The following is a 55,226-nucleotide window of genomic DNA, read 5'->3' as shown; positions in this document are numbered from 1 at the left end:
GCTCAGCCGCGCCCTGGGACGCTTCGCGTAGGGCGGAAGGAGGCCGGCGGCATGCGGAGGGCGGGTGACGGGACGCGCTAAGCTGGGTGCGGAAACCATGGCCGCGCGCCCCCAAGCCGCGCGGCCCGCATGAAGGAGCAATCATGAGCGCATCGGACGACTGCCTGTTCTGCAAGATCATCGCCGGGGACATCCCCAGCTCCAAGGTCTACGAGGACGACACCACATACGCCTTCAAGGACATCAACCCCAAGGCCAAGGTCCACGTGCTGGTCGTGCCGAAGAAGCATTACGCGAACGTCGCCGAACTCGCAGCCGCCGACCCCGCCGAGCTCGCGCACATCGTCGAAGTCGCCCAGCACATCGCCGACGACGCCTTCCACGGCGCGTTCCGCCTCGTGTTCAACACCGGGCTCGACGCCGGCCAGACCGTCTTCCACGTGCACGCGCACGTGATGACGGGCGAGAAGCTCGACGAGTAGCGGGCAAGCGGGACGGCCCGCGCCGGCGGACGGCCGGACGGGAGGCCCCGCCCTCCGACGAACGCTCCATATTCCAGGAAAGGAATCCGTGGCGACCACAACACGCACCATCACCATCCCCACCCAGCTCGACCCGGTGGCCGTGCTCGGTCCCGTGGACGAGGTGATCCGCGAGATAGAGAAGGCGTTCCCCGAACTGACGATCATCGTGCGCGGCAACCGCGTGGCCATCGTCTCGCGCTCCAAACAGACCGAGACCGACGCGTCGAAGGCCGAGGAACTCGTCAACACGATCATCGAAGCCGCCCACACGGCGCCCATGGACGCCGACACCGTGCGGCGCATGATCGACCAGGACGTGCTCGACAACCGCACGCGCGCCACGCACCCGGGCCACGGCCGCGAGGTCGAGACGCTGCAACGCGTCGAAGCCGCGTCGACGAGGAGCCGCCGCGGCGAAGGCGGCCGCCGCAGGCCCGCCGTGCCCGGCGTCATCACCTACGCGAACGGCAATCCGGTACGCGCCAAGACCCCCGGACAGGCCGCCTATACGGCCGCCATCGAATCGCACACCATCACGTTCGGCATCGGCCCGGCCGGCACCGGCAAGACCTACCTCGCCGTCGCCAAGGCGGTGCGCGCCTTCCAGGACCGCCAGGTGCGCCGCATCATCCTCACGCGTCCCGCCGTCGAGGCGGGGGAGAGCCTCGGCTTCCTGCCCGGCACCCTCAACGACAAGGTCGACCCGTACCTGCGCCCCCTGTACGACGCGCTCGGCGACATGCTCGGAGCCGACCAGCTCAGACGGCTCATGGACGACAACACCATCGAGGTCGCGCCGCTCGCCTACATGCGCGGACGCACCCTCAACGACGCCTACGTCATCCTCGACGAGGCGCAGAACACCACCGAACAGCAGATGAAGATGTTCCTCACCCGCCTCGGATTCAACACGAAGATGGTCATCACCGGCGACATCACCCAGGTCGACCTCACCGTGCCGCGATCCGGACTCGCCACCATCGAACGCATCCTCGGCGGCATCAAGGACATCGCGTTCGTGCATCTGAAGGCCGAGGACGTGGTGCGCCACCGCCTCGTCGGCCAGATCGTCGAGGCATACAACCGCCACGAGGGAATGGACGGCGACCACAGACGCATCTCGCGGGCGAACGGCGCGAGAGGCGCGAATGGCGCGAAGACCGAGGCCGCCGCCGCGGCGGACGGCGCGACGAACGAACGAAAGGACACCGACACCGATGAGCGTTGACGTCTCCAACGAGACCGTATGGACCATCGACCCGAAACTCTTCTCCGACCTCGGCGTATGGGTCCTCGACCAGATGCGCGTGAGCACCCAGTCCGACCTGACGATCCTGTTCGTCGACCCGGAGCCCATCGCCGAGATGCACGAGCACTGGATGAACCTCGAAGGCCCCACCGACGTGATGAGCTTCCCGATGGACGAGCTGCGCCCCGGCGACGGCAAGACCGTGACCGAAGGCGTGCTCGGCGACATCGTCATCTGCCCGTGGGTCGCCGCCCAACAGGCCGCGGCCGCCGGACACGGCGTACTCCAGGAGATGATGCTCCTGACCATCCACGGCATCCTCCACCTGCTCGGCTACGACCACGTGAACCCGCAGCAAGAACGCCAGATGTTCGGCCTGCAACGCCAGCTGCTGCTCACGTTCATCGCCGTGCGCCACGACCTCGGCTCGCCCGTCGAGCTGCCCGCCGGCAGCGCGGACGCGCTCGCCGCCTACGACGCGCAGCACGGCTCCGGCCGCCAGATTACCCACTGACCGCCGCCAGTCGACACGAAGGAAACGCAACACCGATGGAGTATTCCCAACAGACCCTGATCGCGGTCACCGCCGCGCTCGTCATCGTCGCCGCGCTGATGGTGTGGCTGTCCCTGTCCCTCGCCGCCGCCGAAGGCGCGGTCGGCAGGGTCACGCGCGCCAGCCTCAACAACCTCGTGCTGGAGGCGCAGACCGACGGCGAGCTCACCCAGTTCAGCCGCATGAAGCGCGTCGACCGCATCCACCGCGTGCAGCGGCTCATCGCCGACCGGTACGTGACCGCCGGCGCATGCGCGTTCTTCCGCATCGCCAGCAACGTGCTCGTCGGCGTGCTCGTCGCCATCGTCGCCGGATTGTGGGATTCCCGCGTGTGGCTCGCGCTCGTCATCGGATCCGTCGTCGCCATCATCGTCGCCGTGGTCAGCGTGTTCGTCCGCCCACGCGAGACCGGCGCGATCAAGCCCGCCGACATCATGATCGAACACTCCCGTCTCGTCGCCGCGGCCGTGAGGCTCACGCCGTTCCTGCGCTTCGGCGCGGCGCGCGAGGGCCGCCGCCGCGCGCAGGAGCTGTCCGACGACGAGGAGCTGGAGAAGATCCAGCAGGAGCAGGGGCGCGCCACCATCGACCGTCTCGTCGAGTCGAACGACTTCGACCCCGAGGTCTCCGAGATGCTGCGCAACGTGCTCACCCTGTCCGACACGCTGACCCGCGAGATCATGGTGCCGCGCACCGACATGATCTGCATCGAGAAGGACGCGACGCTCGAGGCGATGCTCAAGCTGTGCTCGCGTTCCGGCTTCTCCCGCGTGCCCGTCATCGGCGACGACGTCGACGACCTCATCGGCGTCGCCTACCTCAAGGACGCCGTGCGCGCCACCGCGTTCAATCCGGCGGCGCTCGACCGCGCCGTCGCATCCATCGTGCGCGACCCGATGCTCGTGCCCGAATCCAAGCCGGTCGACGACCTGTTCCACCAGATGCAGCGCTCCCGGCAGCACGTCGCCGTCGTCGTCGACGAATACGGCGGCATCGCCGGACTCGTCACCATCGAGGACGCCATCGAGCAGATCGTCGGCGAACTCGAGGACGAGCACGACCGCACGCAGCGCGAGGAGCCGGAGCGGATCGGCGACCGCAGATGGCGGATGCCGGCGCGCACGCCCATCGCCGACCTGGAGGAGATCTTCGAGATCGACATCGACGAGGACGACGTCGACACCGTCTACGGGCTGCTCACCAAGCTGCTCGGCCGCGTGCCGATCGTCGGGGCCTCCGCCGTGACCCGCGGATTGAGGCTCACCGCCGTCGACTCCGCCGGCCGGCGCAAGAAGGTGTCCACCATCGTGGTGGAGCCCGCCCACGTCGAGGGGCGCGAGGAAGATGGCAACGCCGGAGACGGCGAGCGGCAGTCCAAGGCGTCCGATGACGACGCCGACGGCAGGGCCGCGGACACGACAACACAAGCCAAGGAGTGACATGACCGACACCGCCGTATCGACGAACGAGAACACGACCGCGGACGACGGCGCGGACCGCCGCGGGGCGCAGCCGTACCGTTCCGGATTCGTGGCGGTCGTGGGCCGGCCGAACGTCGGCAAATCCACGCTCATCAACGCGCTCATCGGCACGCGCATCGCCATCACGTCGTCCCGTCCCGAGACCACGCGCAAGGCGATCCGCGGCATCCTCACCACCGAGAACGCGCAGCTCGTGCTCGTCGACACGCCCGGCATCCACCGTCCGCGCACGCTGCTCGGCCAGCGGCTCAACGACATCGTCGACGAAAGCCTGTCCGACGTGGACGAGGTGGCGTTCCTGCTGCCCGCCGACCAGGAGATCGGCCCCGGCGACAAGCGCATCCTGTCCCGTCTGCGCTCCGACTTCGCCGTGAAGCGCGACGACGGCACGTTCGCGTGGAAGGTGCCGCTGATCGCCGTCGTCACCAAGATCGACGAGCTTACGCGCGAGCAGCTCGTCGCCAAGCTCATCGAGATCGACGGGTTCGCCGACTTCGCGGACATCGTGCCGGTGAGCGCCCTCGGGCACGACAACGTCGACGAGGTGCGCAAGGTGCTCGTCGAGCACATGCCGGAAGGCCCGCAGATGTACCCGGAGGAGCAGATCAGCGAGGAGCGTCCCGAGGAGACGATCGCCGAGCTCATCCGCGGCGCGTTTCTCGAACAGCTGGACGACGAGCTGCCGCATTCGCTGGCGGTCGTCGTCGACTCCATCGACTATCCGGAGGACAACGAGACCGGCGAGGCCTACGACGGCAAGGCGGACGTGCGCGTCTCCATCTACGTGGAGCGCGACTCGCAGAAGCCGATCATCATCGGCAAGGGCGCGAGGAACCTGACCGCCGTGAAGAAGAAGCTGCGCACCCCCGTCAACCGCATCGTCGGGCAGAAGGCGCGCCTCGACCTGCACGTCAAGGTCGCCAAGAGCTGGCAGTCCGATCCCAAGCAATTGGAACGTCTCGGCTTCTAGCTTTCCGACATGACGTCGAAGGCCCGCTCTCCGTTCGGGGAGAGCGGGCCTTCGACGTATTCGGCGCGAGGCGCGGTCACAGGCCGGCGTCGGCCATGGTGATGTAGCCGGGGTCGATGAGCGTGGCCTTGAGGTTCGAGGCGCTGACGGCGAGCGGCTCCTCCTCCACGACGGTCGTCTTCTTCAACGCGCCCGGAGCCTTCTTCTTCGACGCGTAGGCGAGCTTGCCGAGCGACTCGCCCCGGTTGAGCCTCACCGTGACCTCGGCCGTGTCGGAGGCCAGTGCGACGCGGTTCTCCAGACCGGTCATCCACTGCTTGCCGTTCACCACCTGCGGCAGGGTGTCCACGTAGCCGCCGAAGCCGGTGACGATCGGCCAGCGGCGGTTCGTCTCGTCGACGCCGGACCGCACGGGCGTGTCGGCGTCTCCGGAGTCGTCCGAACCCGTGTCGTCGCCCTCGGGGGCCTTCGCGGGGTCGGGCACGCTGCCGCGTTGCAGGTCCTTGCGGCCGGCGATGTTGCCGACGATGCCCGAAATGGTGATCTGCGGGTTGATGTCCGCGGCGGATCCGGTGTATCCGAGCGCGTCGAGCTCGTCGGTCACCGCGGCCGCCACATAGTCGTTCATCGCGATGACGCCGTCGATGCGCGTATACGAAGTGCCGTCGGCGGTCTTCTTCGTCGGCAGGCGCTTGTCGACCTCCGCCGTGATGCGTTTCTCGTCGGTGGCGTCGACGGTCACGTCGTTCCAGTCGTCGTCGGACGTGCCCTTGGTGAGCAGGCCGGACGGCGAATACGCCTTGCCTTGGGTGAAGTACGGTTGCAGCACCTTCCAGATGCCGGCGAACGCCTCGCGTGCGAAGGCGTCGTCGTCGACGGCGTCGGCCGTCTCGTCGCCGTCCTTCGCGTCCGCGGAATAGGGGATGAACACCTCGACGGCCTTCGGGTTGTCCTTGCTGGCCTTGGCCAGGTCGAGCTTCGTGACGAGCTTCTGCGCCTGCACGCGGCCGATCTGCTCGGCCGTGGAGAACCGCACGAACGCGTCCGGCGTGATGTCGTCCACCCCGTTGGCGAGCAGGATGACGTGCATGCCGGAATCCTGCGCGAGCTGGAGGGCGGAGGCGAGACGGGCGTACGCGTCGTCCTGCGCCGCGTCGTCCGCGGACGTATCCGCCTCGTCCGTCGCGTCCGTGCCCGCGGAACCGGACTGCGACGTGTCGGAGGAGGATTCCGATTGCGGCCGTGTGACATAGTCGCCGTACTGGCGCGTCGACGAATCCATGGGGACCGCCGGCGCGACGATCAGCGTCGTGCGCTTCGCCTCCTCCTTGCCGGACTTCGACGCGTCGTCGGCGGTCATATGGTCCACGACCCAATCCTGCACGTCGCGGCTCTGCGCGTCGAGGTCGGAGGAGGTCTTCGTCTCGATCGACTTCTTCGCCATGCCGGCGTCGACGAGCCTCGCCGTGATCTCGGGCGTCAGCTTCGCCCATTTGTTGAGCGGTGTGCGCTGGGAGATGGTGATGCCGTCCGACGGCGTGAAGATGACGGCGCTGCCGGCCGTCGTCTTCGACGTGGCCGCGGCACCGCCGGATGACGGGGCGTCGCCCTGCGCGCCGTCCTGCGCCGCGCCGCACGCCGCGCAGGAGACGAGCATGGCGACGCCCGCCGCCATGGCGATCAGTCGTGCCGCGGGATTGCTGCTGCGAAGTGCCATGGGACGGGATTCCTTTCGATCGGCGGGCTGTTGCACTGCCGTCGATTGTAGTAGCATCCCCGCGGATCCGCCGCGAGGGGAGCCTCGCGTGCCGCCGTCAGTCGGCGAGCGCCTTGGCGAGGTTCTCGTCGAGCGCGTCCATGAAGCCCTCGGTGTCGAGCCACGGCTCGTCGGGACCGATGAGCATGGCGAGGTCCTTGGTCATCTGACCTCCTTCGACGGTGGAGACGATGACCTTCTCGAGCGTCTCGGCGAAGTGGCGGACCTCCGGGGTGCCGTCGAGGTCGGCGCGGTGCTTGAGGCCGCCGGTCCAGGCGAAGATCGAGGCGATCGGGTTCGTGGAGGTCTTCTCGCCCTTGAGCCAGCGGCGGTAGTGGCGGGTGACGGTGCCGTGGGCGGCCTCGGCCTCGACGGTCTGTCCGTCGGGGGTCATGAGCACGGAGGTCATGAGGCCGAGGGAGCCGAAGCCCTGGGCGACGGAGTCGGACTGCACGTCGCCGTCATAGTTCTTGCAGGCCCAGATGTAGCCGCCGTGCCACTTGAGGGAGCTGGCGACCATGTCGTCGATGAGGCGGTGCTCGTAGGTGAGGCCCTCCGCCTCGAAGCGCTCCTTGTATTCGGTCTCGTAGATCTCGGCGAAGATGTCCTTGAACTGGCCGTCGTACGCCTTGAGGATCGTGTTCTTCGTGGACAGGTACACGGGGTAGTGGCGCATGAGGCCGTAGTTGAAGCAGGCGCGCGCGAAGCCGCGGATCGAATCGTTGACGTTGTACTGCACCTGGGCGACGCCGCCGTCGGCGCCGTAGTCGTAGACCACGTGCTGGATCGGCTCGGAGCCGTCCTCGGGCGTGAAGGTGACGGTGAGGCGCCCGGCGCCGGGCACCTTGAAGTCGGTGGCCTTGTACTGGTCGCCGAAGGCGTGGCGGGCGACGACGATCGGCTTGGTCCATCCGGGCACGAGGCGCGGCACGTTGCTCATGACGATCGGCTCGCGGAAGATGGTGCCGCCGAGGATGTTGCGGATCGTGCCGTTGGGGGATTTCCACATCTTCTTCAGGCCGAACTCCCTGACGCGGGCCTCGTCGGGGGTGATCGTCGCGCACTTGACGCCCACGTGCTCGCGCTGGATGGCGTGCGCGGCGTCGATGGTGACCTGGTCGTCGGTGGCGTCGCGGTTCTCGATGCCCAGATCGTAGTAGTCGAGATCCACGTCGAGGTACGGCAGGATGAGACGGTTCTTGATGTCCTTCCAGATGACGCGCGTCATCTCGTCGCCGTCGAGCTCGACGACCTTGCCTTCGACCTTGATTCTGGCCATGCTTCCTCCTGACAGTTCGGTTGAGACATTGCCCATTCCTAGCGCAGGAATGTAACGCCGCGGGCGGGCGTTCGATTATGTGAGATGACGGGCGGGACACAGCGCGCCGCCGTCCCGCGCGCGCATTAGTCTCGGAGGCATGTCTCAGGAAATTGAAATCGGTTTGGGCAAGAAGGGCCGCATGGCCTACTCGCTGGACGACGTCTCGATCGTCCCCTCCCGCAGGACGCGCGACCCGCAGGACGTCTCCACGTCCTGGCAGGTCGACGCCTACGAGTTCGACGTGCCGGTCATCGGCGCCCCGATGGACTCGGTGACGAGCCCGGCCACCGCGATCGCGATGGGCAAGCTCGGCGCGCTCGGCGTGCTCGACCTCGAGGGTCTGTGGACCCGCTACGACGATCCGGAGCCGTATCTGGAGGAGATCGCGGACCTGCCGGCCGAGGGCGCGACCCGCCGCATCCAGGAGATCTACGCGGAGCCGATCAAGCCGGAGCTCATCACGAAGCGCCTGCACGAGATCCGCGACGCCGGCGTCACCGTGGCCGGCGCGCTCTCCCCGCAGCGCACCCAGCAGTTCTACTCGACCGTGGTCGAGGCGGGCGTCGACCTGTTCGTGATCCGCGGCACCGCCGTGTCCGCCGAACACGTCTCGCAGGACCACGAGCCGCTCAACCTCAAGCAGTTCATCTACGATCTGGACGTGCCGGTCATCGTCGGCGGCGCCGCCAACTACACGGCCGCCCTGCACCTGATGCGCACGGGCGCGGCCGGCGTGCTCGTCGGCTTCGGCGGCGGCGCCGTGTCCGCCACGCGCCAGACGATCGGCGTCGAGGCGCCGATGGCGACCGCCATCGCCGACGTGGCCGAGGCGCGCCGCGACTACATGGACGAGTCGGGCGGCCGTTACGTGCAGCTCATCGCCGACGGCGGCATGGGCGACTCCGGCAGCTTCGTCAAGGCGCTCGCCCTCGGCGCGGACGCGGTCATGCTCGGCGCGCCGCTCGCCCGTGCCGCCGAGGCGCCGGGCCGCGGCAAGCACTGGGGCGCCGAGGCCCGCCACCAGACGCTGCCGCGCGGCTTCCGCACCGATGTCGGCACGGTCGCGCCGCTCGAGCAGATCCTGTTCGGTCCGAGCCACACGGCCGACGGCACCACGAACTTCGTCGGCGCGCTGCGTCGCGCGATGGCGTCCACCGGCTACGTGGACGTGAAGAACTTCCAGCGTTGCGGCGTGGTCGTCACGCCGTACGCCGGCCGCCGCTGAGAGGCGCCGTCAGGGCACGGTTATCCACCGGGTTGTCCACGGTGATGCACCAAGGTCCCGCGTCCGTTGACGCGGGACCTTTCGCATGATGGGATGGGTCGCACGCCCGTCCCGGTGTGGGGCGGGCGGGAGACCCGGACGAAGGAGCCCGCCATGCAGCCAGTGCAATACGTCATCTTCCCGTCGGCCGGATTCGCGCACGGCCGCACGCCGCCCGTCTACGAGGGCGTCATCCACGTCGAACTGTCCGCCGAACCGGTGCCGTACCGCATCGTCGCCGTCGTCGACGACGCGATGACGGACGGGCAGATGCACGCGATGGCCGTATCCGGCTGCCGCGTCGCGTGCCTCGCGGCCGACGTGATGCGCGGCAGCCTGTCCCCGGCGATCCTGCGCCGCGCGGTGGAGCCGTCATGCGTCGGCAAGCTGGAGACCATGGCGTACATGATGGACGGCAGGATGCGCGTCGACGACGCCTACCGGGCGCGGATGCGCTACCTGCCGGTCGTGCCCTTCTCCGTGGACGGGATGCTGGTGAGCGCCGTCGCGCTCGAACTCGCCGTGCACCTGTCCGTCGGCGGGGAATCCTACTGGTCGAACCTCAGGTTCGAGGTGCGCGGGTCGCGGTGGATGTGCACGGTCGCCGACATCGGATGACGCGGGCCCTCCGGCATGGCTGATACCGGACCGGGTATAGTCTGGTGTCCATGTTGCGTGAGTATATTTCCGACCCCGAGTATGTGACCGACGACGGCGACACGATCTTCTCGCTGCTCGCCGCCCGCGCCGAAGGCGCTCCCGATGACGAGATCGCCGAATACCAGGACGACGACCGCCGCTGGCATTCGGTGACGGCGTCAGAGATGCTGGGACGCGTGCGCGCCGTGGCGAAGGGACTGCTCGGATTGGGCGTGCGCCCCGGCACCATGGTCGCCATCTACTCGGCCACCTGCTACGAGTGGGGCGTGACGGACTTCGCCTGCGCGGCCATCGGCGCGGTCAGCGTGCCGATCTACGAGACCGATTCGGAACGCCAGGCCGCCTCGATCATCGAGGACACCGCGCCGCTGATCGCCTTCGCCGGCGACCAGGCGCACGCGCAGACCCTCGAACAGGTGCGCGACGAGGTCAGGAGCCTCGAATACGTGTTCAACTTCAAGGCGAACGGACTCGACGCGGTCGCCGACTTCGGGGCGAACGTCGCCGACGAGGAACTCGACGCGGCCATCGCGCGCGTGAAGGCCGACGACATGACGACCATCGTCTACACGTCCGGCTCCACAGGCAAGCCGAAGGGCGCGATGCTGTCCAACCGCAACTTCACGCACATCGTGAAGAACGGCTACATCATCCTCGAGGACATGCTCTACAACCCGAACCGCCTGCTGCTGTTCCTCCCGCTGGCGCACTGCTTCGCCCGCTACATCCAGTACGTGGCCATCGGCGGCCACGGCGTCGTCGGCTACATCCCCGGGGCCAGGCACCTGCTCGCCGACCTGCGCTCGTTCAAGCCCACCTACCTGCTCGGCGTGCCCCGCGTGTTCGAGAAGGTGTACAACGCCGCCTCGCAGAAGGCCGGCAACGGCATCGCCGGACGCGTGTTCGCCGCCGCCTACCGCCACTTCGTCCAATGGTCGAAGGACACGCAGGCCGGCAAGGCCCATTCGCCGCTCGCCCGCATCCAGCACTCGTTCTACATGGGCACGGTGGGCAAGTCGGTGCGCTCCGCCCTCGGCCCCAACCTCGCGTGGCTGGCGTGCGGCGGCGCCCCGCTCAACCCGGACCTCGCGCACTTCTTCAACGGCATGGACGGCATCACGTTCATCCAGGGCTACGGCATGACCGAGACCGCCGCCCCGATGCTCGTCAACTGGCAGGACGCCAACAAGGTCGGCTCCGTCGGCAAGCCCGGCCCCGGCATGGGCGTGCGCCAGGGCGAAGGCGACGAGCTGCTGCTCACCGGTCCGAACGTGTTCCTCGGCTACTACAAGCAGCCCGAACTCACCGCCGAGACGAAGACCGCCGACGGATGGATCCGCACCGGAGACCTCGGCACGATCGACGACGACGGCTTCGTCTACATCACCGGCCGCAAGAAGGACATCATCATCACCGCCGGCGGCAAGAACGTGAGCCCCGCGCCGATGGAGGAGACCATCGCCACCTGCCCTATCGTCGACCACGCGGTCGTCGTCGGCGACGGCAAGCCGTTCATCTCCGCGCTCATCGAGCTCGACCCGGAGATGACCCGCTCATGGCTCGCCTCGCAGGGGCTCGACCAGGACGCGCCGATGGCCGAGATCGCGGCGAACGACGCGGTGCGCGCATTCGTCCAGCAGTACGTTGACAAGGCCAACGCGAACGTCTCGCGCGCCGAATCGGTGCGCAAGTTCGCGATTCTCGACGAGGAGTTCAGCCAAGAGACGGGCACGCTGACGCCGAGCATGAAGGTCGTGCGCCCGAAGGTGCTCAAGCGCTACGAGGACGTGATCGAGCATGAGATCTACACGCCCCGCAACCCCGGCAAGCCGCTGCCCGCCACCGTGCGCATCCTCGACAAGACCACCGAATCGGTCAAGCGCACCGCCGAGACCGTCAAGCAGGCATCCGAGACCGTCAACCCCAAGAGCCTGCGCTCCGCCTACGAGCAGGCCAAGGAGAACGTGTCTGATTCGCTTGCTACCGTGTCCGAGAAGATCAAGCGCCAGCCGGAAGGCGCGGACGGGAGCGACGCCGCCGCTGCCCCCGCCGCCCCGGCCGACGACCGCAACGCCACCGACACCACCGACAACGAGGAGAACTAGCCTTGGCCATCCGTGAGATCCGCATCGTCCCCGACCCCGTGCTGCGCACCCCCTGCGACGAGATCTGCGAGATCACGCCCGCCGTGCGCCGTCTGGTCGACGATCTGCTCGAGACCGTCGACGACCCGGGGCGCGCCGGCCTGTCCGCCAATCAGATCGGCGTGAGCCTCAGGGCCTTCTCCTACAACATCGACGGGAAGATCGGCTACGTCCTCAACCCGGTGCTCGAGGAGACGCGCGGCGAGCAGTACGGCGACGAGGGCTGCCTGTCCGTGCCCGGGCTGTGGTACAAGACGCGCCGCGCCGACTACGCGCGCGTGCGCGGCATCGACCTCGACGGCAAGGAGGTCGTGCTGGAGGGCACCGGGCTCATGGGCCGCATGCTCCAGCACGAGACCGACCACCTCGACGGCCACGTCTACCTCGACCGTCTGGAGAAGGAGGAGCGCCGCGCGGCGCTGAAGTACATGCGCGAACACCAGAAGTGACGTCCGGCCCGCAACGGGCGGACGGCCGCGGAGGAGAACGCGGAGAAAACGGGGACCATCGGCCGATTGTTGCGCCGACGGTCCCCTTTTCCATGCGGTGTGCTATCCTGCCGCCTTGTGCGCCAACCGGCGAGGAACGGAGTCGCAGCCGTTCCGGACCACCCAATATCGTCAACCGGCGCGCGAAGAATTCGCGTCATGCCCGCGACGGCCTGTGTCGGTCGGTCCCCACCCGTGGACCACGGGGTGGACTGCACGCAGGTGCGCATGACCAGGCAATAACCGACAAGAAAGGTAGCATCACCATGGCTCAGATCACGATGAGCGAAATGCTGAAGGCCGGCCTGCACTTCGGCCACCAGACCCGCCGCTGGAACCCGAAGATGAAGCAGTTCATCCTCACCCAGCGCAACGGCATCCACATCATCAACCTGTTCAAGTCGCTCGAGATGATCGACAAGGCGTACGACTTCATCAAGACCACCGTCGCCCACAACGGCACCGTGCTCTTCGTCGGCACCAAGAAGCAGGCTCAGGAGGCCATCTCCGCCCAGGCCACCCGCGTGAACATGCCGTACGTCTCCGAGCGTTGGCTCGGCGGCATGCTGACCAACTTCCAGACCGTCTCCAAGCGCGTGAACCGTCTCAAGGAGCTCGAGGAGATGGACTTCTCCGACGTGCACGGCTCCGGCCTGACCAAGAAGGAGCTGCTGCTCCTCGAGCGCGAGAAGGACAAGCTGAACAAGCAGCTCGGCGGCATCCGCAACATGGGCCGCACCCCGTCCGCGATGTTCGTCGTCGACATCAACAAGGAGGCGCTGGCCGTCGAGGAGGCCCACAAGCTGGGCATCCCGGTCGTCGCCATCGTCGACACCAACACCGACCCGGAGTCCGTCGACTACCCGATCCCGGCCAACGACGACGCCATCCGCGGCATCGAGCTGCTGACCAGCCTCATGGCCGACGCCGTCGCCGACGGCCTGCTGGAGCGCTCCGGCAAGGCCGCCAAGGAGGAGGGCGCCTCCGAGCAGCCGATGGCCGCCTGGGAGAAGGAGCTCCTGGAGAACCAGGACGCCACCGCCGCCCCGGCCGCCGAGGGCGAAGCCAAGGCTGAGTGAATCCCCGCTTAAGGATTCGCCAAGCGTGAACCGCCGAGGTTCGCCTACCGCTAGGATGGGAGGTGCAACAATGATTGCACCTCCTGTCGTAGGGGAATGTAATCGAGTTTTATCCCAAGGAGAACAATTTCATGGCAGCTATTACCGCCGCTCTGATCAAGCAGGTTCGTGAGGACACCGGCGCCGGCATGCTCGACGTCAAGAAGGCCCTGACCGAGGCCGAGGGCGACGTCGCCCGCGCCAAGGAGATCATCCGCGCCAAGGGCATCGCCGCGGCCGGCAAGCGCGAGGGCCGCAAGGCCCAGGAAGGCACCATCGCTTCCAAGGTCGTCGAGGGCGCCGAAGGCCAGACCGGCTACGCCGTCGAGCTGAACTCCGAGACCGACTTCGTGGCCAAGACCCCGAAGTTCGTCGAGTTCGCCGACACCATCCTCGGCTACGCCGTCGAGGCCGACGCTGACTCCGTGGACGCCGTCCTGGCCGCCAAGGCCGGCGACGAGACCGTCAAGGAGGCCATCGAGGAGGCCGCCGCCCTGTTCGGCGAGCACGTCAAGGTCGGTCAGTTCGCGAAGATCTCCGGCGAGCACGTCGAGATCTACGCCCACAAGAAGTCCGCCGAGATGCCGCCGAGCATCGTCGCGATGATCGCCACCGACAAGGCCGGCGCCGCCGTTGCGCACGAGGCCGCGCTGCAGATCTCCGCGATGGGCGCCAAGTGGCTGACCCGCGAGGACGTCCCGGCCGACGTGGTCGAGTCCGAGCGTCGCGTCGCCACTGAGAAGTCCCTCGCCGAGGGCAAGCCGGAGAAGATCGTCCCGAAGATCGTCGAGGGCCGTCTCAACGCCTTCTTCAAGGAGGTCGTCCTCCTCGAGCAGCCGTTCGTCAAGGATCCGTCCAAGACCGTCGGCAAGCTCTTCGAAGAGGTCGGCGGCAAGGCCGTGGCCTTCGCCCGCGTCGAGGTCGGCAAGGGCGAGGAGGCCTGAGGCCTTTCCCGTATCCCGTCAATCAGCCTCCAAGGCCGATTGACGGCCATGCGACACGCTGAATGATGGCGGCCGCGCATCCCGTGTGGTGTGCGGCCGCCATCGTATTCCCGTAACGACCCGCGGAACCGCGGGACAGGAGAACACGAAGGACCGACAGGGGAGAACCGATCATGGACGCCGACGAGAAACGCCTCGGGTACGTGCCCGCGACGCGAGCCACTGCCGTGGGGCTGCTCGCCATCGTGGTGTGGAGCCTCATGACCGCCTTGGTGCGCGTCGTCGCCGAATCGTTCGGCGCGACGCTCGGCTCGGCGCTCATCTACACGGCCGGCGTCGCGCTGCTGCTCGTCTTCCACCGTCCCGCGCCGCTCTCGAGATACCCGAAGAGGTACCTGATCGTCGGGGGAACGCTCTTCGTGTTCTACGAGTCCTCCATCTCGCTGTCCATCGGACTGGCGTCCACCGCCGAGCAGTCCGTCGAGGTGAGCCTCGTCAACTATCTGTGGCCCACGCTGATGGTGCTGCTCGCCGCCGCCATCGGCAGGCCGCGGCGCAAAGGCGCCGTATGGAGGGCGTTGCCAGGCGCCGTCGTCGCCACCGTGGGCGTGGCGCTCGCCGTGGGCGGCAACAGCGGGCTGCACGTCGACGCGGCCCTCGGCCACGTCGCCTCCAATCCGCTGCCGTACCTGCTCGCCTTCCTCGGCGCGTTCGCCTGGTCCCTCTACGCGGTGATCACGCCCGCCATGTCCGACGGCCTGGACGGCACATCGGTGTTCTTCCCCGGCGTCGCGGCCGCGTTGTGGATCATCCATGTCGCGTCCGGCGAAGGTCTGCCCGCCGCGATGCCCGGACCGTCCGCATGGATCGCCGTCATCGCCTGCGCGGCGGTCATCGCCGGCGGATACGCGTTCTGGGGGTACGGCATCCTGCACGGCAGCCTCAAGACGCTCGCCGTCGCCTCGTACGCGACGCCCGTGTTGTCGGTGGCCGCCAGCGCGCTCATCCTCGGATTGTCGCTGTCCCTGCCGTTCTGGTGCGGCGCGCTGCTCGTCGTCGCCGGCTCCGTGCTCAACTGGCTCGCCGAGCGGCTGGGCGCGCGCGGGGAGTGATCCGTCGCGGCGTGCATGGCGTCGACGGCGTCGTGCTGTCGCGAACGGCGGATAACCTGTAAGGCGGTAATTTTCGTGGAAGCGCGGCACACGGCGGTGATTCGCCATGCCGGGCATCCGAGGACGAAAGGGTGTAACAGTATGACTGGCAACGAGGCGAAGGACAGGCCGCGCAGGGTGCTGCTCAAGCTGTCGGGCGAGGCGTTCGGCGGCGGCAGGGTCGGCATCGACACCAAGGTGATCCGCCGCATCGCCGAGGAGATCGTCCCCGCGGTCCAGCAGGGCGTGCAGGTCGCCATCGTGACCGGCGGCGGCAACTTCTTCCGCGGCGCCGAACTGCAGCAGGCCGGCATCGACCGTTCCCGCGGCGACTACATGGGCATGCTCGGCACCGTGATGAACTGCCTCGCGCTCCAGGACTTCCTCGAGCAGGAGGGGCAGGCCACCCGCGTGCAGACCGCCATCACCATGGGGCAGGTCGCCGAGCCGTACATCCCGCTCAAGGCCATCCGCCACCTGGAGAAGGGCCGCGTGGTCATCTTCGGCGCCGGCGCCGGCATGCCGTACTTCTCCACCGACACCGTCTCCATCCAGCGTTCCCTGGAGATCCACTGCGACGAGGTCCTCATGGGCAAGAACGGCGTCGACGGCGTGTACACCGCCGACCCGCGCAAGCACGCGGACGCCAAGCGCTTCGAGACGCTGAGCTACAACCGCGCCCTGGTCGACAACCTCGCCGTCATGGACGCCTCCGCGCTGTCCATGGCCCGCGACAACAAGAAGCGCATCCGCGTCTTCGGCCTCGAGGAGCCGGGCAACGTGACCCGCGCCCTGATCGGCGAGGAGATCGGCACGCTCGTGTCCACCGCCGAATCGCGCGTGGCGGAATAGGCCGAACCCGCTTCGAGACCCTACAATCGGTAGGGACACAACCGTAAACGAACCGTTCGCAGACGAACAGCAAGGAGCACAGCATGGCAAACGTCATCGATCAGGCCAAGGAGCAGATGGCCAAGACCGTCGAGAACACCAAGGAGAACTTCGCGGGCATCCGCACCGGCCGCGCCAACCCGGCCCTCCTCAACGGCATCGTGGTCGACTACTACGGCGCCCCCACGCCGATCAAGGCCGTCGCCTCCATCGGCGTGCCGGAGCCGCGCACCCTCTCCGTCACCCCGTTCGACGCCTCCCAGGCGGGCGCCGTCGAGAAGGCGATCCGCAACTCCGACCTCGGCGTCAGCCCGAACCGCGACGGCAACGTGATCCGCATCACGATGCCGGAGCTCACCGAGGAGCGCCGCAAGGAGTACGTCAAGCTCGCCAAGGCGAAGGCTGAGGACGGCAAGGTCGCGGTGCGCAACATCCGCCGCAAGACCAAGGAAGGCATCGACAAGTCCGTCAAGGACGGCGACATGGGCGAGGACGAGGGCGATCGTCTCCTCAAGGACCTCGACAAGGTCACCAAGTCCGTCACCGACGAGATCGACACCCTGCTGGAGACCAAGCAGAAGGAGATCATGGAGGTCTGAGCCTCCGCACGCCGTTATGGAACGCAACGAACAACTCCACGAAGAGGCCGAAGTCGCACTCGACGAGATCAACAAGAAGACCGGCCGGAACATGCCCCAGGCGGTAGGAACCGCCGTCGTCCTGATCGCCGTCATCCTCGCCGCGATGCTGCTCAGCATCGACCTGTTCGTGGCGTTGATCGTCGTGTTCATGATCCTCGCCCTGTGGGAGCTGCGCGTCGACTTCGCGACCGTAGGCCTGCACATCCCGTTCGTCATGCTGTGCGCGTGCTCGGCGGCGACCCTGTTCGCCACCTACTACGCGCCGCTGCACGTCGTCGCGATGGCGCTGTGCGCGATGGCGTCGATCATGCTCGTCTCCATGACCGCGACCGCCAAGCTGAGCTTCGGCAACCGTCTCTCGCTCGCCGTGGCGGACAAGCTCTCCAACACGGAGGCGGGCGCGCGCCTCGAATCCTCGTTCAACCACGAGGGCGGCGAACAGCACCACTCCCGGCTGAGCCACGTGTCCGTGTCGGTGCTCACCGTGCTGTACATCCCCGTGCTCGCCGCGTGCATCGTCATGCCGCTGACCTTCCACGGACATCCGGTCGCCCATGCGATCATGCTCGTGTTCCTGCCGGCGCTGTCCGACACCGGCGGCCTGTTCGCCGGTGCATGGCTCGGCAAGCACAAGCTCTCTCCGCGCATCTCGCCGAAGAAAAGTTGGGAGGGCCTCGCCGGATCCGTGCTGTTCGCCATGGCCGGAGCGTTCGCCGTCATGTTCTGCACGTACACGCCGGACGTGTGGGCCGCCATGTGGTGGGTCCCCGTGCTCGAAGGCGTGCTCGTCGGCGTGGTCGGCACGTTCGGCGACCTGTGCGCCTCGATGATCAAGCGCGACCTCGGCATCAAGGACATGGGCCACCTGCTCAAGGGCCACGGCGGTGTGATGGACCGCGTCGACTCCATCCTCATGGCGGCGCCGTTCACCTGCATCCTCCTGTGGTTCACCGGCCTGTGACGCGGCGGCGCCGTGACGCCGATGACCAGCGGCCGGTGAGGAACCGGACGATTCCCGGGCCGGACAGTCGTGACGATTGTCCGGCCCGTTCCGCGTTCCGCGGGAAGAACCGCGGCGAACGAAGAACGATGAACGATGACATGTGACGAACCGTGACGAAAGGAAGCCATCCATGGCCGACCAGAACACCATCATCGACGGGGACGCCCCCGAGACCGGCATCACGCCGGGAGGCACCACCGGCGCGTTCCGCGACGTGCTGTCCAAGGACCACGCACGCCGCGGCAAGCCGCCGCTGCACTTCGCCGACATGACGCCCGAACAGCGCATCGAGACCGCGAAGGGACTCGGCATGCCGAAATTCCGCGTCAAGCAGCTCGCCAACCACTACTACGGGCGCTTCGACGTGAACGCCGCCGAATTCACCGACTTCCCGGTCGCCAAACGCGACGAGGCCGCGGCCGCGTTCTTCCCCGAACTCATCCACGAGGTCACCCGTCAGGTAGCGGACGACGGTGCGACCATCAAGACGCTGTGGCGCCTGTTCGACGGCTCCCACATCGAATCGGTGCTCATGCGCTATCCGACGCGCACCACGCTGTGCATCTCCTCGCAGGTCGGCTGCGGCATGGGATGCCCGTTCTGCGCCACCGGCAAGCTCGGCCTCACCCGCAACATGTCCGCCGGGGAGATCCTCGAACAGGTGCGCGTCGCCGCGCGCATGATGCGCGACGGCGAGGTCGCCGGCGGCCCCGGCCGTCTGAGCAACATCGTGTTCATGGGCATGGGCGAACCGATGGGCAACTACCGTTCCGTCCTGTCCGCCGTGCGCCAGATCTCCGCCATGCCGCCCGAGGGCTTCGGCATCTCCGCGCGCAACATCACCGTCTCCACGGTGGGCGTCGTGCCCGGCATCAGGAAGCTCGCCGCCGAAGGCATCCCGGTGCGCCTCGCCGTCTCTCTGCACGCGCCGAGCGACGAGCTGCGCGACGAGCTCGTGCCGATGAACAAGCGCTTCGACACCACGCAGGTGCTCGATGCCGCGCACGACTACTGGCTGGCCTCCAAGCGCCGTGTCAGCATCGAATACGCGCTGATGCGTGGCATCAACGACCAGGCCGAGCACGCGCGCCTGCTCGCCAAGCGGCTCAACCACTACGGCGACGACTGGGCGCATGTGAACCCGATCCCGCTCAACCCGATCGAGGGCTCCCGCTGGACCGCCTCCAAGCCGGAGGACGAGGCGAGGTTCCTCGAGATCCTGCACAATGCGGGCATCACCGCCACCCTGCGCGACACCCGCGGCCAGGACATCGACGGCGCCTGCGGACAGCTCGCCGCCAAGACCAGGGAGGCGTTCGAGCGCGCGAAGTGAGACGACGGCCGCCCGCGCGGCGTGCGGCCGGTAGTCTGGAGTGTCGTACAGAAGAAAACCTTGCGAACAGGGGAGTGGAGTTATGTCGCTGGCGGTTCGAGTCATCCCGTGCCTGGACGTCGATGCCGGACGAGTGGTCAAAGGCGTGCATTTCGAGAATCTGAAGGACGCCGGCGACCCGGTGGAGCTCGCCGCCGAATACTACCGGCAGGGCGCTGACGAGCTCACCTTCCTCGACGTGACCGCCTCCAGCTCGCACCGCAACACGATGATCGACGTCGTGTCGCGCACCGCCGAGCAGGTGTTCATCCCCATGACCGTGGGCGGCGGCGTGCGCACCCCGGAGGACGTGGACTCGCTGCTGCGCTGCGGCGCCGACAAGGTGGGCGTCAACACGGCCGCCATCAACGATCCGACGCTCATCAGCCGCGTCGCCGAACGCTTCGGCAACCAGGTGCTGGTCCTGTCCGTCGACGCACGCCGCGAGAAGGGCGAGCAGCACACGCAGTCCGGCTTCGAGGTCACCACGATGGGCGGCCGCAAATCCACCGGCATCGACGCGATCTGGTGGGTGAAGCGCGCCGAGGAGCTGGGCGCCGGCGAGATCCTCCTCAACTCGATGGACGCCGACGGCACGAAGGAGGGCTTCGACCTGGAGATGATCCGCGCCGTGCGCAAGGAGGTCAAGATTCCGATCATCGCCTCCGGCGGCGCCGGCAAGGTCGAGGACTTCCCGCCGGCCATCGAGGCCGGCGCGAACGCCGTGCTCGCCGCATCGGTCTTCCACTTCGGGCTCATGACCATCGCCGACGTGAAGGCGGAGCTCAAGCGCCACGGCTACACGGTGCGCTGAGACGCGCCCGAGCATGTGACGGAACGCATACGGAATCGACGGAAAGACTCGCAATGACGGACATCATCTACGACAACACGACCGAACTCGACCCCCGCATCGCCGCGCGGCTCAAGCGCGACGCGAAGGGCCTCGTGGCGGCGGTCGTCCAGCAGTACGACACGCGTGAAGTGCTCATGGTCGGATACATGAACGACGAGGCGCTCCGACGCACGCTCACCACCGGCCGTGTGACCTTCTGGTCGCGCTCCCGTCAGGAATACTGGCGCAAGGGCGACACGTCCGGCCACGTGCAGTACGTGAAGGGCGTGTCCCTGGACTGCGACGGCGACGCGCTGCTCGTCGAGGTCGACCAGGTGGGCGCCGCATGCCACACCGGCAAGCGCAGCTGCTTCCTCGAAGGCGGACCGCTGCCGGTGGTCGTCGGACACCGCACGCCGGAACAGGCCGACGGCTCCGGCGCTTCCGACGGCGAAGGACACGCGGACGATACGGAAACGGAGGCACGGGCATGACCGAGTGCAGCGTCGAACATCTCAACTGGGGCGGCACCTGGCCGAACCGCGAACAGTTCCTCGAACTGGCGGGCGAAGGCTACCGCGTGATCCCGATCGTGCGCCGCCTGCTCGCCGATTCGCTCACCCCGGTCGGCTTCTACGAGCGTCTCGCCGGCGGCCGTACCGGCACGTTCATCCTCGAATCCGCCGAATACGGCGGCTCATGGAGCCGATACAGCTTCATCGGCGTGAATTCGATGGCGCAGCTGCGCGCCGACAAGGACGGCAACGCCGACTGGCTGGGCACCGTGCCCGCCGGAGTCCCCACGCACGGCGACGTGGTCGAGGTCGCGCACGCCACGCTGAAGACGCTCAAGGCGCCGCGCGTCGAGGGACTGCCGAACCTCACGTCCGGCCTGGTCGGCACCGTCGGCTGGGACGCGATCCGCCACTGGGAGCCGACGCTGCGCGCCACCGCGCCGAACGAGACCGGCCAGCCGGAGATGGTGCTCGCCCTCGCCACCGACATCGCCGTGGTCGACCACGTGTCCGGTTCGGTGTGGCTCATCGCCAACGCGGTGAACGTGGACGACAAGCCCACGCGCGCCGACATCGCCTACGACCAGGCCGTCAGGCGACTCGACCGCATGCAGGAGAACGCGGCCACGCCCACGCCGGGCGAGGCCCGCGTCAGCGCGCTCGACACCAGCGTCAAGCAGCCCGAACTGCGCTTCCGCACCCCCAAGGAGGTGTACGAGAAGGCGGTCGAGGCGACCCGGCAGCACATCATCGACGGCGACGTGTTCCAGACGGTCATCTCCCAGCGTCTCGACATCGACTCGCCCGCCGACCCGTTCGACGTGTACCGTGTGCTGCGCACGCTCAACCCGAGCCCGTACATGTACTTCATGGCGTTGACCGACGCCGAGGGCCGCGACTTCAACGTGATCGGATCCAGCCCGGAGACGCTCATCAAGGTGGACGACGGCCATGCGCTCACCTTCCCGATCGCAGGCTCCCGTCCGCGCGGCAAGACCCCGGAGGAGGACGCGCGGCTCGCCAAGGAGCTGCTCGCCGACCCGAAGGAGCGCAGCGAGCACATCATGCTCGTCGACCTGTCGCGCAACGACCTGAGCAAGGTGTGCAGGCCGGAGACCGTCGAAGTGGTGTCCCTCATGGACATCAAACGATTCAGCCACATCATGCACATCTGCTCGACCGTCACCGGCGAGGTCAACCCGGACATGACCGCGTTCGACGTGTTCATGTCCGCGTTCCCCGCGGGCACGCTGTCCGGCGCGCCGAAGCCGCGCGCCATCGAGATCATCGACGAGCTGGAGCCCGCCGACCGAGGCATCTACGGCGGCACCGTCGGCTACTTCGACTTCTCCGGCAACATGGACATGGCGATCGCCATCCGCACCGCGTTCCTGCGCGACCATGAGGCGAGCGTGCAGGCCGGTGCCGGACTGGTGCTCGACTCCGTGCCCGCCAACGAATGGCAGGAGACCCGCAACAAGGCGGAGGCCAGCGTCGAGGCCATCCAGATCGCCGCCCAGCTGCGCGAACTGTAGGCTCCGGGGTCTCGCTCTCGGGAATCTTATCTTTCCGACCCAGGCGGGGAACATGGCCAGGTCACGCGAACGTGACCGTCACCGTGCTCCCCGCCGTCTCATCTCCGGTCCACGCGGTCGCCGCGCGCGTCCACGTCATGCCGTTCGCGGCAACCTTGACGACGCCGTAGTGGCGCGCGTTGACGACGATCCACGTCGCCGTCTGCCAGACCGCACGACGCGTATTCTCCTCGCTCAGTCCGCCCGGCACGGTGAAGGTGACGGTCGTGGCCGTCGATGACGTCGATGCCGATGACGTGACGGACGGGTACGCGCCCTGCAGTCCGGCGGTCAGCCCGTCCGGATCCGACGACGTGACGTCGCCCGGCAGTCTGCATCCCACACCGGCGGAGACCTCGCCTGTCAGCGACTGCGCCCAGGCGCGCGCCAGACCGTCCCATTGCGCGTACGCGTCCGGATAGCCGGACAGCTGCACCGCCTGCGCCGCATCCTCCACGGGGATCGACTCCCAATCGGATACCTTCATCAGTCCGTCGTAGAACGCGTTCGTCGCATAGGATTCGTCCATGAGCTGTTCGACCGTGCCCCATCCCTGGCTGGGACGCTGTTGGAAGAGCCCGAGCGAATCACGGTCGCCGTACTCCAGATTCGTGATCTTCGACTCCTGCATGGCGGTGGCGAGCGCCACCGTGGCCGCATGGTCGGGCAGTCCGCGCGTCACGCCGATCGCCGTGATGAGGCCCGCGTTGCGCGCCTGCTCGGTGGACAGCGCGTAGCTCATCACGCCGTCGGTCTGTTTCGCCATGCAGTACGCGCTCGTGTCCTTCGCGGCGGACGCCGCGTTCCCCAACCCGGCGAGCCATTGCGCGGAGAGCCTCACCACGCCCACGATCACGGCGGTGACGATGCAGATGGTGGCCACGACGACGATGAGCGCGTGGCGGAGCGCCGTCGAGCCGCGCCGCGCGTCCGATGCCGTGCGTTTCGTCATATGAGGTCGCCCCTTCCGCGATGCCTTCGGATCCGTGATGTCGCGTCTCACGTTACCAGCCTGATTGTGGTTGTTCGGCAAGAGAACCCTGGGAACGACCCTGATGATCGCCCTGAACGAGGTCGGGAGAGGATAATGGACCTCGGAATGGTGGTCGGATGTCGTGGCGTATGCGGGGAGGTGCCGGTGATGACGGAACAGGGCGATGAACGGCGACAGGGAACGCGGGGGAAGCCGTCGCGTCGCGTCGGCGCGTGGATCGTGGCGGCTCTGATGGTCGTCGTGCTGGGCGTCGCCGGCACGTTCGCCGTACGCACGTTGACGGGGACCTCATGGCGTTCCGACGGCGGCGCGGCGGGGGAGACGTCGTCGGACACGACGTCGCCGAGCGCCGCCGCCGAGGCGAAGTATCCGAAGGAGGTGAGCCCGGTCGACTACAACGGCAACGGGGTGGACGACTACGCGGACATCGTCGCCGGCGCCCGCAGGGACGCGGAGAGCCGGCCCACCTACGACGACGGCTACTATGAGGGCGGCTATCCGCCCGACGACCGCGGCGCATGCACCGATCTGGTATGGCGCGCGTTCAAGGCCGCCGGATACGATCTCAAGGCCATGGTGGACGCGGACGTGGCCGCCGATCCGGCGAGCTACGCGGCCGTCGCGCCGAACCCGGACCCGAACATCGACTTCCGGCGCACCGGCGTGCTCGACGTGTTCTTCTCGAAATACGGGGAGAAGCTCACGCTCGACCCGAAGGACTACGCGCAATGGCAGGGCGGCGACATCGTCGTGTTCCAGAACGTCAAGCACATCGGCGTCATCTCGGACAAGCGCGACGCGGACGGCACCGCGTTCGTCCTGCACAACATGGGCCAGCGGCAGCGGGAGAACGACTATCTTGCGTTCAGGACGCACATGACCGTCACCGGCCACTACCGTTTCGACGCGTCCAAAGTCCCGCAGAGCGTGCTCAGGAAGTGACGCTGACGGCTTGCGGGTGGCGGGGCGAGACGCCGGCGGACGCCCGCGGCTACCTGCCGTTCCGGTCGGATTTCACGCGCAGTTCGGGCAGCATCACGACGAACAGGACGGCCGCCATCAGGGCGGTGACGAGGTCGGCGAGCGCCTGCGCGGCGATGACGCCGTCGTAGCCGAACAGGCGTGAGCCCGCTACCAGGGTGACGGCGAGGACCAGACCCTGACGGCTGATCGACAGGACGAACGCGCCCAGCGCCTTGCCGGTCGACTGGAACGTGCAGGTGGTGACCATGACGATCGCCACGCATACGAGGCTCAACAGCTGGATGCGCAGCATGCCCGCGCCGAGCGTGACGATCCGTTCGTCGGCGATGAAGAAGCGCATGAGTTGCCGGTCGAAGACGCTCAGCACGACGGTCATGACGAGCGCGAACGAGCAGAGGAACAGGTACGCGAACCGCATGATGCCGTGCAGGCGGCGCATGTTGCGCGCCCCGTAGTTGTAGCCGATGAGCGGCTGCGCGCCGAACGCGAATCCGACGAACACGAGCACGGCGATCATGACGACCTTCAGGGCGATGCCCATGGCGGCGACCGTGTCGGTGCCGTAGGGGAGCAGGAACAGGTTGACCATGACCAGACCGACGCTCTGCGTGAGGTTCGTGATGGCGGAGGGGATGCCGATGGCGAGGATGTTGCGGACTTCGAGCGCGGTGATGTCGAGGCGGCGTTTCGCCGTGACGGCGGCCGCGGTCGCGGTACCGAACATGAGACGCGGGTCGATGGACAGGTTGCGGCTGCGTTTCAGCAGGAACCAGACGAAGTATGCGTCGGTGCAGATGTTCGCGATGACGGTCGCGCCGGCGGAGCCCGCAGCCCCCCAGCCGAGCCCCTGGATGAACAGGGGGTTGAGAATCATGTTGACGACGGTGCCGACGATCGAGCCGATCATGGAGGGGACGGCGTGGCCTTCGGTGCGCAACAGGTTCGTGGGCGTCATCGAGACGATGATGAACGGCGAGCCGATGATGATGAGCGTGTAGAACGCGGAGGCGTGCGTCCACGTGTCGTCGGTCGCGCCGAGCAGGGTGAGCATCTGCGTGCGGAAGACGAGTCCGAGCACGACGATGAGCAGTCCGGTGACGATCGCCCCGTAGAAGCAGAACACGCTCAGACGACGCCCGTCGTCGTAGCGTTTCCGGCCGAACAGGCGGGAGACGACGGAGGCGCCGCCGAGGCCGAAGATGTCGCCGAGCGCGATCATCACGGTGAACATGGGGGCGGTCAGGGAGACGCCGGCCACCATGCTCGTATCCCCGGTGTGCGCCACGAAGTACGTGTCCATCATGTTGTAGACGAGCGTGACGAGCATGCTCAGCACGACGGGCATCGTCAACGCGAAGTACGCCTTCGGGATCGGCGCCTTCTCGAACAGTTCGCTATCCACGGATTCCTGCCTTCTCCTCTTTCCCTCGTTTCATATCACTGTGCCTCTGCGTCACCGCGTCACCGTATCAGCGTGAGTCGCGCAGGGTGATTCCCGCGGCGGCCATCTCCTTGCGCGCCGCGACGCCCAGCTCCTCGCTGACCGGCACGGTCAGATCCTCGAACACGGTGACCGGATAGCCGAGCTCCGCCGCGTCGAGCGCCGTCTCCTTGACGCAATGCGATTCGGCGATGCCGACCACGTCCACCGTTGCGACGCCGGCCGCCTTGAGCGCGTTGGCGAGCGTCAGCCCCTGCTCCTGCGCCGCGCGGACCTCGTCGCGCGACTGGATGCGATCCGTATCGTCCTCGATGCCCTCGAAGCCCGAATACGCGGCCGCGTACTGGCCCTTCTTGAAATGATGCGCGATGCCGAGCGCGGCGATCGCCGGATGCAGTTCGGCGTTCGGCGTGCCCGCCTTGCCGTGCACCGGCCACGTGTCCACGAAATCGGGATGCTCCGACCAGTGATCGCCCGGCTCGATATGCCAGTCCTGCGTGGTCGCGATATACGCGTATTCGCCGCGATGCGCCTCCACATACGCGGCGATGCGCTCCGCGACCGCGTCGCCTCCCTCGACGCCGAGCTCGCCGCCCTCGCAGAACGTCGGCTGCACGTCCACCACGATCAACGCCCTACCCGCCATGATTGCCTCCCGTATTGTTCGTATTTGTTCGTCTTCGCCGTCGCCGGCGGCATGTCCATCATCACTGTAATGGTCCGGGGCCGACCATGCGCGGCCGGAGTCCACGCGCGCGGCACGCGTCCGCATCCGCCACCGCCATGCGTGTACGCGTGTATCCATAGGATGGTGGCCCATGCGCGAGAAGATGAACGAGAGGACGGGCCGCCGCGCCGTCCTCGGCCTGCCGTTGCTGTTCTGGGGCCTGTGGCTGGCCCTGCTGATCCTGTGGATGGGCAGGTTCGTCATCTCGTTCATGTCCATGTACCTCGTCAAGGACCTGCACGTGGATGCGGGGCTCGCCGGCACCATCGTCTCCATGTACGGGTTCGGCGGCATCTTCGGCTGCCTGTTCGGCGGATCCCTGTCCGACCGGTTCGGCCGCCCGGCCATGATCATCTCCGGAGAGCTCGGCTCGGCAGCGATGCTGGTGCTCCTCTCGTTCATCGGCGATCCCATGCTCATGGGCGCGATGCTGCTCGTCTACGGGGCGATCTCCTCCATCCCCACGCCCGCCATCGCCGCGTACATCGCCGACGTGGTGCCGATGCGCGACCAGAAACGCGCGTACACATTGCAGACATGGGCGGTGAACTTCGGATTCGCCACAGGACCGATCATCGCGAACCAGCTCGTCAAGATCTCATACACGCTCATGTTCTACGCGGAAGCCGCCATCCTCGTGGTCGCCACCGGACTGCTCGCGTTCTTCTTCCACGAGGCGCGCGTGCACACGTCGAAAACCCCGTCCGATGGGGAAACGGAAGGCCGTTGCGCGATTCCGGCCGGGAAGCGCGGTGTCCGCGTCTCGATGCTGGCGAACTACCGTCGCGCGCTCGCCGACTGGCCGTTCATGTCGATGGTCGTGCTCATGTTCGCCTACACGATCGCGTACTTCCAAATGACCAGCGGCCTGCCGATCGCGATGACCGGCCTCGGCATGGGCACGGACCAGTATTCGGTGCTGCTGACCATCAACGGTGGCATGCTGTGCCTGCTGCAGATCCCCGCCATCGCCGTGTTCAACCGGATGAGCAACACGCGCGTGCTCGTGCTCGGCATGCTGATGACGGCCGTCGGATACATGTTCCAGATCGGCGCGACCACATGGCACGCCTTCGCAATCGCCACCGTCCTGTGGACGTTCGGCGAACTGGGCACGTTCCCGATCGCCGCGACCACCGTCGCGAACCTCTCCCCGGCCGAGGCGCGCGGCACCTACCAGGGCCTGTACAACCTGGTCTGGGCGTTGTCGAACGGGGCGGCGCCGCTGGTTGGCGGCTGGATCATCAGCGGGTTCGGAAGCCGCGTGCTGTGGATCTGCTGCACGGCGATGTTCCTGCTCGTCGCCGCTGGACTCTACGCCACGAAGGGCGCCAGGGAGCGCGCCGTCGCCCGCAACCTGCGCGCCGCCGACCTCGGAGCGTGAGGCTCAATCGGCATTGACGCCCGGATTCTTCCGTGTTGCGGGAATGTCGTCAGCCGCCGCCAACCGGTCGCGGATCTCGGCGAGCAGCTCGACGGTGCGTTCCTCGGGGGAGACCTCGGGCTCCTTCGACTTCTCGTCCTCCTCTTGCTTGAGCTTCGCCTTGACGAGCATCGCGTCGGTCATGTCGCGGAACTTGTTGATCGGCACGAGGATGAAGAAGTACACGGCCGCGGCGATGACGAGGAAGTTGAGCAGCGCGCCCAGGATAGCGCCGAGCGAGACGGTCGCCCCGTTGAACGTGAACGCGAGCAGGCCGCTCATGTCCGGCTTGCCGAACACCATCGCGATGAGCGGGTTGATGAGGCTGTCCACGATCGCGTTCACCACGGAGGTGACCGCGCTGCCCATGACCACGCCGACCGCCATGTCGATCATGTTCCCGCGTGAGATGAATTTCTTGAACCCGTCGATCATGCCGTTCTCCTTCGTATCCGTGTCGTTTCCCTGCGATTATCCCGTTTTCTCCGGACTTCAGCCGACCGACGCCATCGATAGTCAACATGATGACTACCAATAGCGTCGGAACAATATCAACAACGTGTTGATTATTGGAATGGTCGGATCGACGCTCACCACGCACGTATAGTGGACGATGAACCGAAACGATGACGGGACGTCCGTCAAAGGAAGGGAGACATCATGGTCGATGCGGATGACGGCAAACAAGGCGGGGATGCGACGAGGCAACAGACGATGGCCGCCTCATCGACGAAACTCCCGGACCCATACGAGAAGACCACGCGCCACGTCATCGACATCGACGGACGCACGCTCCACTACGCGGCGACCGTCGGCACGCTGCACATCGACACGCCCAAGGTGAAGCCGGCCGCAAGCGTCTTCTTCACCGCATTCGAACTGCTCGACGACGACGGCGAGCCCGACGTCACCCGCCCGGTCACCTACATCTTCAACGGCGGCCCCGGATCGTCCACCACATTCCTGCTCATGGGATCGATCGCGCCGAAACGCATCGACGTGCCGGACGCGGCACCGGTGCCCGCCGCACCGTACCGGCTCGAAGACAACCCGTACACGCTGCTGACGGCCTCCGACCTGGTGTTCATCGACGCGCCGGGCGCCGGATTCTCCGAAATCCTCGACAAGGCGAAACCGGAACTATGGTCGGTGGACGGCGACGTGGCCGGGTTCAGCGCGTTCATCCGCGCCTACTCGAGCAAATACCACCGTTGGAACTCACCGAAGTACGTGCTCGGCGAATCATACGGCACCACGCGCGGCGCCGCCCTCGCATACCGGCTCCAGCAGGACGGGGTCGCGTTGAACGGACTCACGCTCATCTCCAACATCCTCGACTACGCGTATACGCTCGACACGTCCGACCAGTTCTACGTCGGCTATTTCCCGACCTACGCGTCCGTCGCCCAATACCATGGCCGCGCCGCGACCGAGGTGGAACCCGCCGACCATCTGCAGGAGGCGCGCGCGTTCGCGAACGGCCCGCTGCGCCTCGCGCTCGCCGCCGGAGCCTCGTTGGACGACCTCGTCAAGCGTCGCGTCGCCGAACGTTACGCGGAGCTGACCGGTCTGGACGCGAAGTACGTCTACGATTCCGACCTGCGCGTCGTGGACATGCGGTTCCGCAAGGAGCTGCTGCGCGACGAGGGAAGGATCGTCGGCCGTTACGACGGGCGCGTGGCCGGATACGACCTCGACCGGATGAACGACGAGGAGACGTTCGTCGTGGACGACGCATATCTCGACCCCGCGTATTCGAGTCTCGCCAACGCGTACCTGCGCGACGAACTCGGCTGGGACCGCACGCCCGAACGCGTCGGATTCGCCGACTTCGACTGGAACGCCACCGAACCGGGCAAGGGTTGGACCTGGTGGCACAGGCAGCCGGACATGACCAAGTCCTCATGGGGACGGAACATCCCGTTCCCGAACGTCGTGCCCGACCTGGCCGCCGCGATCGCCCACCAGCCCGCGCTGAAAGTGCTCATCGGCAATGGCGTCTACGACCTGTGCACGCCGTTCGGCCAGACCGAATACGACATCGACCATCTCGGACTGCCGGAACCGCTGCGCGTCAACATCGCGTTCACGTACTATCCGGCCGGACACATGCTGTACTCGTCCAAGCCGAGCCTCGCGAAGTTCGCCGACGACCTGAAACGCTTCTACGCGACCGATGCCGCCGGACTGCGCGCCATCGACGAGCGTCCCGCCGCCCCCGCGCCGGACATCCGTCTGTAGGCGATACGGCGTCCATCACCATCGCCGGCGGGACCGGTCTGTTAGCAGACCTTCCACATCCGGTCACGTGAGACATAGGGGAGAGGAGGTTGGGACTGTAGTCACGGTTCCAACCTCCTCATCTTATCCTTTCAGCTGGTGAGGGCTTGCGCGGGTCGTATCCGGGTGACGTTGCGCGCGTGTCGAAAGCACGGCAACCCCGCTATGAGGATCCAAGCAAGATGCATTTAGACGCATCTCACCGCCCTGAGCAGCAGCCATGCGCTTATCGCGGAGACGGCGACGCCGACCGGAATCACATAACCGGCGAATCTCGCCCCCTGCAATGCCCATGTGGTCGGTATGGCGGCGTACAGCATCGGCGCATCCTCGAACATGCCGGAGCTCACCGTAAGCCCGGCGACGATGAAGAAGGCGACGACGTTCCAGGCGACGAGGGGACCGGTCCAGAGCCGCAGAACGAAGCAGGCGAGGGAAAGAACGACGGCGGTGAACGCAAGCATCACAACGGTATGTGACGAAAGCGGCCGTTCATTGACCACGAATCCGACGGCATATCCATACAGCAAGGTCAGGCAGAGGTTGACCGCGACGCCGAGCGACAGCGACTTCACGGTGAAGCGAAGCAAGAGCTGATCGTGGACGCTGAAGGCTCGATACGAGCAGGGCACCCTCGCATGGGAGAAGACAAGACCAGCTGCGGTTATGGGAAGCGCCATCACCATCGCCGACTGCACCACCGCACTCGTGTTCCCGTAACGCAAGAAGAACAGCGGAAATAACAGGACGGCCATGAAGGCGAGCGTCGACCATCGAATCAATGCCACGCGCCCGATATGCAATAGGGATTTCATTTCCTGTCCGCTCCTTCGCAGTGTAGCCAGCTCAGCAGAACATAGACAACCAAGAGCACCACGATCGGAACGCCGGTCATCACGGGACCGATGAGCGGTCGGCTCGCCAGCTCCGCCGGCGACATCACGGTGCCGTTCAGGTTCAATCCGACGGCCCGTAGGGCGTTCGCGACGTAGGGCGTCGCGTAGTCGGGAAGATCACCTGGCAGCATGACCCACACATAGCAGAGGACGCCCGAGACGATTCCGGCGATTTTGGGATCGGCGACGATTTCGATGATCGAATAGATCAGGGAAACCGAAAGGCTCTGCAACGCGACGAAGCACAGGACGGCGGCCAGATGCGGGTGCATTTCGACGCCTGTCAGGAGCATGATGGCGTCGAAGCACAATACGCTCAGCAGATTCACGGAGGTCAGAAGCAGCACCCGGAATACGGTCCTGAGCGAGCGTGGCGTCCACGCGGAATACACCCGGCGGGGCAGACCGCCGCAGTGCGCCTTCGCTGTCCTGTCGTCGCATGCGAAGAGGAGCGTGAGACAGATCAGCGGCTGGGTGCCGGTGAAATAGATGCAATATCCTCCGGTTATCGGGGTTCCGTTCGCCGCGCTTGAGATCCACGAACCCAGCAGGAGGGACGACACGGCTCCGAACGCCGCGGCGAGGCAATACCATGCGTTCCAGTAACAGGCAACCAACGCGCGAACAGGAGAAACGGCGCTCACGACTCATGCCTCCCTGCACCCGGCGACGGCATACGTGCTATCATTTGCATCCAGAGCCCGTGATTGCTCCCGGACGATGGACAAGTACCCGGTTTGACAAGACTTGCCATGCATAAGGAGTACGGCGACCATGTCTTGGTTCGTTCTCATTGTTTCCGGCATCTGCGAATCCGTGTGGGCCATCGCCCTCGATCGTTCCGAGGGATTCTCCAAACCGGTTCCCACCATGGTGTTCGTGGTAGGCCTCATCGCCAGCATGGGCGGACTCGCCTATGCGATGAAGCACATCCCCATCGGCACCGCATACGCGATGTGGGTCGGCATCGGGGCGGCGATCACCACGTCCTACGCCATGATCAGCGGGGAGGAATCCGTCTCGCTGATGCGCGTCCTGCTCATCGGCGGCCTGATCCTCTGTGTCATGGGCCTCAAGCTCACCGACTGACGCCGTATCACTCCATAAGGTTTAGGCCCAGTATCGCCACCTACCCCATGGTGCGGCAACACATAATCTCCATATCGGCGGAAAATGGTCGTTTGCGCGTACCGCACCATGGGGATTTCACCGCACCATGGGATTGGCCGATGGGGAATCCAGGGCATGCGATAATGAGGCGTGGGCCAACAGCTCGATCAGCAGCCTCCGATCAGAAGGAAACCGAACAATGAGCGTCGAATACGGGAAAGAAACTTCCGCGCGCCGCGGCCGCCGCGACGATGCGCGCACGGTCGCCGGCGCGCATCGGCCTATGCGACGTGCGGACCGGGAGGTCATGGAGCCGGAGGATATCGCGGCGATCGTCGACGGCTGCGACATCGTCGACGTCGCGTATGCGGATGCGGAGGGACTGACGATGGTGCCGCTCAACTTCGGCTACGAATACGACCATGACGGCGGTCGTCTCGTCCTATGGATGCACTCGGCCGCGCACGGGCGCAAGATCGACGCGATCCGCGCCGCCGGCGACCGTCTGCCGGTCGCGTTCTCCATGCGTACGGACTGCGAGATCGTCGCGGGACGCACGGCATGCGGCTGGGGCGAATCGTTCAAGTCGATCGTGGGCGAAGGCGTCGCCTCCATCGTCGACGATCTCGACGCGCGCCGCCGCGGACTGCAGTTGCTGATGGCGCATCAGGCGCACATGCCGCACGTGGAGTTCACCGACGCGCAGGTGAGAAGCGTCACGGTATGGAGAATCGAATCGGAGCGTCTCACCGCCAAGGTGCGGCCCAAACCCGCCGCGGCGCATGGTGGACACGGCAAGCATGGCGATGCCGCTGCCGATTCCGTCGCGGGTGATAACGCCGCCGGTGGTACTACGGTCTGAACCATGCCGATGATCGAACACTTTGACGCCGAATCCATCATGCGACTGCCGAAGGCGGAATTCGGCTTTCCGGGCCCCGAGCGCGACCGTCTCGTCGCGCTCATCCTCTCCGGGGCGAAGACCGCCACGGCCGCGCTGCTGATGGACTATACGGAAGACGATGAACCGTTGCCGCACGTCGGAGGCCGTTCCGCACTGGTGGATTCCGCCGATCGTCCCGTCGCCGTATTGGAGACCACGGAGGTCGAGACCGTGCCGCTGGGAAGCGTCACCGACCGGCAGGTCGTCGACGAAGGCGAGGGCGACGTCACCGTCGTGCAATGGCGTCGCACGCACGAGTCCTTCTGGGATTCGGAGGAATACCGTGGCTGGTTCGCCGACCCGGATTTCGTCGTGGACGACGGCACCATGGTCGTGCTGGAGCATTTCACGGTGGTGGAGCGGCTGCGGTGACCGTCGCCGATCCATGCGCGATACGGCGTGCATATGCCGACATGACCCTCGCACGTACGATAGGGTGAACGCGTCCGGCGGATCCGCATCGGATTCATGCCGGACGCATATGTGACGAGTGACGAGAGGTGCATCATGGACAGGATCGAGACCGGACGGCTGACGCTGCGATCGTGGAGGATCGACGACGCGGCCGAGGCCGCCTCGCTGTTCAGGTACGCCTCCGACCCGGAGATCGGATTGCGTTGCGGTTGGCCGCCGCACACCAGCATCGAAGGCAGCATGGACGACATCAGGAACATCCTCGCCGTCGAGAACAACTGGGCCATCACCATCAAGGACGGCGAGGAGACCACGGGAAGCGAGGTCGACGCCGATGCGCCGGTGGGCAGCATCGCGCTCAAACCCGTCAGCCACTACACCACCGACGTCGTCACGGGGAAACCGGAACTCGAAGTCCGCTACGGCCGGTATTTGGGTAGCAACGCGCTGGAGCTCGGCTACTGGATCGGACGCCCGTTCTGGGGGAGGGGATACATGCCCGAGGCGTTGCGCGCGGTGCTCGAATACGCGTTCGGCACGTTGCGCGTGGATGCCGTGTGGGGAGGGCATTACGCGCGGAACCCGCAGTCCGGCCGCGTGATGGCCAAGTGCGGATTGCGCGTCGTCGGCGAATCGAAGCAGGACTACTATCCGCTCATCGACCGCCGGTATGACGGCGTCTACCGCATCATCACCGCCGACGAGTGGCATGGACAGTGAACATTCGTGGATTATTCGAAGGCGGTGATGCCGCTCTCGCTCCGGAGCACCGTGAACGCGGCATTCCTACCGTGTGCCACCGTCAAGCAGCCAGTCGATGATGTTCAGTCCGCGGATGCCTTCACGGTTCCGCGGGAATTCGTCCATGCTCAGCACGTATTTGGGCCAGTTGTCGCGAAGCCCCGAAAACGCACCGAACTCTCGGTCCGTGGTCTGTGCGGAGCCGAGGAGATACGTGACCTGATAGTAGGAGACCTCGTCGCCGCGGCGTGCAATGAAATCCACTTCCTTGTTGCCGATCTTGCCAACGCGGACATCGTAGCCGCGACGCCTGAGCTCCATATAGACGATGCCTTCGAGCACCTGGTCAATAGCATTGGCGTTGTCGAATCCGACGGCATGACGTAGCCCCTGATCGACCACATAGTATTTCTCGTTGATTTTCAGCATGCGTTTGCCGATGGCGTCTTCCCGTGGAGCTTTGTAGATGAGGAACGCCTTGCTTGCGGCATCGAGGTAGTTCGCGATTGTTTCGGCTGATGCTTTGCGATGCTCGCTTTTCATGTATGCGGCGATGTTCGCCGCGGTGACGAGATGGCCTTCCTCTCCGAGGACATAGCGGATGACCCGTTCCAGGGCGTCGGCATCGCGTATGCCCGCATGACGGACGACATCCTTGAACAGGATGGTAGAGAACAGGTCGTCGAGATACTGCAGGGAAGCCGTTTCGTCGAACGACAGGTCGGTTTGGAAGGGGAAACCTCCTTGGGCGACATATCGACGGAATGCCGTGCGTTCGTCGATGGGGCCGACGGATTGACGGTAGGCGTCGAGGAACTCCGCGAACGAGAACGGGTATACGTCGATGGAGACGTAGCGTCCGGTGATGTGGGTGGTGAGATCGCTGGACAGCATGCGCGCGTTCGAACCGGTCACGTAGATGTCGGCATCGTAATCGACCATGAACGATCGGACCGCCTTCTCCCACTGATCGACTTCCTGGATTTCGTCGAAAAACAGCCGGATGGTCCCGTCGATTTCCGACATGCGTTCGTGGACATACCGGACAAGGTCATCGGCGTTCGAGATGCCTGCATACCTTCCGGATTCGAAATTGATGTGGAGTATGGCCCGCTCGTCGGCGCCTTCGGCCACCAGATGCCGCTTGAGGAGTTCCAGCAATGTCGATTTGCCGGAACGGCGGGCTCCGACAAGCACTTTGATGATGTTCTTTCCGATGAAGGGGCGTATCCGATTCATGTATGTGGGACGTTCGATCATGGCTTCGCCCTTCTTTGCTAAAACTGGATTATAGTCGGAGTTTCAATCAGCAATTGGATAGAAATCGATTATAATCGATTCTACTGACGAATTATCCATATATCACGGCTGTACTTGATTATCCTGTATCAGTCTGTCATGTGCGAGGAAACGGTTGCCCGGCGCGCAGGCGTTGTAGTGTGGTGAACCATGTACGACGGGAAACGGTTCGATTTGGCGATGGTGGACAACGATCCGCTGACGCTCGGGATGATGACGCTGCTGATCCGACGGGACCTTCCCGAAGCCAGGGTGGTCTGGACATGTCGTCGCGGCCGGGACGCCATCGCCCGGTGCCTGTCGGCCGGCTCCCGGCCGGACGTGCTGTTGGTGGACATGTCGTTGGAGGGTATGGGCGGCGTCGAAGTATGCCGTCGGATCCGTACCGCGACCGCCGGCGTCGCGTTGGTCGGCATCACGTCGTTCTCGCTGGAGCATTACGCAGCCGACGCGTTGACCGCGGGCGCGCAATGCGTGATGGACAAGGCGCGGGTGAAGGATATCTGCGATGCGGTGGTCGCTTTGGCCAACGGACGGGTGCCGCGGACCCGGTACGTGTCCGATCTGGCGGCCATCCGGTCGCATGAGTTGCTCGCCGCGTGTGAGAGGACCGTCGCCGATGGTGCTTCCGCCACGGGTTCGTGTGCGACCGCGGCCGTAGCGGCGTTGACGGAATGTGAACGTGAGGTCATGCGACTGTGCGCGCAAGGACGCAGCTCGCGTGAGATCGGCGAACTGCTGCATGTGGGGGAGTCGTCGGTGAAGACGTACGTGATGCGCGCTGCGAGGAAGCTGGGCGCGCGGAACCGGACGCAGGCGGTGGCCGAATGGCTGATGCTGCAGGACTGACAGGACCGGCCAGACGCTTCCTCGAGCGTATCCGCGCCGCCGGCGTGGGGCCGGTCATGTGGTGCGTCGTGTTGTTGTCCGTCGGGTTGACGGTGCTGGAGATGGTCGAGTATCCCGCGCGGCTCGCGGCCACCACGGTGCTGACTCTCATACACATCCTGTGTGTGCTGGCGTTGCCGTTGCGGCCGTTGCCGATGAGCGTGGCGGTCGCCGTCACGTATGTGGCGTGCGCCCTCCTGCCGGACATGGGTGGTGCGAGCCTGTTCTACGGCATGTGGGTCGCTCTGGCGGCAGTCGGCCGATACGGTCGGTCGCGATGGTGGTGGCTGATGCCGCCGTCGATTGCCGCGGTGCGTTGGATGGTCTCGGCGCGCGCCGGCGTCCCGTTCGGCGACTACGTGATATTGCTGGTGTCGTTCTTCGTCGTGTACGCGTTCGGCCGTGCGATGTCGTGGAGAGCTGTGGCCGTGCAGGCGGAACGGGACCGGTTGCGCTACGAGCGGGAGCGTGACCGTCTGGAGGCGATGCGCCGCGACGCGCGGGCGGCGAGCCGGATCCACGACGCGGTGACGAACGATCTCGCGTACATGGCCATGCGATTGGACTACGAACGGTCATGTGCGACGGACGACGAGCATGTCGAGCTGTTCGACGACCTGTACCGGCGTACGATTGGCACGCTCGGCGAGGTGCGTACGGTCATCGGCATGCTCGACGGGAAGGACGGCGGCGGGACCGGCATCGGAGACGATGATGGCCGCACCGGACAGTGCGACGATGGTGATTCCGTCGCGGCCACGTTCCCTGCACGTGTCCGCGACGTGCTGGACCGGAACGACCGGCTTCTGGCGCGACTCGGCTTCACCGGCGATTCGACGATGATCGACGACCTGTCGGAAGACGAACCGACGGGTGCGGACGGTGCCGCCCGCGAACGGGAGACTGCTCTCATCGGCCTGTTGCGCGAGCTGTACACCAACATCGCCGTGCACGGCGGCCCAGCCGGCGCATACCGGGTGGTCGTGCGCCGAAGCCTCCACGGTGAACTGTCTGCCGACCAGGTCAACGACATCGCCAAGCATCCGCTGCTGGCGGACAAGCCGCGTTCAGGAAAAGGACTGGCCCTGCACCGCATGCGGTTCGATGTCCTCGGAGGTTCGATCGTCACTTCCGCCGAAGACGGTGCCTGGATCCTGCACGCCGTCCTGCCGTCGCGTCGTCCATAGTTGACGCGACACGTCTCCGTGTCTTCGTTGATCGTATCATGGCAACACGTTGGGTGATAAGGATATCGGCTGATTCGCCGGGCTACGACGGCTGATTGTGGTCGTCGCGGCGGGATGCCGGTCTTCGGGGGAGTCGATAGTGGGGAAACGTCGGATATTGCGTTCGGAACGCGGCCGGGTGATGGCCGCAGCGGGCATGGTGATGATCGGTTCGTTGGGCATCCAGACGTCATCATCGCTGTCGGCCTCGTTGTTCGACGTCCTCGGGCCGATTCCGGTCAGTTCGATGCGCATGCTCGTCGCCGCGCTCGCCATGCTCGCGCTCATCCGCCCGAAGCTGACCGGCCGGTCGAAAGGCGAATGGCTGGGCATCGTGGCCTATGGGCTGGCGATGGCGGTGATGAACATCTGCCTGTACTCGGCCATCGACCGCATCCCGATGGGTGTGGCCGTCACCTTGGAATTCCTCGGCCCCTGCGTGGTCGCCCTCGCCGGCTCCCATCATTGGCGCGAAGGCCTGTGCGCGGTGGTCGCGCTGGTGGGCGTGGGCTTGATCTCGTTCACGCCGGGCGGCTACTTCAACCCGACCGGCTACCTGTTCGCATTGGGCTCGGCCTTCTGTTTCGGCCTGTATACGCTGTTCGCCGACAAGGTCGGCAAGACGGGCGCCGGACTGGACGGGCTCGCCCTGTCGGTCACGGTCGCCGCGCTCGCCACCCTGCCGGTATCCATCGGGCATGCCACGCATGCGACACCCGTCCAATGGGGTGTGATCGCAGCGTCGGCGATGCTGGGCGTGGCGATTCCCTACACGATGGACACGCTGTCCGGACGCATCACGTCGGCACGCGTGGTCGGCACCTTGTTCTCCATCGACCCGGCCATGAGCGTCGTCATCGCCGCACTGATCCTACGCCAGACCATCACGCCCACAGCCATGCTCGGCGTCATCGTCGTCTCCCTCGCCGGAGCCCTGCTCGTATGGGCGTCCGGCGGGGAAGGCGACGCTCGTTAACCTTGTCTGTGATGGCTACCTCCGTTGGCATCCTTGTCTGTGTGGATATGACCGCATCGTGTGATGCGGTATCCCCATGATGCATCGGAACGATGCCATACGCCTTTCCGGACGTGGTTCTGTCGACTTTGGATGACTGACTATGTCGACCATGGTCGACATGCATACGGCGCGCGTTTCCGCCGCGCTTATCCTTGCAGTGGAGGCAGATTCGCCGTCAAGCAATCGCTTGACACCGCATTGACTCCGACATAGACGTCTTGTTTTCCTTGAGTCAAGGGCGCATGAGCCGGTCGGGCGGAGAGGCTTCACGTGTTTGTCCGGCATCCGCTCGAACCCGTTGCCGATGAAGGAGCGTGAGGAGATGAACATGAGCGAAACGGGAGCTGGGAAGACACCTCGCAGCAAGAGTTCCGATTATGTTCGCATGCGTTTCTTCGGCGCGGCCTTCACTCTGGCGGTATGCGGCGTCACCGCCATCGTATGCGGTGCCATCCGATACGACTGGCACGACAGGCAATTCCGGATTATCGCGTTGCCTGCTGCTTTGGCATTGCTGGTGGCCGTCGTGTTCACGATACGAGGATCCATGTACCTCAGGAGGGAATCGGCACAGTCGCCGACTGCTGGATATGCGTCCCGAACATCCCATGCGCATGCGCAGATACTGTCGATCATCGGCATCAACCTATGGGGCGTCCTGCTCATCGTCTCCACGGTGTTCCTGATCAGACCATTGCAGTACGTGACCTGGGGAGCGGCCTTGGCCATCCTGCTCTACCTGTTGGCCATGCCTGTCCTCAGACTCCTCTTCCACCGATGACCATGACGGTGATGTAGCTGTTGGTCGCATGTCCGGTTTCGAACAGATAACGGAAAGGATTCGGAATATGCAGAAACATGAGGAAAAAGAGCGTGAGGGGAACGTATACCATCGTTTACCCCTGAAATGGTGGGAGCTTTTGGCATACGTGGCAATCATTGCAGTGGCGCTGGTTCTCAACGCCATGCGATCTCCCGGATGGGTGGTCGTCCCGCTTGTCCTGATGGTCCTATTGGTTCGGATTGTTCGAATACTTCTCGCGAAAAGAAAGAAGGCCCGATCGGATAAGACTGTGGTCGCCCCTGACAATGATTGAAGTCAAGATGGGCAGGGGATAGTGGTTGCCGGCGTCATACTAGCGATGTTCGCCTACAGTTCCGCCAGCAATCCCGTGAGCGGCCGCATCCTGTCGACGATTTCTCCAAGTCTGCTGCCGACCTGTGCATGGAGCATAACACACATCGTTTTGATGTGTATAAGGTGTATTATTGATACCTATAAGGAGGTTTTGCTTGGATTTCGAGTATGACCCGCATAAAAGCGCCGTCAACCTGGCCAAACACGGAATCGACTTCGATGACGCGCAAAGGCTATGGGAAGGCCCTGTACTTAAAGTGCCCACCTACGCGGGTACGGATGAGGAACGCAAACTGAATATCGGGATGATCGACGGCAAGCACTGGTCGGCCATCACCACCGAGCGAAACGGCAGAACGCGAATCATATCCGTTCGACGTTCACGCAGGAACGAGGAGGCAGCATATGACAACGCAATTGAAGGCCGCTGACATCGATCGTAAGTTCGATGACGGCGAGGACGTGATGGAGTATTTCGATATGTCCAAGGCCGTCGTGGAACGTCCTGAAGCGTCGGCGACGCGGAAGATGAATCTCACGGTTCCGAGCTGGATGGTAGAACGTCTCGACAGTGAGGCCGGACATCTGGCGGTGTCCCGGAATGCGCTTGTCAACATGTGGTTGGCTGAGCGTCTTAAACGCGAGGACCGTGAACGCGAACTCGTGCATTAGCCAATAGTCGAGGCGGGCGATTCCATCAATCGTGTGCAGGATGCGCGGAATCGCGCGGAATACGTTGTCTGGAGTGTTCCGCACGGTTTCGATGCGATTGGAACCTTCTTCGACGCCGTTTGCGGAGGGCAAGCGCGAAGTGGATCGCGAATAATCCCGAGGTCCTGCGTGAGCCGTTCGGTGCCTACCGGCGTAAACCGCTGTCCGACTTGTTCGGGATGACGGCGTCCAGCTGCCAATGGCCCGCCTGTGCGTGTGTTTCGAAGGTGCCACCGGTTGTTTCGATGATGGTGCGGTAACGGTCGAGTCCGCTGCCGAGTCCAAGCTTTTCGTCATGTTCGGCGATGGCGTCGCTGACGGAGACGTGGATGCCGTCGTTCAAGTCGAAGCTGATGGAGACCGCGTACCACTCGGCCGCGTCGGCATGCTTGGCGATGTTCGCATACAGTTCCGTCAGCAGGTCCGTGAGCAGTCCCATCATGTCAGAGGAGAACGGGTGACGGAGCCTGCCGAGCAGGTTGTCCCCGGTGAAGCCGAGCGATTCGAGTTTCGCCTCCTCGTCATCGATCAGGGATTGCAGCTCCGCCTGTTGCAGGGCAACGGCATCGTCGGACGAAATCGGCGCCGGCATTCCGTTGCGCTTTTCCGACATTCCCGACTGCGGATACTGCGATTCACGTTCCTCGAGTGATTCGATGACCGCGTGCGTATGGGTCATGGCGCGATTGGCTGCGGCGCGTAGTTCCCGGAGCTGTCGCCGGTACTCGCGCTCGTCGGCGGGCATGCCGCGGGTTTCGGCGTGGTCGATGCGCAGGATGAGGTAGGCGAGGTCGTTGCTGATGGTGTCGTGCAGGCTGCGGGCCGTGTCCTCGCGTTCTCGTTGACGGTTTAGCCGATACGAGTCATGATCACGCTGTCGTATCATGTGCAGTGACAGTCCCGTCAGCAACGGGAAACAGTAGAACGTGAGGTTCTGCATCGTAGCCACCAGCAGACGACCACTGCCGGGTTCGACGCCGAACGTGGTGGATATGAGCAGCATTCCCGTGGCGATGACACCCGACCAGGTATCCAAGTAGGCGAGGAATCCCGTACACGTGATGATGACGGCAAGCGGCGTGATTATCGGCATCGCCAGCATGAGTATCTCGCCGGCCACAAGCGCCGCCCACAGGAACCATTTCGGGCGGAACATGCCGCCGACCAGACCGACGAGCATCACCAGAACCAGTGCCACATCCTGCGGGTTCGCCGTTGTGGAGGCACCCGTCGTAGCCCGAGCCGTGTACTCCGCGATGAGGGACGCCGCCAACAGCATGCATGTCACCGCCATGACCGGATGGTCGATGCGCGGGTGAATCCTTCCTGCGAACAGGTTCACAGCAGATCGTATCGGGCGCATGCCTCCAGCACCTCCTTGCGGCTGGTCACGCCGAGCTTGCCGGCCGCGCGATGCACGTACGTGAATACGCTGCCCTTGGCGATGCCGAGCCGTTGCGCGATCTCGTCGGTGGTGAGCCTCTTCGCATACAGGCGCAGGATGTCCTTCTCCCGTGAGGACAGCGAATCCTTCATGTCCTCGGACATCCTCGCCGGCACCGTGCCGGACAGCATCATGTGGTCCGACGCCGCGTCCTGGAATCCCGCCGCGGACTGGGCGGCGGTCGGCGAGCCGTGGGCCGCCTGCAGTATCGCTTCGGCGATGTCGGCCTTGAGCCGCTCCTTGGCGAGCAATCCCTGCGCGCCGGCACCGATCGCCTCAGACCGGTAGACGTCCACCGAATACGAGGTAACGCAGATGACGCCCACCTCGCCGGTCCGGCGTCGGATGCGCCGGCACACGTCCGCGCCCGTGATGCCGCCCAACGCCATGTCCAATACGAGCACGTCCGGCCGCGTATGCGTGTTATGACAGTGCTCGATCGCCACGGCTGGTGAACCGGTGGCCCACATGACATGGAAATCCTTCGACATGACCGAGATCATCGCGCACATCGCGTCCAACGCGAACGGATCGTTGTCCAATACGCCGATGCGGATCGCGCCCGTCGCGCCTGTCGTGTCCGGCTTGCTCTCAAGTCCCATAACGCTCACTGTACCGCCGCCAGCCTGTGGTTTTCCGGCGCGAAACGTTGGCATCGATGATGTCATGCGGTTGCTTGACGTGACGTTGCGGAGACGATGCGCGGTGGTGTGCAATAGTAATGATCAGTGCAGCCCCGGACCCGAGACTCGAGGAAGAGAGGTGGTCGCCATGAGAAAGCCCACAGGTAATGGGGAGGCGAGGGGAAGCAATGCCAGACGACGGGTTGTCATACTACTGTTCGCATCCATAGCGTTGCAGGCTCTTGCATTCGCGGTTCCGGAAGATGCTATCAGATTGCTCTGTCGTGCCGTTGGCGTGACGTTGCTCGTCATCGCACTGCTCGTCGCTTTGAAGAATGCGGGATCACAGGGCGGTTCGGAAACTCCGGATGCGAGGTGACGCAATGGAATCGATATTCGCCATCATCGACATGCTGCCCGCGTACGGATTGCTGTGCTATCTGCTGGTTTCCATATGCGTCATCGTCGCGTTCCGGGCCATGACGCGGATCGACTGCGAGCGCCGTCGATTGCGTGTGACGGTGGTCGCATTGCTGGGCGGTTCGGCGTTCGTCGCGTTGCTCGCCTATGCGACGTATGCCATCGCGGCGCCGTACGCGCAGCCGGACATGGTCGACTTCTACCGCACCTACCAGCCCGTCGTCCCGCTCTTCCTCATCGGACTGTTCTGCTTGCAGTTCGTATCCGGCGTCGCCGCCGCGACCGGTTGGTGCCGGAGGAAGGGGCAGTGAGGCCAAGGACAGTCGTTCGCTTACCTAATACTCGCCTTTTTGGTATATAATATATGTCATCTGGATGCCATTAAGGAGGCTGTTATGGGTAAGCTGGTTGCCAATGTCGATGATGATGTGAAGGCACGTGCCGCCGCCCTGTATGAGTCCATGGGCATGAGCTTGAGCACGGCCGTGAACATGTTTCTGCGCCAATCACTCGAGGAGGATGGCGTGCCGTTCAGACCGCGTCGCTATACGGGCGTTCGTCTGACTCCCACCGAGAAGACGCGTCGTGCGATGGTCGAGGCCGAAGCCAAAGAACTCGGGCTGCTTCCCGATGACGCCGTGGAATGCCGTACGGAGGAGGAAGTGCGTGAGCATCTACGTAAGCTGAGGGGCCACGCCGCATGAGCTATTCCATCAAGTTCGATTCGCAATTCAACGCCGATTACGAATGGCTGGCCCGTGTCCATCCGGAACTGCTTGACGATTTGGATGACGCCATCCTCATGTTGCGTGAGAACGGCGAACTTCCCGAAGGGTATCGCCCGCACGTATTGGGCAATTCCGGTGGAAACTACAACGGCCATTGGGAATTTCACCTGGCCGGGGACATCGACGTGCTGGTGCTGTATTGGAAGCGTGCCGGCCGTACCGTGATCCGCATGGTGCGTATCGGCACGCATGCCGACCTGTTCCAAGGCGAAGTCTTGTAGCCGTCTGACGTCGGAACACCGTCACGCCGTGGACGGAAGTATCATCGGAAGCGGATAATCCGATGACGGCGAGGGGAGCGCGATATGTCTTTGACCACTGCGCAGCGTGAGGCGACCATCCGCGAGTTCCGGGAGAACATGGCCCTGCTCGGACTGACCGTCGACAGGATCGGCGCCGACTTCGGGGTCGACGGGCAGACCGTCCAACGTATCATCGACCTCGAATCCGGGGTGCTGGAATACCCGTGGATCGTGCGCCGCTACCTGCTCGACAAGGCCGCGGCCTCCGGCATCCGCCCGGTGCCGTTCACGGCACTGCGCGGCGACCCGCACGACTACTGGTTCCTCGACGATCGGATCATCGACGCGAACCGGATCGACTGACACGAGCGAACCGACGAGACGAAGGGGAACACGATGGCGATCCGCATAGCGCCGATCGAACCGCGATGGTTCGAGGAGAAGGCGCAGGTGCAGTCCCGCACATGGCGCGAACTCAACCAAGGGCATATCCCGCAGGACATCGTGGACGCCATCACCCCGCAATTCGCGTTGAAACTCACCCAAGCCCATGCCAAAGACCCCGGCCAAATCACACTGGTGGCGTTCGCGGACGGTCATGTGATCGGGTTCGCGGAACTGCTGCACACGCCGCGGCCGCCGATCGAACGTCCGGACGCGGCGGAACTGGCTTCGCTGTACGTGCTGGAGTCCTGGCATCGGCATGGCGTCGGGCGCATGCTGGTCGAAGCCGGCAGACAGGCCGTCGGCAACGACCGTCTCGCGCTATGGGTGTTCAGGTTCAACGACAACGCGCGTGGCTTCTACCGGCATATCGGCTTCCACGAGACCGGACTGACCCAGACCGAGGATCTGGGCCCCGAACTCGAGATGGCCAACTACCGGTAGAAGCGGCGGATCCTCCGGCTACAACTCGACCTGCTCCCATCGCGACGGCACCGGGATGCGCCGCGTCGGGGTGAGGCAGGCGAGCAGCAGACCGGTCGCGGCGCACAGGACGACGAGCAGCATGACCGCGCGGAACCCGAATCCCGGCGTCTGCAGCAGCCAGCCGACCAACGCGGGCGCCAACGCGCCCGGCACGCCGACCGTCGTCTCGAACACGGTGGACACCCTGCCCTGCATGTCATCCGGCGTGCGTCCGAAGATGAAGCCGAGCTCGCCCGCGTTCAACGCCGGGAACAGCACCGACGCGACGGCCATGCACGTGACGGCCGCCGCATACGAGTCGGTGAACACGAGCGGCAGCATCGCGGCCGTGAACACGGCGAACGTGAGGATGATGAGCCGTCCGGTCGGCACATGCTCGACCAGCCATCCGGCGGCGAACGAGCCGAGCAGCGCGGCGACGCCGGTGGCGGTGCCGACGAGCCCGATGAGCGCCGCGTCCGTGCCGCGCTCCGCCAGCATGATCTGCACGCCGACAATGCTCCCATAGCAGGCGACGTTCATGACCGCGCCCTGCGCGATCGCCGCGAGCACGGTCCTGCGGGTCAATGTCCAACGCCATCCTTCGACGAACTGGGAGAGGAACGACGGCGACGGCAGGTCTTTCGTCTCTCCCGTCGGTGAGGACGGGGCGTCGGCATCGTGTCCCTTGCGTTCCGGCAACATCAGCGCGGTGACGGCTGCTGTGAGGTACAGCAGCGCGGAGGCGAGGAACGGCAGCCAGCCGGCGATCCGGTACAACAGTCCGCCGATCGCGCCGCCGGACAGTTCGACGCATGATTCGCGCGCCTCGCGGATGGCCTGCGCCTTCGCGAACCGGTCCATCGGCACCAGGGATTTGAGCATCGCGTCGTTCGACGGTCCGAGCAGACCGTTCATCACCGCGAACAGGACGACCGTCATGGCGAACGTCAGCGTACCCATCGTCCCGGCGGCGAGCATGACCGTCACGACGGCGGACAAGCCGGTGCCGGTCAGACCGAGCAGGATCATCAGCCGTCGCCGGTCGTGACGGTCGGCGAGCGCCCCTCCGACGGACATGAGCATCAGCCCGATCGCAGATTCGACGGTGACGAGCAGTCCGGCGACGAACGGCGATCCGGACAGGGCGAGGCCGAGCAACGGTATGGCGAACGTGCGCAGGCTGACGGCGACCACGTCGGCGGTGTCGGCGATGAACCAGCGTCGGTATGCGGGAAGTCGCCAGAGCGGACGGCGGTGTTGCGGCGTTTCGGGCGCGGGCATGGCTGCAGTGGTCGCGGCGACGGAGTCGGTACGGGACTTGGTGGGGGAGGGGGATTGCGTGGGAATGGGGTTTCGGTGGTCGTCGGCGTTCATGATGGGTCTCGTTTCATGGATTCGCCATGACCGGCGCGCGGGCCGTCACCCGTCGCCGTCGACGGATGATTGATGGGCTGGGTGATGGATGCGGCGCACCGTTCATGGACGGCGTTCGGAATGTTCGCATGAGGATGCGTCGCGGCCGCATGACCGCCGGCCGCGACGTCGTGATGTGGGAAGGCGGGGTGGAGACCCCGGCTCTCAGCTGTATGCGAAGGATTCCAGAACGACGTACATGCGAGGCTCCCTTGGCTCTACTGGTGTTCCGACTTTCCACCCATGATAGTCGACGGACATGCCGCGCCCCGCCGAGCGAGGCGGGGCGAACGGATGGTCACAGGTCCTGGATCTGCGCGCCGAACGGCCAGAGGGCGAGCTTGGCCATCTTGAACGATTGGATGCCGAACGGGATGCCGATGATGGTCACGCAGTTGGCGAGCCCGGCGGCGACGTAGCCGAGCGCCATCCAGATTCCGGCGAGCACCACCCAGATGATGTTCGCGAGCGTGGAGCCGAATCCGCCGCCGTAGCGCACGGTCTTGCCGAACGGGGTGAGCGTGAGCCCGGCCATCTTGAACGCCTGCACGCCCAATGGGATGCCGACGATCGTGATGCACAGCGCCAGGCCGATCACCGCCCATCCGAACGCGATGGCGAGCCCGCCGAGCACCAGCCACAGGATATTGCCGATCAGCCGCATGTTCTCCTCATTTTCTGACGTATGGATCATCGGCGTATGGATTTCATATGCCGTAGTCGTCCCATTCTCCCATCCCGCGGCGGAGCTTTCCATCGGGGAATCCCCTGATTCCTCCCTGAGTGTCCCTCCGTCCGACGTTCAGAACAGCCGGATCGGTTCGACGTGTTCGACCGGCATGATGAGACGCCGGCCGTCGCCGTCCGACGGCAATGGCGCGACCTCATGGAACCGCAGCCGGCGCGACAGTTCCGTGCCCCGCTCCCGCAGGGGTCCGGTCAGGCGCGCGCCGTCGATCGTACGGTCCAGCCATGCCGCGGTCATATCGTCCGGCACGAGCAGCGGCATGCGGTCGTGCACCTCCGCCGGTCCGTCCACGGCCGGGCAGGTGACGATCGTGGCGGTCAGCTGCCACGGCGAGGAGTCGGAGGCGCGCCACCACGAGTACAGTCCGGCCATCGCCAACGGCTTGTCGCCGTCCGCGTGGAAGTAGAACGGGTGTTTGCCTTTCCACTCGTAGTAGCCGCTGGCGGGGATGAGGCAGCGCATGGACCGCGTCGATTCGGCGAACGTGGGTTTGGCATGGATGGATTCGACGCGCGCGTTGTACGTGGGGTAGGGGAGCGTCTTGCTCCGGCTCCAGCGGGGGACGAGCGTCCAGTATGCGCCGGTCAGGTACCGGCGTGCGTCGCGTCCCTGCGCGACGACGCCGATGGTCCGCGTGGGCGCGATGTTGTAGGAGGGGCGCGGCAGCCGGTCGCGGCGTATGCCGTCGTCGCCGACGTCGAGCCACCGGGCGACCGCATCCCAATCCAGATCGAGCGCGAACCTTCTGCACATGCGGTTCAGTCTACGCGCGTCCGTCCGCTCGCGGGTACCATGGTGATGTCCGATGGGAGATGCGCGGGACGCGAGGAGGAAGCCATGTCCGTTGACGCGAGGAAGAACGACGGCGCGGCGACGCGTCGGCGGACCGCCGTCGAGCCGTCGGAGGAGCCGACCCTGTTCGACGTGGGGGACGGGCCGGATCGGACGAGCCGCCGCGGCGTCTCGGTGAAGGCGACCGTGGCGCGCGCCCGCTGGCAGCGGCGCAAGAAGATCGCCACGCGCAGGACGATCCGCGAGACCGCGTTGCGCCTGTTCGACGAATACGGCTACGACAAGGTCACCACGCAGCGCATCGCCGACGAGGCGGGCATGTCCGCGATCACCCTGTTCCGGTATTTCCCCGCCAAGGAGGATCTCGTCCTGGGATTCCCGACGGACGGCGAGCTGTTCGCCGACCTGCGCCGTGAGATCAAGGATCGGAAGGATGGTTCTCCGATTGGATTCGTCCGCCGCATGGCGCCGCAGGTGCTCGGCGGACTCGAACCGTCGCAGCTGGAGGAGCTGGCGCACCGTCTGCGCATCGTGCGCTCCGATGAGGGATTACGTGTGGCGTTGTACGCGCGCATACCGCAGTGGACGGATGCCGTAGCGACGCTGTGGGGGAGCGGCGACACCGCCGCCGAAGGAGATGCGCGCGTCGGGTTCCCCGTGAACCTGTCTATCTCGCTCATCATCGATTGCATCATCGAGTCCCTGCTGGAATGGTCGCGGCGATGCGACGGAGGGATCGGCGACGCGGATGTCGTCGACGTGCTCGTCGATGTCGTCTCCGAGGCGATGGAGACGCTGTCCCGCTGACCCGCCTTCGTGGTTTGCGGCCATTCGATCCGAATGGCCGTCGGCAAACGCATGTTTCCGCGTCGAATATTCAAATGATAGCGACTTCATTATGAATGGAAACGGCGGAAATCAGCCCGTTTTCGGTTGGTGTTGAAGTGCTTGTCGAAGGCTGTTTTTCTTTCATATGAAAGAGGCGTACATATGAAAGAAAAACACCTTGTCATTCATAAGAAATGAACTTTCATATGAATCTGCGAAGTGGAGAAGAACCATGCTGTTTCAAGCGCGTGGACGCTCGGTGGGGCGCTTCGTCGCGTCCCACCCGGTGCGTCGGCCTCTTTACTCGGCTTATCCTCTTCGCTGCCTGGAATGAGGAAGGCGGGTCGCTTTCCGGCCGCATTCGTCATGCGATGCCGGGAGGACGACCCGCCTTTACGGTGTCCGCCGTCGTTCCCGTCCCGTCACGGGACAGGGGATTCCACGGGCGGCGTCACTTCGCGAACGGCTCGGACGCCTTGTCGAGTGCGGCGATCTCGTCGGCAGTGTCGATGAAGTTTCCTCATGCCGTCAGATGAGGATGCCGTCGCAGTGGTCGATCTCATGCTGGATGATCTCGGCGGTGAACCCGTCGACCGTCGCGGTCGCCTCGCGCCAGCGTCGCGTACGGTACGTGACGGTGATGCGCTCGTAGCGGACCGCCGGCCGCACGCCCTTGAGGGACAGGCATCCCTCTTCGGTCTCGTAGAGGCCGGATTTCTCGACGATGACCGGGTTGAACATCGTCATGTTCCGTCCGGTCTCCTCGTCGTGGAACACGATGATCCGTTTGGCGACGCCGATCATGTTCGCGGCCATGCCGACGCACGAGTCCGCGTGCGCGGCCAACGTGTCCATGAGGTCGGCCGCCACCGGCAGGTCGTCCTCCGTCGCCTCGTCGGACGGCCGACGCAGGAACGCCTCGGAGGTCATGATCGCCCGTTCCATGATGTTTCCTTTCTCCGGTCATGGTGAACGCTCCGATTGTAGCGTTGTTGTCACCCTCGGGTGACAACAACGGGCTTCGCGGGGTGACAATCGTCCGATACGGCGCCTCGGCGCATCGTCCCGATGGTTTTCTGGTCTCCGAGGCCGCCGATCCCGGTGGCTGGACGGCAAGGGAAGGAGATGATGATGGGTGTTGCGCGAACCATTGCGCAACCGTCGAATCCGACGGACGCGGCGGTGCTGACGCGCGGTCTGGTGAAACGATACGGCGGTTTCCGCGCGGTGGACGGGTTGGACCTGAATGTGCCCGCGCACGGCGTGTACGGTCTGCTGGGCCCGAACGGGGCGGGCAAGTCCACGACGATGAAGCTCCTGCTGGGGCTGACCTCGCCCACGGGCGGCGACATGTGGATGTTGGGTGAGAAGGTCGATGGGCGGCACCGGTCGCAGCCGGGACGCGTGGGTTCGCTGATCGAAGGACCGAGCTTCTACCCGGGGTTGAGCGGTCTCGACAACTGCCGTATGGTGGCCGACTATCTGAACCTGCCGCGTTCGGCCGCTCCCGCGGTTCTGAGACAGGTGGGCCTGTCGGGCCACGAGGGCAGGAAGGCGAAGGAGTACTCGCTGGGCATGAAGCAGCGGCTAGGCATCGCCATGGCGTTGATCTCGCGGCCCGAACTGCTCCTGTTGGACGAGCCGACGAACGGATTGGACGCCCAGGCCGTGGTGGAAGTCCGCGAGATGATCATGGCGTTGAGTCGTGAACAGGGCATCACGGTGATCGTCAGCTCGCACATCCTTTCTGAGATCGAGAAGATGGCACCGGTCGTGGGCGTCATCGCCTCGGGCCGACTGCTCTATCAGGGGTCGCTCGACGCGCTGCGTGAGGAGGGGCGCATCGACCTGCGCGTCTCCGACCCGCAGCTCGCTGCGACGATGCTCGCCGCGGACGGCGTCGCCTGCCGGTGGGTGCCCGACCCGGACGATGCCGGGGCCGCAGGCCGGGGCGTACTGCGTATAGCCGAGCTGCCCGATGAACGGATCGCCGGCCTGGTCGGTCGATTGGTCGGACAAGGCGTAGACGTGTATCGGGTCGCGTCGGAACGCAAGACGTTGGAACAGGCGTTCCTCGAACTGATCGACGGAGGCGCACGATGAATATCACGACCGCGCCGATCGCCACATCGCCACGCCCCATGCGGCGTTCCCGGGCGAAAGGAGACGACCCGTTCACGCTGACCCGTCTGGAATTGCTGAAGCTGTGTGGCTCATCGTTCTCATGGATGTGGCTGGGCATGATGCTGCTGGTATCGGCGTGGTCGGGCATGGTGTTCATGAAACGCGCCGGCAATCCGGATCCCGCTTTGCGGTCGGTCATATTGGCCGACGGCGAGATCTACCGGATCGTGAGCCTGTTGGCCCCGATCCTGTCCGCTCTTCTGACCAGCCGCATCGCCGTGCTCGAGACCACGGAGCGCATGGATGTGAAATGGCTGTCGTTCGGCCAGCCCGACGCGGCGCGGTTCGTCGGCAAGCTCATCGTCGCCGGGAGCGCCGTCGGTCTGTGCTTTCTGATCCCGTTGCTGTGGGTGCCGTTGGCCGCGAAGGATCTCGGTTTCACGGTGACCGGTTCGTTCATCGCACTGCTGTGGATACCGGCGTCGGTCGGCTTCCTGTCCGCGATGGCCACGAGCGCGGTCCAGCTGATGCTCTCGATGGTGGTCGGACGTCAGGCCGTCGGCTTGGGAATCGGCGTGGTCGCCGGCGTTCTCGGCTCCGGTCTGGACGCGATGAACCAGCCCGCATTGGGCTGGTTGTTACCGGCCGGTCTGAGTTCGGCCTCCAGCCCGTTCACCAGGTCCGTGCGCATGGACGGCGGCGCGGCCATGCTGCTCGCCGCGCATCCGTGGGAGTCGGTCATCGCCGCGGCCGCGGCGTTCGTCGGCTGGACGCTGGTCTCGGTGATGGTGATCAAGGTGAAGGAGGCAAGACGATGATGCGCGCAGACGCGACCGATACGATGACGGGTCCAACCAATCCGGACCATGCCGCGCCCCGCACGCATGCGGCGGCACGGCGAGACAACCCGTCCATGTGGGCGGCGTTCCGATGGGAGACGCGCAAGGCCGGCAACCTATGGTATTGGATCACGACCGTCCTGTTCGACGCAATCGGCATGTTCAACGGGTGGAGCCAGTACGTCGACTACCAGGCGGAATTCGCCGAACAGGACGTGACCTGGGCGGCGATCTGGGGTCAGGCGATCCTTCTGCCGAGCATGGTGTTCATGCCGATGCTGGTATCCGCGTTCGCCGCGCAGATCGAAGCCGACGAGCACGGGGGACGCAACTGGCGGCGCCTCAACGCCACCGGCACCGCGGGCACGGCCGTCGCCGGCAAGATGCTGCACGGTCTCATGGTCTCGTTCCTCACCGTCCTCGTGTTCGAGGTCGAGTTCATCCTCGTCGGATATCTCGCCGCGGGCTTCGACCCGCCGGGTCTCGGCCCGTTCCTCATGCGCGGGATCCCATTGACCATGTCGGTGTGGGCGATCATGACCCTGACGCAGACGGTGGGCGTGAAGGCGGAATCGTTCGCCGGAGCGATGAGCGTGATGATGGTCCTGACCATCGGCGGCTGCGCGCTGAGCATCGCCGCACCCGCCATCGCGGTGCCGTATCCGCTCGCCCTGATCACCAGCGCCTCCGCCGTCCGCGACCTCACTGACATCGCCGCCCCGGGGTCGATGCTCGTCTCGACGGTCGTCGCCGCCATCTGGGTCGCGATCGGCGGCCTGATCCTCCGCCGGCTCGCCGAACGGGCCATCTGAATCCATGCGCCGCATGAACGGACATAGGATCCGCTCTCCCCGGAAGAGGACGGGCGCGCCGGCGGGCCACGGCCGCGATACGCTTGCCTGTGGAATCGGAAACGACGGCTTCGCACGGAAGGGAACCATCATGACGAACACGCCGTTGGCGTCCGCGGGACCTGTCGCCGCAGCGTTCGGCCGCCTGGCCGTATTCTGGAGGGCGAATCCGGTGGCGCGCATGACGGTGCCGGCGTTATGCCTCGCCTATGACGTGATGATGCTCACCCGTGTCGTGTTCGTCGGCCCGGAAGCCGATCCGCATGCCGGCCTGCTCCTGCGCCAACCATGGGGACCGCCCCTGCTGATCGTGTTGTGCATGGCGTCGACCGGCGCGCTGCTGGCCCGTCCGCGCCATCCGTTCGTCGCCGCATGCGTGACGTGCGTCGCGTATCTGTGCGCCGCGCCGTTCGACGTGCAGACCTATACGGCGATGCCCATCCTGTTCGCCCTGTACTCGTGCGTGGTCCTCTGCCCCGTACCGTATCTGGTCGGAGGCGTCGCCGCGAACGCGACGGCGCTCGTCCTGGGCTGGCTGCTGCCGTTCCGGTTCCCGTGGGAGCCGTGGACGACGTTCCTGATGCCGATGGCGTTTCTCGAAGCCATGACCGTCGCGCTCGCGGCATGGTCGCGTGGCCGGAGACGGCGGCGCGAGGCCGCGGCGATGATCGAACGGGAACGGATACGGGCCGTCGAGGCCGCCGCGCAACGCGACGCGATGGAGGCGCGGGCGCGCATGTCCGCGGAACTGCACGACAGCGTCGGCCATGACCTGACCGCGATCATCGCGCTCGCCGAAGGGCTGAAGGCCGTCAACACGGACGGGACGATGGATGAGGCGATCGGCATGATCGCGACGCTCGGCCATCAGGCGTTGGACGAGACGAGGAAGGTCGCCCGATCGCTCAACCCGGTGCGGTCCGCGGGCGGGGGAGCCGTGTCGGGTGATGCGGTCGCCGACGATTCCGGTCGCGGGCTGCACGGTTGGGGCGACCCCGTACGGCTGTTGGAGACCGTGCGGGCGGCCGGCGTCGACGCCGTGCTCACGGAGACGGGCATACGTCCGCACGATGCGGTGCAGGCGGACCTGTGCTTCACGGTCAGCCGCGAGGCGGTGACGAACGCGATGCGGCACGGCAGGGAGGTCACCTCGATTGTCGTGTCATGGGATCATCACGCCGACGGCTCGATGACCGTCACGGTACGTGACGACGGAAAAACGACGCACGGCGACGGACATGACGTGTCGCCGCGGTCGCACGACGGGACGGGGCTGACGGTATTGCGCGAGCGCGTCGCCCGTGCGGGCGGCACGTTCGTCGCCGGGCCTTCGGCCGACGGCGACGGATGGACCGTCACGGCGCGACTGTCCGCCATGACCGACGGCGAGGAAAGGGAACGATGATAAGCGACGACAAGCCCATCAAGGTGATGCTCGTGGATGACCAGACGGCCATGCGACTCGGCTTCTCGATGATGATCGGCGTCGACCGGACGTTGAAGGTCGTCGCGCAGGCCGGTGACGGCCGCGCCGCGTTGGACGTGTTGCACGCGATGCATGATGAGGATCTGCCCGACGTGGTGCTCATGGACGTGCGCATGCCCGTCATGGACGGCATCGACGCCACGCGACGCATCCGCGCCCGCCATCCGCGGATCCGCGTGCTCATCCTCACCACCTACGACGAGGACTCCTACGCGTACAGCGGGCTCAACGCGGGCGCATCCGGATTCCTGTTGAAGGACGTGACCGCCGAACAATTGCGGCACGCCGTCCACGCCGTATACGAGGGCGACGCGATCCTCACGCCGCGCATCACACGCGAGGTGATCGCGCACGGCGTGCCGCGCGCCGCATCCGCTCCGGCCGGAGAGACGGCCGCGCCCGCCGCCCACGCCGACGCGACGGGATCGGCGGGACGTGGATTGTTCGACCGGCTCACGCCACGCGAACTGGATGTCGCCGCACTCGTCGCCGAAGGATTGACGAACGCGGAGATCGGCGAACGGCTCACCATACAGGCGGATTCCGTCAAACGCACGGTGACGCGCATCCTCGCCAAGCTCGGCATGCGCGACCGCGTGCAGATCGTCGTCGCCTGGTACAAGACCGGCATGGGACGCACGGCGTGACCACGGCTATCATGTTCGCAGAGTCCCGATGGTGTCCCACAGATCCGAAAGGCTGGTCCCGCATGCCGGTTTCCTATGAGGAAGCGTTGTTCCACTCGTATTTCGCGTGGCTGCTGCCCGACGAGACGATCGTCCAGGGGGATACGGAGCAGTTGGACGGCCAGGAGCTCGACATGTACTTCCCCGACCGGAAGGCAGCGTTCGAGATCGGCTCCTGGGGTCTGCACAGCAGGACGCAGGACAAGGACACGCGCAAACGCCGCAAGGCGAAACGACGCGACATCCGACTGGTCACCCTGTTCACCGACCGCGACCGTGCCACCATGCCCAAGGCCGACGGGGAGCCGCTCATCGTCGCGCCCTGCCCGAACAGCCCCAGCAT

61 protein-coding genes and 1 riboswitch (2 of these 62 cut by a window edge) are annotated in these 55,226 nt (G+C 65.5%); of the genes, 46 read left to right on the top strand and 15 right to left on the bottom strand.

The features are described from left to right. The 6 genes from Uis4E_RS10505 to era form a co-directional block, all read left to right on the top strand. Positions 1-31 carry the end of a 16S rRNA (uracil(1498)-N(3))-methyltransferase gene (locus tag Uis4E_RS10505; protein WP_101623148.1) on the top strand. 767 nt of this gene lie to the left of the window's left edge, so the window shows 31 of its 798 coding nt (coding positions 768-798); its start codon lies beyond the left edge, outside the window; its stop codon occupies positions 29-31. 112 nt (positions 32-143) lie between these two features. Then, entirely contained in the window at positions 144-482 is a 339-nt protein-coding gene (locus Uis4E_RS10500; protein ID WP_101623087.1) for a histidine triad nucleotide-binding protein, read from the top strand. An 88-nt stretch (positions 483-570) separates the two neighbouring features. Then, positions 571-1,752 carry a PhoH family protein gene (locus Uis4E_RS10495; RefSeq protein WP_101623086.1) on the top strand — a complete coding sequence of 394 codons (1,182 nt, stop codon included), beginning with the start codon at positions 571-573 and terminating at the stop codon, positions 1,750-1,752. Then, a complete protein-coding gene (gene ybeY / locus Uis4E_RS10490; RefSeq protein ID WP_101623085.1) occupies positions 1,742-2,287 on the top strand; it encodes an rRNA maturation RNase YbeY in 546 nt (181 codons plus the stop codon). Before Uis4E_RS10495 ends, ybeY begins: the two co-directional genes overlap by 11 nt. 35 nt (positions 2,288-2,322) lie before the next feature. Then, on the top strand, positions 2,323-3,765 hold the full coding sequence (locus Uis4E_RS10485; protein ID WP_101623084.1) for a hemolysin family protein: 1,443 nt from the start codon (positions 2,323-2,325) through the stop codon (positions 3,763-3,765). 1 nt (position 3,766) lies between these two features. After that, positions 3,767-4,777 (top strand): GTPase Era, encoded by a 1,011-nt coding sequence (gene era, locus Uis4E_RS10480; RefSeq protein WP_101623083.1) that lies wholly within the window; start codon positions 3,767-3,769, stop codon positions 4,775-4,777. A 76-nt stretch (positions 4,778-4,853) separates the two neighbouring features. Here era and Uis4E_RS10475 read toward each other — a convergent pair whose 3' ends face one another. After that, entirely contained in the window at positions 4,854-6,494 is a 1,641-nt protein-coding gene (locus Uis4E_RS10475) for a type 1 periplasmic-binding domain-containing protein (protein WP_101623082.1), read from the bottom strand. A 97-nt stretch (positions 6,495-6,591) separates the two neighbouring features. Next, positions 6,592-7,812, bottom strand: coding sequence for an NADP-dependent isocitrate dehydrogenase (locus Uis4E_RS10470; RefSeq protein WP_101623081.1), 1,221 nt, complete (start codon positions 7,810-7,812; stop codon positions 6,592-6,594). A gap of 139 nt (positions 7,813-7,951) precedes the next feature. Between Uis4E_RS10470 and Uis4E_RS10465 the strand changes: the two genes are divergently transcribed. From Uis4E_RS10465 to trpE, 14 genes are all read left to right on the top strand, one after another. Continuing rightward, complete coding sequence (locus tag Uis4E_RS10465; RefSeq protein WP_101623080.1) at positions 7,952-9,079, top strand: GuaB3 family IMP dehydrogenase-related protein; 1,128 nt, start codon at positions 7,952-7,954, stop codon at positions 9,077-9,079. Between the two features lie 153 nt (positions 9,080-9,232). After that, positions 9,233-9,736, top strand: a complete 504-nt coding sequence (locus tag Uis4E_RS10460) for an Rv3235 family protein (protein WP_101623079.1) — start codon at positions 9,233-9,235, stop codon at positions 9,734-9,736. A gap of 50 nt (positions 9,737-9,786) precedes the next feature. Continuing rightward, positions 9,787-11,883 (top strand): AMP-dependent synthetase/ligase, encoded by a 2,097-nt coding sequence (locus tag Uis4E_RS10455; protein ID WP_101623078.1) that lies wholly within the window; start codon positions 9,787-9,789, stop codon positions 11,881-11,883. 2 nt (positions 11,884-11,885) lie between these two features. Further along, the gene (gene def, locus Uis4E_RS10450) at positions 11,886-12,371 is read left to right on the top strand and encodes a peptide deformylase (protein ID WP_101623077.1); all 486 of its coding nucleotides are present in this window, start codon (positions 11,886-11,888) and stop codon (positions 12,369-12,371) included. 305 nt (positions 12,372-12,676) lie between these two features. Beyond that, a complete protein-coding gene (gene rpsB, locus Uis4E_RS10445) occupies positions 12,677-13,489 on the top strand; it encodes a 30S ribosomal protein S2 (protein ID WP_101623076.1) in 813 nt (270 codons plus the stop codon). A 131-nt stretch (positions 13,490-13,620) separates the two neighbouring features. After that, positions 13,621-14,472 (top strand): translation elongation factor Ts, encoded by an 852-nt coding sequence (gene tsf, locus Uis4E_RS10440; protein ID WP_101623075.1) that lies wholly within the window; start codon positions 13,621-13,623, stop codon positions 14,470-14,472. 173 nt (positions 14,473-14,645) lie between these two features. Further along, a complete protein-coding gene (yddG, locus tag Uis4E_RS10435) occupies positions 14,646-15,584 on the top strand; it encodes an aromatic amino acid DMT transporter YddG (protein WP_101623074.1) in 939 nt (312 codons plus the stop codon). 141 nt (positions 15,585-15,725) lie between these two features. Continuing rightward, on the top strand, positions 15,726-16,475 hold the full coding sequence (gene pyrH, locus Uis4E_RS10430) for a UMP kinase (protein WP_101623073.1): 750 nt from the start codon (positions 15,726-15,728) through the stop codon (positions 16,473-16,475). Positions 16,476-16,558: 83 nt separating this feature from the next. Then, entirely contained in the window at positions 16,559-17,113 is a 555-nt protein-coding gene (gene frr / locus Uis4E_RS10425; protein WP_034528134.1) for a ribosome recycling factor, read from the top strand. 16 nt (positions 17,114-17,129) lie between these two features. Further along, positions 17,130-18,116, top strand: coding sequence for a phosphatidate cytidylyltransferase (locus Uis4E_RS10420; protein ID WP_101623072.1), 987 nt, complete (start codon positions 17,130-17,132; stop codon positions 18,114-18,116). Positions 18,117-18,288: 172 nt separating this feature from the next. Next, entirely contained in the window at positions 18,289-19,491 is a 1,203-nt protein-coding gene (gene rlmN / locus Uis4E_RS10415; RefSeq protein WP_101623071.1) for a dual-specificity RNA methyltransferase RlmN, read from the top strand. Between the two features lie 82 nt (positions 19,492-19,573). After that, on the top strand, positions 19,574-20,344 hold the full coding sequence (gene hisF, locus Uis4E_RS10410; protein ID WP_101623070.1) for an imidazole glycerol phosphate synthase subunit HisF: 771 nt from the start codon (positions 19,574-19,576) through the stop codon (positions 20,342-20,344). A gap of 53 nt (positions 20,345-20,397) precedes the next feature. Next, positions 20,398-20,859, top strand: coding sequence for a phosphoribosyl-AMP cyclohydrolase (hisI, locus tag Uis4E_RS10405; RefSeq protein ID WP_243394540.1), 462 nt, complete (start codon positions 20,398-20,400; stop codon positions 20,857-20,859). Beyond that, entirely contained in the window at positions 20,856-22,415 is a 1,560-nt protein-coding gene (trpE, locus tag Uis4E_RS10400) for an anthranilate synthase component I (RefSeq protein WP_101623069.1), read from the top strand. Before hisI ends, trpE begins: the two co-directional genes overlap by 4 nt. Before the next feature lie 61 nt (positions 22,416-22,476). Here trpE and Uis4E_RS10395 read toward each other — a convergent pair whose 3' ends face one another. Beyond that, positions 22,477-23,406 carry a cobalt transporter gene (locus Uis4E_RS10395; protein WP_101623068.1) on the bottom strand — a complete coding sequence of 310 codons (930 nt, stop codon included), beginning with the start codon at positions 23,404-23,406 and terminating at the stop codon, positions 22,477-22,479. A 189-nt stretch (positions 23,407-23,595) separates the two neighbouring features. On the opposite strand from Uis4E_RS10395, the gene Uis4E_RS10390 reads away from it, so the two are divergent. Beyond that, positions 23,596-24,390: a DUF1287 domain-containing protein gene (locus Uis4E_RS10390; protein ID WP_243394538.1), complete on the top strand. Its 795-nt coding sequence runs from the start codon at positions 23,596-23,598 to the stop codon at positions 24,388-24,390. Between the two features lie 49 nt (positions 24,391-24,439). Here the strand turns inward: Uis4E_RS10390 and Uis4E_RS10385 are convergent, their stop codons facing one another. After that, positions 24,440-25,834, bottom strand: coding sequence for an MATE family efflux transporter (locus tag Uis4E_RS10385; protein WP_101623067.1), 1,395 nt, complete (start codon positions 25,832-25,834; stop codon positions 24,440-24,442). A gap of 67 nt (positions 25,835-25,901) precedes the next feature. Further along, positions 25,902-26,519 carry an isochorismatase family protein gene (locus Uis4E_RS10380; protein WP_101623066.1) on the bottom strand — a complete coding sequence of 206 codons (618 nt, stop codon included), beginning with the start codon at positions 26,517-26,519 and terminating at the stop codon, positions 25,902-25,904. 172 nt (positions 26,520-26,691) lie between these two features. Here Uis4E_RS10380 and Uis4E_RS10375 point away from each other — a divergent pair, with 172 nt between their 5' ends. Beyond that, the gene (locus Uis4E_RS10375; RefSeq protein ID WP_243394537.1) at positions 26,692-27,984 is read left to right on the top strand and encodes an MDR family MFS transporter; all 1,293 of its coding nucleotides are present in this window, start codon (positions 26,692-26,694) and stop codon (positions 27,982-27,984) included. 3 nt (positions 27,985-27,987) lie between these two features. On the opposite strand, the gene mscL is transcribed toward Uis4E_RS10375, so the two are convergent. Then, positions 27,988-28,458, bottom strand: a complete 471-nt coding sequence (gene mscL, locus Uis4E_RS10370) for a large conductance mechanosensitive channel protein MscL (RefSeq protein WP_101623065.1) — start codon at positions 28,456-28,458, stop codon at positions 27,988-27,990. Positions 28,459-28,683: 225 nt separating this feature from the next. On the opposite strand from mscL, the gene Uis4E_RS10365 reads away from it, so the two are divergent. Beyond that, complete coding sequence (locus Uis4E_RS10365; RefSeq protein ID WP_101623064.1) at positions 28,684-30,264, top strand: S10 family peptidase; 1,581 nt, start codon at positions 28,684-28,686, stop codon at positions 30,262-30,264. Between the two features lie 227 nt (positions 30,265-30,491). Here Uis4E_RS10365 and Uis4E_RS10360 read toward each other — a convergent pair whose 3' ends face one another. Together Uis4E_RS10360 and Uis4E_RS10355 are read right to left on the bottom strand one after the other, a co-directional pair. Beyond that, entirely contained in the window at positions 30,492-31,118 is a 627-nt protein-coding gene (locus Uis4E_RS10360; protein ID WP_101623063.1) for a cytochrome C oxidase subunit IV, read from the bottom strand. Then, positions 31,115-31,843, bottom strand: a complete 729-nt coding sequence (locus Uis4E_RS10355) for a hypothetical protein (RefSeq protein ID WP_101623062.1) — start codon at positions 31,841-31,843, stop codon at positions 31,115-31,117. Before Uis4E_RS10355 ends, Uis4E_RS10360 begins: the two co-directional genes overlap by 4 nt. Positions 31,844-31,893: 50 nt before the next feature. Beyond that, a riboswitch (guanidine-III (ykkC-III) riboswitch) is annotated at positions 31,894-31,954 on the top strand. A gap of 19 nt (positions 31,955-31,973) precedes the next feature. Between Uis4E_RS10355 and Uis4E_RS10350 the strand changes: the two genes are divergently transcribed. The 4 genes from Uis4E_RS10350 to Uis4E_RS10335 all read left to right on the top strand — a co-directional run bounded on the left by Uis4E_RS10350 (position 31,974) and on the right by Uis4E_RS10335 (position 34,386). After that, positions 31,974-32,288 carry a DMT family transporter gene (locus tag Uis4E_RS10350; RefSeq protein WP_101623061.1) on the top strand — a complete coding sequence of 105 codons (315 nt, stop codon included), beginning with the start codon at positions 31,974-31,976 and terminating at the stop codon, positions 32,286-32,288. A gap of 220 nt (positions 32,289-32,508) precedes the next feature. Beyond that, positions 32,509-33,171 carry a pyridoxamine 5'-phosphate oxidase family protein gene (locus Uis4E_RS10345; protein WP_101623060.1) on the top strand — a complete coding sequence of 221 codons (663 nt, stop codon included), beginning with the start codon at positions 32,509-32,511 and terminating at the stop codon, positions 33,169-33,171. A gap of 3 nt (positions 33,172-33,174) precedes the next feature. Continuing rightward, the gene (locus tag Uis4E_RS10340; protein ID WP_243394536.1) at positions 33,175-33,624 is read left to right on the top strand and encodes an ASCH domain-containing protein; all 450 of its coding nucleotides are present in this window, start codon (positions 33,175-33,177) and stop codon (positions 33,622-33,624) included. Positions 33,625-33,759: 135 nt separating this feature from the next. Continuing rightward, positions 33,760-34,386: a GNAT family N-acetyltransferase gene (locus tag Uis4E_RS10335; RefSeq protein ID WP_101623059.1), complete on the top strand. Its 627-nt coding sequence runs from the start codon at positions 33,760-33,762 to the stop codon at positions 34,384-34,386. 66 nt (positions 34,387-34,452) lie between these two features. On the opposite strand, the gene Uis4E_RS10330 is transcribed toward Uis4E_RS10335, so the two are convergent. Then, the gene (locus tag Uis4E_RS10330) at positions 34,453-35,667 is read right to left on the bottom strand and encodes an ATP-binding protein (protein WP_101623058.1); all 1,215 of its coding nucleotides are present in this window, start codon (positions 35,665-35,667) and stop codon (positions 34,453-34,455) included. 189 nt (positions 35,668-35,856) lie between these two features. Here Uis4E_RS10330 and Uis4E_RS10325 point away from each other — a divergent pair, with 189 nt between their 5' ends. From Uis4E_RS10325 to brnA, 7 genes are all read left to right on the top strand, one after another. After that, positions 35,857-36,555, top strand: coding sequence for a LuxR C-terminal-related transcriptional regulator (locus tag Uis4E_RS10325; protein ID WP_101623057.1), 699 nt, complete (start codon positions 35,857-35,859; stop codon positions 36,553-36,555). Then, a complete protein-coding gene (locus tag Uis4E_RS10320; RefSeq protein WP_133125456.1) occupies positions 36,534-37,781 on the top strand; it encodes a sensor histidine kinase in 1,248 nt (415 codons plus the stop codon). The genes Uis4E_RS10325 and Uis4E_RS10320 overlap by 22 nt, the downstream gene beginning before the upstream one ends. Positions 37,782-37,962: 181 nt before the next feature. Further along, the gene (locus tag Uis4E_RS10315; RefSeq protein WP_101623055.1) at positions 37,963-38,796 is read left to right on the top strand and encodes an EamA family transporter; all 834 of its coding nucleotides are present in this window, start codon (positions 37,963-37,965) and stop codon (positions 38,794-38,796) included. Positions 38,797-39,160: 364 nt separating this feature from the next. Then, positions 39,161-39,619 carry a hypothetical protein gene (locus Uis4E_RS10310; RefSeq protein WP_101623054.1) on the top strand — a complete coding sequence of 153 codons (459 nt, stop codon included), beginning with the start codon at positions 39,161-39,163 and terminating at the stop codon, positions 39,617-39,619. Between the two features lie 67 nt (positions 39,620-39,686). Beyond that, the gene (locus Uis4E_RS10305; RefSeq protein WP_101623053.1) at positions 39,687-39,935 is read left to right on the top strand and encodes a hypothetical protein; all 249 of its coding nucleotides are present in this window, start codon (positions 39,687-39,689) and stop codon (positions 39,933-39,935) included. A gap of 196 nt (positions 39,936-40,131) precedes the next feature. After that, positions 40,132-40,407, top strand: coding sequence for a BrnT family toxin (locus Uis4E_RS10300; protein ID WP_101623052.1), 276 nt, complete (start codon positions 40,132-40,134; stop codon positions 40,405-40,407). Next, positions 40,382-40,648, top strand: a complete 267-nt coding sequence (gene brnA, locus Uis4E_RS10295) for a type II toxin-antitoxin system BrnA family antitoxin (protein ID WP_101623144.1) — start codon at positions 40,382-40,384, stop codon at positions 40,646-40,648. Before Uis4E_RS10300 ends, brnA begins: the two co-directional genes overlap by 26 nt. Before the next feature lie 184 nt (positions 40,649-40,832). Here brnA and Uis4E_RS10290 read toward each other — a convergent pair whose 3' ends face one another. Both Uis4E_RS10290 and Uis4E_RS10285 read right to left on the bottom strand, forming a co-directional pair. Beyond that, a complete protein-coding gene (locus Uis4E_RS10290) occupies positions 40,833-42,050 on the bottom strand; it encodes a histidine kinase (protein WP_243394535.1) in 1,218 nt (405 codons plus the stop codon). Beyond that, positions 42,026-42,733 carry a response regulator gene (locus Uis4E_RS10285; RefSeq protein WP_101623051.1) on the bottom strand — a complete coding sequence of 236 codons (708 nt, stop codon included), beginning with the start codon at positions 42,731-42,733 and terminating at the stop codon, positions 42,026-42,028. The genes Uis4E_RS10290 and Uis4E_RS10285 overlap by 25 nt, the downstream gene beginning before the upstream one ends. Positions 42,734-43,137: 404 nt before the next feature. On the opposite strand from Uis4E_RS10285, the gene Uis4E_RS10280 reads away from it, so the two are divergent. From Uis4E_RS10280 to Uis4E_RS10260, 5 genes are all read left to right on the top strand, one after another. Then, positions 43,138-43,485, top strand: coding sequence for a hypothetical protein (locus Uis4E_RS10280; RefSeq protein WP_101623050.1), 348 nt, complete (start codon positions 43,138-43,140; stop codon positions 43,483-43,485). Between the two features lie 84 nt (positions 43,486-43,569). Beyond that, positions 43,570-43,878, top strand: a complete 309-nt coding sequence (locus tag Uis4E_RS10275) for a type II toxin-antitoxin system RelB/DinJ family antitoxin (protein WP_101623049.1) — start codon at positions 43,570-43,572, stop codon at positions 43,876-43,878. Beyond that, positions 43,875-44,183, top strand: coding sequence for a type II toxin-antitoxin system YafQ family toxin (locus Uis4E_RS10270; RefSeq protein WP_101623048.1), 309 nt, complete (start codon positions 43,875-43,877; stop codon positions 44,181-44,183). Before Uis4E_RS10275 ends, Uis4E_RS10270 begins: the two co-directional genes overlap by 4 nt. Before the next feature lie 84 nt (positions 44,184-44,267). Further along, positions 44,268-44,567, top strand: coding sequence for a DUF2316 family protein (locus Uis4E_RS10265; RefSeq protein WP_101623047.1), 300 nt, complete (start codon positions 44,268-44,270; stop codon positions 44,565-44,567). A 33-nt stretch (positions 44,568-44,600) separates the two neighbouring features. Then, on the top strand, positions 44,601-45,092 hold the full coding sequence (locus tag Uis4E_RS10260; RefSeq protein ID WP_101623046.1) for a GNAT family N-acetyltransferase: 492 nt from the start codon (positions 44,601-44,603) through the stop codon (positions 45,090-45,092). Between the two features lie 18 nt (positions 45,093-45,110). Here the strand turns inward: Uis4E_RS10260 and Uis4E_RS10255 are convergent, their stop codons facing one another. The 3 genes from Uis4E_RS10255 to Uis4E_RS10245 all read right to left on the bottom strand — a co-directional run bounded on the left by Uis4E_RS10255 (position 45,111) and on the right by Uis4E_RS10245 (position 48,030). Beyond that, the gene (locus Uis4E_RS10255) at positions 45,111-46,490 is read right to left on the bottom strand and encodes an MFS transporter (protein WP_133125454.1); all 1,380 of its coding nucleotides are present in this window, start codon (positions 46,488-46,490) and stop codon (positions 45,111-45,113) included. Positions 46,491-46,827: 337 nt separating this feature from the next. Further along, complete coding sequence (locus Uis4E_RS10250) at positions 46,828-47,193, bottom strand: YccF domain-containing protein (RefSeq protein WP_101623045.1); 366 nt, start codon at positions 47,191-47,193, stop codon at positions 46,828-46,830. A gap of 138 nt (positions 47,194-47,331) precedes the next feature. Further along, entirely contained in the window at positions 47,332-48,030 is a 699-nt protein-coding gene (locus Uis4E_RS10245) for an SOS response-associated peptidase (protein WP_101623044.1), read from the bottom strand. Positions 48,031-48,114: 84 nt separating this feature from the next. Here Uis4E_RS10245 and Uis4E_RS10240 point away from each other — a divergent pair, with 84 nt between their 5' ends. Then, entirely contained in the window at positions 48,115-48,876 is a 762-nt protein-coding gene (locus tag Uis4E_RS10240; protein ID WP_101623043.1) for a TetR/AcrR family transcriptional regulator, read from the top strand. 549 nt (positions 48,877-49,425) lie between these two features. Here Uis4E_RS10240 and Uis4E_RS10235 read toward each other — a convergent pair. After that, a complete protein-coding gene (locus Uis4E_RS10235; RefSeq protein WP_101623042.1) occupies positions 49,426-49,842 on the bottom strand; it encodes a peptide deformylase in 417 nt (138 codons plus the stop codon). Positions 49,843-50,028: 186 nt separating this feature from the next. Here Uis4E_RS10235 and Uis4E_RS10230 point away from each other — a divergent pair, with 186 nt between their 5' ends. The 6 genes from Uis4E_RS10230 to Uis4E_RS10205 form a co-directional block, all read left to right on the top strand. Continuing rightward, complete coding sequence (locus tag Uis4E_RS10230; RefSeq protein ID WP_101623142.1) at positions 50,029-51,000, top strand: ABC transporter ATP-binding protein; 972 nt, start codon at positions 50,029-50,031, stop codon at positions 50,998-51,000. Then, positions 50,997-51,839, top strand: coding sequence for an ABC-2 family transporter permease (locus Uis4E_RS10225; RefSeq protein ID WP_101623041.1), 843 nt, complete (start codon positions 50,997-50,999; stop codon positions 51,837-51,839). Before Uis4E_RS10230 ends, Uis4E_RS10225 begins: the two co-directional genes overlap by 4 nt. Continuing rightward, on the top strand, positions 51,836-52,672 hold the full coding sequence (locus tag Uis4E_RS10220; RefSeq protein WP_101623040.1) for an ABC-2 family transporter permease: 837 nt from the start codon (positions 51,836-51,838) through the stop codon (positions 52,670-52,672). Before Uis4E_RS10225 ends, Uis4E_RS10220 begins: the two co-directional genes overlap by 4 nt. A gap of 130 nt (positions 52,673-52,802) precedes the next feature. Next, entirely contained in the window at positions 52,803-54,116 is a 1,314-nt protein-coding gene (locus tag Uis4E_RS10215; RefSeq protein ID WP_165784957.1) for a sensor histidine kinase, read from the top strand. Further along, complete coding sequence (locus Uis4E_RS10210; protein ID WP_243394532.1) at positions 54,113-54,844, top strand: response regulator transcription factor; 732 nt, start codon at positions 54,113-54,115, stop codon at positions 54,842-54,844. Before Uis4E_RS10215 ends, Uis4E_RS10210 begins: the two co-directional genes overlap by 4 nt. A 62-nt stretch (positions 54,845-54,906) precedes the next feature. After that, positions 54,907-55,226 carry the start of a hypothetical protein gene (locus Uis4E_RS10205; protein ID WP_101623038.1) on the top strand. Its footprint extends 679 nt past the window's final position, so 320 of the gene's 999 nt are visible here — the first part of the coding sequence; the start codon lies at positions 54,907-54,909; its stop codon lies off the right edge, out of view.

Origin of the sequence: Bifidobacterium parmae (genome assembly GCF_002860365.1) — a bacterium.
Lineage (GTDB): Bacteria > Actinomycetota > Actinomycetes > Actinomycetales > Bifidobacteriaceae > Bifidobacterium > Bifidobacterium parmae.
This window is presented reverse-complemented; position numbering and strand designations above follow the sequence as displayed.

Excerpts from the sequence above, each read along its gene's own strand:
- Uis4E_RS10380 (WP_101623066.1), bottom strand. The coding sequence starts at position 26,519 with ATGGCGGGTAGGGCGTTGATCGTGGTGGACGTGCAGCCGACGTTCTGC.
- rlmN (WP_101623071.1), top strand. The coding sequence starts at position 18,289 with ATGGCCGACCAGAACACCATCATCGACGGGGACGCCCCCGAGACCGGC.
- Uis4E_RS10245 (WP_101623044.1), bottom strand. The coding sequence starts at position 48,030 with ATGTGCAGAAGGTTCGCGCTCGATCTGGATTGGGATGCGGTCGCCCGG.
- Uis4E_RS10485 (WP_101623084.1), top strand. The coding sequence starts at position 2,323 with ATGGAGTATTCCCAACAGACCCTGATCGCGGTCACCGCCGCGCTCGTC.
- Uis4E_RS10235 (WP_101623042.1), bottom strand. The coding sequence starts at position 49,842 with ATGGAACGGGCGATCATGACCTCCGAGGCGTTCCTGCGTCGGCCGTCC.
- Uis4E_RS10305 (WP_101623053.1), top strand. The coding sequence starts at position 39,687 with ATGCAGAAACATGAGGAAAAAGAGCGTGAGGGGAACGTATACCATCGT.
- Uis4E_RS10325 (WP_101623057.1), top strand. The coding sequence starts at position 35,857 with ATGTACGACGGGAAACGGTTCGATTTGGCGATGGTGGACAACGATCCG.
- frr (WP_034528134.1), top strand. The coding sequence starts at position 16,559 with ATGGCAAACGTCATCGATCAGGCCAAGGAGCAGATGGCCAAGACCGTC.
- Uis4E_RS10420 (WP_101623072.1), top strand. The coding sequence starts at position 17,130 with ATGGAACGCAACGAACAACTCCACGAAGAGGCCGAAGTCGCACTCGAC.
- hisF (WP_101623070.1), top strand. The coding sequence starts at position 19,574 with ATGTCGCTGGCGGTTCGAGTCATCCCGTGCCTGGACGTCGATGCCGGA.
- Uis4E_RS10265 (WP_101623047.1), top strand. The coding sequence starts at position 44,268 with ATGTCTTTGACCACTGCGCAGCGTGAGGCGACCATCCGCGAGTTCCGG.
- Uis4E_RS10365 (WP_101623064.1), top strand. The coding sequence starts at position 28,684 with ATGGTCGATGCGGATGACGGCAAACAAGGCGGGGATGCGACGAGGCAA.
- Uis4E_RS10220 (WP_101623040.1), top strand. The coding sequence starts at position 51,836 with ATGATGCGCGCAGACGCGACCGATACGATGACGGGTCCAACCAATCCG.
- Uis4E_RS10335 (WP_101623059.1), top strand. The coding sequence starts at position 33,760 with ATGGACAGGATCGAGACCGGACGGCTGACGCTGCGATCGTGGAGGATC.
- Uis4E_RS10350 (WP_101623061.1), top strand. The coding sequence starts at position 31,974 with ATGTCTTGGTTCGTTCTCATTGTTTCCGGCATCTGCGAATCCGTGTGG.
- Uis4E_RS10225 (WP_101623041.1), top strand. The coding sequence starts at position 50,997 with ATGAATATCACGACCGCGCCGATCGCCACATCGCCACGCCCCATGCGG.
- Uis4E_RS10215 (WP_165784957.1), top strand. The coding sequence starts at position 52,803 with ATGACGAACACGCCGTTGGCGTCCGCGGGACCTGTCGCCGCAGCGTTC.
- Uis4E_RS10270 (WP_101623048.1), top strand. The coding sequence starts at position 43,875 with ATGAGCTATTCCATCAAGTTCGATTCGCAATTCAACGCCGATTACGAA.
- trpE (WP_101623069.1), top strand. The coding sequence starts at position 20,856 with ATGACCGAGTGCAGCGTCGAACATCTCAACTGGGGCGGCACCTGGCCG.
- yddG (WP_101623074.1), top strand. The coding sequence starts at position 14,646 with ATGGACGCCGACGAGAAACGCCTCGGGTACGTGCCCGCGACGCGAGCC.
- mscL (WP_101623065.1), bottom strand. The coding sequence starts at position 28,458 with ATGATCGACGGGTTCAAGAAATTCATCTCACGCGGGAACATGATCGAC.
- Uis4E_RS10275 (WP_101623049.1), top strand. The coding sequence starts at position 43,570 with ATGGGTAAGCTGGTTGCCAATGTCGATGATGATGTGAAGGCACGTGCC.
- Uis4E_RS10455 (WP_101623078.1), top strand. The coding sequence starts at position 9,787 with ATGTTGCGTGAGTATATTTCCGACCCCGAGTATGTGACCGACGACGGC.
- Uis4E_RS10260 (WP_101623046.1), top strand. The coding sequence starts at position 44,601 with ATGGCGATCCGCATAGCGCCGATCGAACCGCGATGGTTCGAGGAGAAG.
- Uis4E_RS10240 (WP_101623043.1), top strand. The coding sequence starts at position 48,115 with ATGTCCGTTGACGCGAGGAAGAACGACGGCGCGGCGACGCGTCGGCGG.
- Uis4E_RS10320 (WP_133125456.1), top strand. The coding sequence starts at position 36,534 with ATGGCTGATGCTGCAGGACTGACAGGACCGGCCAGACGCTTCCTCGAG.
- Uis4E_RS10465 (WP_101623080.1), top strand. The coding sequence starts at position 7,952 with ATGTCTCAGGAAATTGAAATCGGTTTGGGCAAGAAGGGCCGCATGGCC.
- Uis4E_RS10460 (WP_101623079.1), top strand. The coding sequence starts at position 9,233 with ATGCAGCCAGTGCAATACGTCATCTTCCCGTCGGCCGGATTCGCGCAC.
- Uis4E_RS10345 (WP_101623060.1), top strand. The coding sequence starts at position 32,509 with ATGAGCGTCGAATACGGGAAAGAAACTTCCGCGCGCCGCGGCCGCCGC.
- Uis4E_RS10330 (WP_101623058.1), bottom strand. The coding sequence starts at position 35,667 with ATGATCGAACGTCCCACATACATGAATCGGATACGCCCCTTCATCGGA.
- era (WP_101623083.1), top strand. The coding sequence starts at position 3,767 with ATGACCGACACCGCCGTATCGACGAACGAGAACACGACCGCGGACGAC.
- Uis4E_RS10290 (WP_243394535.1), bottom strand. The coding sequence starts at position 42,050 with ATGCGCCCGATACGATCTGCTGTGAACCTGTTCGCAGGAAGGATTCAC.
- Uis4E_RS10375 (WP_243394537.1), top strand. The coding sequence starts at position 26,692 with ATGCGCGAGAAGATGAACGAGAGGACGGGCCGCCGCGCCGTCCTCGGC.
- Uis4E_RS10475 (WP_101623082.1), bottom strand. The coding sequence starts at position 6,494 with ATGGCACTTCGCAGCAGCAATCCCGCGGCACGACTGATCGCCATGGCG.
- ybeY (WP_101623085.1), top strand. The coding sequence starts at position 1,742 with ATGAGCGTTGACGTCTCCAACGAGACCGTATGGACCATCGACCCGAAA.
- Uis4E_RS10360 (WP_101623063.1), bottom strand. The coding sequence starts at position 31,118 with ATGAAATCCCTATTGCATATCGGGCGCGTGGCATTGATTCGATGGTCG.
- Uis4E_RS10280 (WP_101623050.1), top strand. The coding sequence starts at position 43,138 with ATGGAATCGATATTCGCCATCATCGACATGCTGCCCGCGTACGGATTG.
- Uis4E_RS10285 (WP_101623051.1), bottom strand. The coding sequence starts at position 42,733 with ATGGGACTTGAGAGCAAGCCGGACACGACAGGCGCGACGGGCGCGATC.
- pyrH (WP_101623073.1), top strand. The coding sequence starts at position 15,726 with ATGACTGGCAACGAGGCGAAGGACAGGCCGCGCAGGGTGCTGCTCAAG.
- hisI (WP_243394540.1), top strand. The coding sequence starts at position 20,398 with ATGACGGACATCATCTACGACAACACGACCGAACTCGACCCCCGCATC.
- rpsB (WP_101623076.1), top strand. The coding sequence starts at position 12,677 with ATGGCTCAGATCACGATGAGCGAAATGCTGAAGGCCGGCCTGCACTTC.
- Uis4E_RS10315 (WP_101623055.1), top strand. The coding sequence starts at position 37,963 with ATGGCCGCAGCGGGCATGGTGATGATCGGTTCGTTGGGCATCCAGACG.
- Uis4E_RS10255 (WP_133125454.1), bottom strand. The coding sequence starts at position 46,490 with ATGAACGCCGACGACCACCGAAACCCCATTCCCACGCAATCCCCCTCC.
- Uis4E_RS10390 (WP_243394538.1), top strand. The coding sequence starts at position 23,596 with ATGACGGAACAGGGCGATGAACGGCGACAGGGAACGCGGGGGAAGCCG.
- Uis4E_RS10250 (WP_101623045.1), bottom strand. The coding sequence starts at position 47,193 with ATGCGGCTGATCGGCAATATCCTGTGGCTGGTGCTCGGCGGGCTCGCC.
- Uis4E_RS10310 (WP_101623054.1), top strand. The coding sequence starts at position 39,161 with ATGAACATGAGCGAAACGGGAGCTGGGAAGACACCTCGCAGCAAGAGT.
- brnA (WP_101623144.1), top strand. The coding sequence starts at position 40,382 with ATGACAACGCAATTGAAGGCCGCTGACATCGATCGTAAGTTCGATGAC.
- Uis4E_RS10470 (WP_101623081.1), bottom strand. The coding sequence starts at position 7,812 with ATGGCCAGAATCAAGGTCGAAGGCAAGGTCGTCGAGCTCGACGGCGAC.
- Uis4E_RS10395 (WP_101623068.1), bottom strand. The coding sequence starts at position 23,406 with ATGACGAAACGCACGGCATCGGACGCGCGGCGCGGCTCGACGGCGCTC.
- Uis4E_RS10500 (WP_101623087.1), top strand. The coding sequence starts at position 144 with ATGAGCGCATCGGACGACTGCCTGTTCTGCAAGATCATCGCCGGGGAC.
- Uis4E_RS10340 (WP_243394536.1), top strand. The coding sequence starts at position 33,175 with ATGCCGATGATCGAACACTTTGACGCCGAATCCATCATGCGACTGCCG.
- Uis4E_RS10230 (WP_101623142.1), top strand. The coding sequence starts at position 50,029 with ATGGGTGTTGCGCGAACCATTGCGCAACCGTCGAATCCGACGGACGCG.
- Uis4E_RS10210 (WP_243394532.1), top strand. The coding sequence starts at position 54,113 with ATGATAAGCGACGACAAGCCCATCAAGGTGATGCTCGTGGATGACCAG.
- tsf (WP_101623075.1), top strand. The coding sequence starts at position 13,621 with ATGGCAGCTATTACCGCCGCTCTGATCAAGCAGGTTCGTGAGGACACC.